This is a genomic window from Thermodesulfobacteriota bacterium (assembly GCA_031082315.1).
GTDB lineage: Bacteria > Desulfobacterota > QYQD01 > QYQD01 > QYQD01 > QYQD01.
Window position 1 is genome coordinate 346029 of sequence record JAVHLC010000001.1, and the last position, 56472, is coordinate 402500.

Consider the following 56472-nt stretch of genomic DNA (forward strand, 5'->3'; position numbering starts at 1 on the left):
AGGATGGCCTGAAATTTCCTGTTCCGGCCTTGCTTGGCAGATCCCCCGGCCGAGTCACCCTCGACTATGTAGATTTCACTTCTGCCGGGGTCCTTTTCCTGACAATCAGCTAATTTCCCAGGAAGAACCATATCTGATAAACTACCCTTTTTTCTGGCCAGGTCTTTAGCTTTGCGGGCGGCCTCCCGGGCCCGGGCAGCGTCTATCGCTTTAGCCAGTATTTTCTTGGCGATAGAAGGATTTTCCTGGAGGTATAAAGAGAGTTTCTCATTGACAAGTGACTCTACTAACCCCTTAACCTCGCTATTCCCCAGTTTTGTCTTGGTCTGGCCTTCAAACTGAGGGTTGGGTATCTTGACACTTATTACGGCCGTCAGGCCCTCCCTTACATCATCGCCCTCCATCCTTTCTTTTAGATTTTTGGGGAGGTCTTCATTAAGTGCGTACTGGTTCAGCGTCCTGGTCAGCGCAGATCTAACCCCTATAAGGTGAGTACCCCCTTCTTTTGTATTAATATTATTGGCAAAAGAAAAAATTTTCTCTACATATGAATCATTGTGCTGTAAGGCTATCTCTACATCTATATCGCCGCGCCTGCCGGATATGTATATAGGCGTATCATAAATAACGGTCTTGTTTTTGTTGAGGTACTGTACAAAAGATATAATACCCCCTTCATAAAAAAAATCCTTTCTGTTCCCGCTTCTTTCATCTTCTAATACTATCCTTACCTCTTTGTTTAAGAAGGCCAGCTCCCTTAATCGCTGGGAAAGTATTTCAAAATTAAACTCTGTTGTTTCCTCAAATATCTCAGAATCCGGTAGAAAGTTTATCTTTGTTCCTCTTTTCTTTGTATCTCCGATAACTTCTAACTTAGTTACCGGGTTTCCCCTCTCATATCTCTGTTTGTATATTTTCCCGTTGAGAAAGATTTCAACCTCCAGATATCGAGAAAGGGCATTCACAACAGAGACCCCTACCCCGTGCAGGCCCCCGGACACTTTATATGTCTTATGATCAAATTTACCTCCGGCGTGAAGCACGGTCATAACCACTTCTACCGCGGGTTTCTTCTCCGTCTGGTGAATATCAACTGGTATGCCCCTTCCATTATCTTCTACGGTAACGCTTCCATCTCTATGAATCAAAACTTCTACATAATTACAGTATCCGGCAAGGGCCTCATCGATGCTGTTATCCACCACTTCGTAAACAAGATGATGCAATCCCTCTGGACCGGTGTTCCCAATATACATAGCTGGTCTTTTTCGTACCGCTGTAAGACCACTTAGTACCTTTATCTCTTTAGCCGTATAATTATTAATATCTGCATTCTCTATCTGACCTTCAAAAACACTCATTTATATAATCCTCTTTTACACGCGCATGGGCATAATAATACCCAAGAAACCCTCTTCTTCAGTGCCTTTTATAAGACATGGGTTGGTCTCGTTTTCAAATTCTATAGCTATCTTATTGCTCTCCAGAGCCCCAATGGCTTCTATTAAATAGTTAATATTAAAGTTTATACTAAATACATCGTCTTCATACTCTATTTCAAGCTCCTCTCTGGCATCTCCTATATCCGGATTTACTGATAAAACCTCCATTTTCCCTTTGCTAAAATTAAAGCTGACTGCTTTATATTTATCCGTGGACAATATAGCTGTTCTGCGCAGAACATCCAAAAAAAACTGCCTTTCTATAAATATCTTTTTGTTACCCTCCGCAGGTATGATTGTCCGGTAATCCGGAAATTCTCCATCAATAAGCCGTGTCACTATCTTTGTTTTATTTGCTTCAACAACGCAGATATCTTCTTTGAATCCTAATAGAATCTTTTCTGCATCTTCGCACAATTTTAGTATTTCCCGGGCTCCTTTTCTTGGTAAAATTACCCCGGAATCAATTTCCAGGATGTTTATACCGGGAACATCTTTTTCCATAAGAGATAATCTATGTCCATCAGAGGATACCATCCTCAATATCTCTTTATCTTCTTGTGCTGTCTTCTCTATAAAAATACCTGCCAAATTGGTTCTGTTATCATCAAAAGAGACGGAAAAGATAGTCTTGTTTATTAAATCCTTTATTGTCTTTGCGGGGATTTCAATAGTCTTTGCATCCTCATGAAATGACACCAAAGGAAATTGTTCTGCCGGTAAGCCTACTAACGTATAAATAATTTTACCCGAACTTACATTTATCCTGCCGGATTCTTTTTCCTTTATAGTTATATGTGGGCCTGGGATTTCTCGGACCATTTCATATAGTTTTCTGGCCGGGACGGTTATTTTTCCTTTTTTTATAACCTCAGCATTATGTTCTGTTCTCATCCCCACTTCAAGATCAGTCGCTATTATATTTAAACGATCGTCTAATGCATCAAGTAAGACATTTGATATAATAGGCATAGTACTTTTCTTTTCAACTACGGTTTGTATTTTATTCAAACCATCCAGTAACTCATTTCTGTTAATTTTTAGTTCCATTCTTTATTCCTTATTATTTATATAGATTATTAAAAGATACTTCTTAATAATATATCTGATAAGAAATAGTTGAAAAATAACGTAAGGATTTGTAAAAATTAACTATTCACTTTTTTATAAAATGCAGAATTGTGCATTATTTGTTATTTTTCTTTAATCTATAATGCACGGGACATAATTATTAACAAATTTCTAACATAATTTTAAAGAGTATTAAAGACTCATTAGACTCAGAAAAAGATATAAAGAGCACTTGCAGTATAATTTAGAATAAGAAAAACTTCAATCTAAAGGATAATATTATAACGTTATGTTTTTATTTTATTTTTTAATATTAAAGAATAAGTTACTGATAAATTCTTATATCATATAGATAGAGAAGAGGGTATAGAAGAAAAAATAAATAAAAACGAACGCCTGATCCCGGTATTCACTTATTTTTTAAAGGAAAATGTTGAAAAATTAAACGGATGTAGGGTAAGAGTAGGACCGGTCTTTATAGTCGCGTTACCTTTTTTCTTTCCGATTCGAAGATTGGATTTAATAAGAAGTTTAGGGTATGATTATACTTTACTTTATCAGAAAAAATGGTAGGTTTTTGTATTTATACATTTAAGTATTGGCGGAGGATTGGGAATGAAAAAGGAAAAATTAGAATATTTCAGGGTATTACTAAACAAAAAAATAGAGGAAATTCTAAGTGGGGCGGAAAAAACCCTTTCTGATATGACAGACTTAAGTGATAATTTCCCTGACCCGGCCGATCGCGCCACGCTTGAATCAGATCGTAATTTTGAGCTGCGTATTCGGGACAGGGAAAGGAAGCTTTTACAGAAGATACGAAGCGCATTAGAACGGATAGATGACGGGACATTTGGTATTTGCGAGAGTTGCGGCGAAGATATTTCGGAAAAAAGATTAGAGGCTCGCCCGGTTACTACCTTATGTTTAGATTGTAAAAGGAAACAAGAAGCCACAGAAAAGATGCGCGGTACATAATAGGCAATGAACCAGCCGCCGCTATATATCTCCTTTCTATGGCACATGCACCAGCCAAACTATAAAGACCCTCTTCGGGGCCGGTACTCTATGCCCTGGGTTCGTTTGCATGGTATAAAGGCTTACCATGACATGCCATCCCTACTTTCTAATTTTTCATCGATAAAACAAACCTTTAATCTCGTGCCGGCCCTTTTGGTACAGTTACAGGATTATGCCTCAGGCCAGGCCAAGGATGATTTTTTGGATATAAGCGCCAAACCGGCCGGGGAGCTTACGAGCGAGGATAGGGAATTCATCCTTAGTAATTTTTTTAATTGTAACTGGGAGACGATGATCAAACCATACCCGCGATTCTGGCAGCTACTACTCAAACGCGGAATGGTAATTGATGAATCCCGGGTTAGAGAAAGCGTGGCACGTTTCAATACACAGGACTTCCTCGATCTTCAAATATGGTTTAATCTTACCTGGTTTGGCTATACCAGCCGAAAAAAGCCGGATATTTATGGGTTATTCCGAAAAGGGCAGTTTTTTTCAGAGAGAGATAAGGGTATAGTCCTGGATACGCAGCAAGAAGTAATTAAAGAAATCATTCCTCTGTATGCAAGGTTGGCTGAAAAGAAACAGATAGAAATTACCACCAGCCCCTTCTATCATCCAATCTTACCACTTTTGATCGATTCTGATTTCGCCGGACGGCCTATTCCTGAGGTAAGACTACCCCAACGTTTTCAATATCCTGAAGATGCCTTTTGGCATCTCTCAGAAGCTATGAGCCTCCACGAAAAAATTTTTGGGCAGAGACCTCGTGGACTATGGCCCTCGGAAGGCTCGGTTTGCCCGGAACTCATTCCAATTATGAGTGAACTGGGTATCAAATGGGCAGCGACAGACGAAGGCATTCTTTTTCATTCCCTGGCACGCCAAGGCGAATCTTCGACCGGTAATTATAACCGTGACACCCTTTTTTATCCATACGCTGTTGAGCATGAGGGGGCAAAGGTAAATATGGTTTTTAGGGATCATGGCCTATCAGACCTATTTGGATTTGTCTATTATCGCAATCAGCCCCGCCAGGCAGCGGAAGATTTCTTTTCCCATCTTCACAATATAAGGAATAATTGGCAGTCAGGTAAGAAACCGCTTCTGTTGAACATTATTTTAGATGGAGAAAACCCCTGGGAGCATTACAGCAATGGAGGGGAGACCTTCCTTACAGAAATTTATAAGAGCTTTTCAAACAGCTCTGATTTTAAAACCACCACTGTTTCTGACTACCTGGAAGAATTTCCACCGACAGGATCTATAGCCCATCTTTATACCGGCTCCTGGATAAACCACAATTTTGACATCTGGATTGGTGGAGTAGAGGAGAATGAGGGCTGGGATATCCTGGGACAGACGAGGTCCTTTTTAGCCAGGAGCCTTGAAGAGAGAAGGGATTTGTCTGATGAGGCCGTCTCTAAGGCCTGGGAAAGCCTTCATGCCGCGGAGGGCAGTGACTGGTTTTGGTGGTACGGAGAACATTTCTCCTGCGCTTATTCTTTTGAGTTTGACCGCCTTTTCCGGGAATATCTATCCCAGGTATATCGGGCCATGGGAGAAGAAGTACCTGAAAGACTGAAGTCTCCTATAAAAAGGCTCAAAAAAGTGATTCCACCTATAGAGCCCAGGGGATTTATACACCCTGTCCTTGATGGACGTCTGACGCAGTTTTATGAGTGGAGTGGAGCAGGTTATTTTGAAACCAAAACAACGGGCGGGGCCATGTATCAGGGAAGGGAAAGAATAACAGCCATATATTATGGTTTTAATGTGGACAGCCTCTGTTTCCGGCTTGAGACAGACGAAGCGGATTTTTCCGGATGGTCTCAGGACCAGGAGATTTATCTCTACCTTTTGAACAGCCGTCCTTACTTCCTTACTGTCTTCCCGGCAGCTAAAGGAGACGGTTTTTATTACCGATTATATAAGGGCAGGCCAGACGACCATGTTCTGGTTGATGAGTTCAAGTCTATTGGTATTTATAAGTTTGTTGAATTGGCGGTGTCTTTTAAATATCTTGGTTTCAATGTGGGCGAGGAGATCCGTCTTGTGGTGGAGGTAAGAGATAAGGGGTTGGTAAAGGAAAGGTATCCATCTGTAGGCTATCTTGCCATTATTGTGCCAGATGAAAACTTTGAGCAGATTCATTGGCAGGTATAATCTTTTCTTTGGTACCTAAACGGCAAAACTCAAAAAGGACACTGCCTAGACAAAAATGGCTTTCAGCGTTCAACTTAATGTGTTGTTTGTCTTGGATTTTTGCTGACAGCTAATCGCTGATCGCTGAAAGCGCGAAGCCGGAAACAGTAGTTTCCGGATGAACACGAGTTAGGAGGAACTAGTAATGCCTGAATTGCGTAAAGATCCCATTGTTGGGCGATGGGTTATTATTTCTAAGGAGCGGGGCAAAAGACCGTCTGATTTCATTGTCGAAAAGGAGATCGCGAAAGGCGGGTTTTGTCCACTTTGCCCCGGTCACGAAAACACTACACCCAAAGAGGTTCTGGCTTATGGGCGTAATCATGGTGAGCCAAACACACCGGGCTGGACACTGCGAGTGGTTCCCAATAAATACCCGGCGCTTATGATTGAAGGGGACCTGGACAAAGCGGGTGAAGGTGTCTATGACAAGATGAACGGTATCGGCGCCCATGAAGTGATAGTAGAAACTCCTAATCATGATGAGACCCTGGCAGAGCTATCCCCCGAAAGGTTAGTAGAAGTCCTGCGGTCTTACCGTGATCGGATAATTGATTTAAAAAAGGACATGCGCTTTCGTTATATTATGATATTTAAGAATTATGGGCGTGCAGCGGGGGCGTCCCTGGAGCACTCACACTCTCAGCTTATTGCCCTTCCGGTTGTCCCGGAATTGGTATGTGAAGAGCTGCAGGGGGCAAAGACTTATTATAATTACAAGGAGCGTTGCGTTTTCTGCGATATAATACGTCAGGAGCTGACCCGGGGGAGCAGATTGGTATGCGAAAACGAAGACTTCTTAGCCATTACTCCGTTTGCTCCCCGCGCACCTTTTGAGATGTGGATATTACCAAAAAGGCATAGCTCCTCGTATGTGGACGTGACCGATGACGAGTTTAGCCGGTTGGCACAGATTTTCTCAGAGACATTTCGACGCCTTAACGGCGCAATCCCCCGGGTTCCGTACAACTATGTCTTACACACTACTCCTCTTAAGGAAGGCGCACTGGATTACTATCATTGGCACTTTGAGATAATGCCTAAATTAACCATGATCGCAGGTTTTGAATGGGGGACAGGTTTCTATATAAATCCTACCCCGCCCGAAGATGCGGCCAAATTCCTGCGTGAATTGACGCTCTAGAATGATCCAGCTCCCTTAAGGAAGGTTGAGGATAACAATAAGAGATGAGCCCTAACCACAGCCTGTTTAAAAAAACAAAAAAGGAAAGGACAGTGGAGACGCTGGCCCGCGAAAACGAAAGCATGGTACGGGAGATCTCCACACTTTATAAGATAAGCGGTCACCTGATGACCACCGTTTCGGTAGATGAAATAGGAAAAACCGTTATCAGGGCTATAACCGGTGAAGAGGGCCTGGGCTTTGATCGAGCGGTAATCTGTCTGATGGATGAACAGGAGGCGGTTTTAAAAGAGGTATGGCGTGGGGAAAAAGGCGAGGAATCGTCGGCACGAGATATCATAAGACCATTAAACAAGGATGGCGGGGCGCTGGCTCAAGCCGTGCAGGAAAAAACCCCTATAACTATTAATGCCGGTTCAGATCCTGTGCTTAGCAAGATATGGTTTGAGGGCTCGGACTGTGCTGACTGCGCGGTGGTTCCCATTATAGCCAAGGATAAGGTAATGGGCGTCATAGTGGTCGATAATTCCTGTAATAATCGCGCCACAACTAAAGAGAATGTCCGTGTTATAAGCATGTTGGCCAATCGTACCGGCCTCGCCCTGGATAATGCCAGGCTTTACACCCTTCTTGATAGGACCAACAAAGAATTAGTAGAGGCCAGGGGACTGCTGGCAGAGGCGGAAAAATTGGCCGCCATGGGGGAGATGGCCTCTACCCTGGCGCACGAGATCAGGAACCCCCTGGTATCCATAGGTGGTCTGGCACGGCGGGCGATTAAAGTAGTAAATGGAGATAATGCTGGAAGGCGCTACCTCGAGGTAATTGTAGATGAAGTGGGGAGGCTGGAAAAGACCTTAAATGAGTTACTGGATTACGCCCAGGAACCGGCAGAGTCTTATGTAAAAAAAGACCTGAACCATATTGTCAAGGAATGTCTGGAACTGATGCGTCGTGAATTTAAAGAAGGGTCTATAACTGTAAAAAAAGACCTAAGGTCTATTCCACTGATATGGTGCGATGAGCGACAACTTAAGCACACCTTATTTAATATCCTGCTAAACGCCCGTCAGGCGATGCCCGGGGGCGGGGCCATCCGGATAAGTAGCTCTGTGGAAGAAGATGACGCAGGAGGGTATGTCACATGCACCATAAAAGATACCGGTGGAGGCATCCCGGAGGCCATTCTTCACAATATATTCAACCCCTTCTTTACCACAAAAAAGGGGGGATCCGGGCTGGGCCTGGCTATTTCTTACCGGATAGTTTCTCATCATGGCGGCAAAATAGAAGTTGAGAACGAGCCGGGTCAAGGGGTGGCTTTTTCCGTAAAACTGCCGATGAATCCTGAGCCTAGAGGGCATAATGTGTATAAACCAAAAAATAAGGTAACAAAACAAAAGATCGAATAATGGAGGGCTGGCCGTGGAAGAGAACAAAAAAATCCTTGTGGTAGATGATGAAGAAAGCATCCATCTGCTCTATCGGGAAGAGCTGGAAGAAGAAGGCTATCAAGTTTTTTCAGCGATGAATGGGGAAGAGGCCCTCGAAATATTCGGATCTAATCCCATAGATCTTGTGATTCTGGATATAAACATGCCGGGAATGGATGGCATAGAGGTGTTAAGGCAGCTCAAGGCCCAAAAGCCCTCTCTGCCCGTCATTCTAAGCACAGCATATAGCGAATACAAACACGACCTGGGGTCATGGGCGTCTGATGATTATATCGTCAAGTCGTCAAGCCTGGATGAGTTGAAAACGTCTATTAGAAAACGACTGGAATAGGCGCATAGAGAACAATTATGGTCAACGTGGAGACGGACGATGTGGCAATCTGGGAGGTATTTTTACTGGAGCCGGCAGGGGGATTTGAACCCTCGACCTGCTGATTACGAATCAGCTGCTCTACCACTGAGCTATGCCGGCCCGGACAGTGATGGCAAACGGATATAACACGAATTCAAAGGCTTGTCAATTTGTGCCCACCCTTCCCTTGTACCGTTCGAACCAGTCCTTTTCTCGCTTTCTTCACATGCCCACCCCATGAACCGCCGCATGGCACTTTGGGCATTTGGCATCAATTACATTATACTGCAGGATAGTGAACCCAAGGCGCTCAATTAATAGGGCGCCACATTTATGACAGTAAGTGTTCTCCCCTCCCTGCCCCGGGATATTACCGGAATAGACATAATAGAGTCCGGCCTTCAGGCCGATCTCCCGGGCCTTGAGCACGGTTTGCACCGGTGTGGAGGGGACACTGGTTAACCTGTACATGGGATGGAACCGGCTGACGTGCCAGGGGGTTTCCGGCCCTAACTCTGTCCGGATAAAGGCGGCAATCTCCTGTAATTCTTTTTCAGAATCATTGAGTGTGGGGATGATAAGGGTCGTAACCTCCACCCAGATGCCCAGTTTTTTCATGAGGTTAAGGTTTTCCAGGACCGGCATTAGTTTAGCCCCGCAGATCTCCTTGTAAAATTTCTCGCTATAAGCCTTGAGGTCAATGTTCGCTGCGTGGAGGTAGGGCTGAATGGTTTTGATAGCTTCTTGGCTCATGTAGCCATTGGAGACAAAGACATTTTTTATCCCCCGGTCATTGGCCAGTCGCGCTGAATCATAGGCGTATTCAAAGAAGATAGTCGGTTCGGTATAAGTATAAGAAATAGATTGGCACTTCAGCTTCTCAGCGGCGGCTACTACTTCCTCCGGAGGAAAAGGCTCGCCCGCGATCCTTTTTTCGTCTTTGGGCATCTGTGAAATCTCATAGTTCTGGCAAAAGAGGCAGTGAAAATTGCATCCCACCGTGGCTATGGAGTAGGATTTTGAACCGGGATGGAAGTGAAAAAGGGGCTTTTTTTCTATAGGGTCTATATGGCGGGCAATGACCTGCCCGTAAACCAGGGAATACAACATCCCATCTCTATTTTCCCGCACGCCGCAAATACCGTGCTTGCCGGGCATAATAAGGCAGTGGTGGTTACAGAGGTTGCACCGTACCTTCTGTTCCTCTTCCTTTACATAAAGCATGGCCTCTTTCATGGCTTCTCCTTAAAGACGGCCCCGGTACTGCCGGAGGTCACCCACTGGGCGTACCGATAGGCATAGCCCTCCTTGATCTTTGGCTCCAAAGGTTTCCAGCCCTTCTTACGTCTGGCCATTTCCTTCTCATTGACTTTCAGGGTTATCGTCTTTCCAGGAATGTCGATACCGATGCGATCACCCTCCTGGACAAGGGCGATGGCCCCACCCTCCGCAGCTTCCGGAGAGACATGGCCGATAGCCGCCCCCTGCGTGCCGCCACTGAAACGTCCGTCCGTAATCAGGGCCACATCTTTCCCCAGGCCCATCCCCACGATAGCCGAGGTCGGGGTTAGCATCTCGCGCATACCCGGGCCGCCCTTTGGCCCTTCGTACCGGATGACGACAACGTCACCCTTTTTTATCTTCCCCCCTAAGATGGTGGAGACTGCCTGTTCCTCCGAATCGAATACCCGGGCCGGCCCTTCGTGCCTTAACATTTCCGGGGCGACGGCCGACTGTTTCACCACCCCCCCATCCGGCGCCAGGTTGCCATAGAGTATGGCGATGCCTCCCTCAGCATGGTATGGGTCTTTGACCGGCCGTATTACGGTCTTGTCAAGAATGTTTTTACCCTTAAGATTATCCGCGAGCTTTTTGCCGGTCGCGGTCATAACCGTAGTGTCTATTAATCCGACCCCCGCCAATTCGGAGAGGATGGCCGGGATGCCGCCGGCCGCGTCGAGGTCCTGGAGATGATGGTGCCCGGCCGGGCTGAGACTACAGAGGTGAGGGGTTTTCCGGCTGATTTCATTAAATAGAGAAAGGGGAAGATTTATCCGGGCTTCATGGGCGATGGCCGGCACATGAAGAACGGTGTTGGTTGAACACCCCAGGGCCATATCCACGGCAATGGCATTCTTAAAGGCAGAGAGTGTGGCAATATCCCGCGGCCGCAGGCCCTTTTTCAGCAGCTCCATGACCTTGATGCCGGCTGCCTTGGCCAGGCGCTGGCGGGCGGCTGAGACGGCCGGGATAGTGCCGTTGCCGGGCAGGCCCAGGCCCAGGGCCTCTGTCAGGCAGTTCATGGAGTTGGCCGTGAACATACCGGCACAAGAACCACAGCCCGGACAGGCCGCATCCTCAAGGGCCTGAAGCATTTTTGCAGGCATCTTGCCGGCCCTGACCTTACCGACGCCTTCAAATACCGTGATCAGGTCTATCTCCTTTCCCCGGAAGGAGCCCGCCAGCATTGGGCCGCCACTGACCATTATGGCCGGTATGTTAAGGCGCAGCATGGCCATTAACATGCCCGGGATGATCTTATCGCAGTTGGGGACCAACACTAATCCATCAAAGGGGTGGGCCCGGGCCATGACCTCAACCGAATCGGCTATAAGCTCCCGGCTGGCCAGGGAGTATTTCATCCCTTCGTGGTTCATGGCAATTCCATCACAGACGCCGATGGTGGAAAACTCGATGGGCGTCCCTCCGGCCATGCGCACACCGGCCTTAACTGCGGTCGCGATCTGATTGAGATGGACATGGCCGGGGATTATTTCATTATAGGAATTGGCTATGCCGATGAGGGGCCTCCTGATCTCCTCGTCGGTGTAACCCATGGCCTTAAAAAGGGCGCGGTGTGGTGATTTCTCCAGCCCCTTTTTCATAGCATCACTTCGCATATCAGCCTCCCCTTAAGTTCAAATAATAACCACATCATACGGAAAAAGGGCGCGATTGACAAGGTCAAAGAGGGATAATTTTTATATCATCATCTTTACTTTATTATGTTAACATATCTAGGCGCACCTGGGCAGAATTTATATAAGCAACATCACCGGAGATTGTCATTTGAAAGTCAAAATTAGGGAACTAAACCTTCCGGTGCCTACCAGGGTAATATATGGGCAAAAGCTTATCGATGAGATGGTAACGTTCCTTCCTGCCACAGTCAGAAAAGTAACCATCGTTATTGGGAAGGGAAGTGTAAGGAGAAGCGGCCTGCTTGACCGCATCTTAACTCCCCTGCAGAAACATGGCCTGGAAACGACTGTATTTGAAGGCGTGGAAGAAAATCCGTCCTGGGCTACCTGCCTGCGGGGCAGGGACTTCCTCTTAAGGCAGGGAGCAGAGTTAATCATCGCCTTGGGCGGCGGCTCTGTCCTGGATACAGCCAAGGCCATGGCCCTGGCCGTTACAAACACGGGATCGCTGGCCGGGATGATAGAGCGAAGGGATTATTTACGAGAACCCCTTCCCACTATGGCCATCCCGACCACGGCGGGGACCGGGAGCGAGGTGACGCAGTATTGCATCATCACGGATGAGAATACCCATGACAAGTTAAACCTGCATACCCCGCACTCCTTTCCCAAGACCGCTATTCTCGATCCTATTTGTACGATATCCATGCCAGAGGCCCTGGCCATAGGGACCGGGATGGATGCCCTGAGCCATGCCGTAGAAGGCTTTCTCTCCCGGAGGGCGTGCAGCGAATCCGACCGGGTGGCCCTGGAGAGTATAGGAATGATCGGAAAGTTCCTGGAGGCTGGTATAAGGGAGCCTGAGAATCTGGAACTGCGCGAAAATATGCTCCTGGCCGCCGCTAAAGCCGGCGCGGTCATCTCCCGGACCGGCACTATACTGCTGCACGCCCTGGGCTACCGCCTTACCCTCGACCACGGCGTGCACCACGGCCTGGCCAATGCGGTTCTCTTTTATCCTTTCCTGCTGGTCACTCAAAGGTATCAGCCTCAAAAAGTGCAAGGAATCCTGGACGCATTTCTCGGAACCCACTCCACGCTGGAGGATCTCAAGGGTTACCTGATGCGGCTCGGCATTAAACCGGACATCGGCCGTTTCGGTGTTAAGTCCGAAGAATTCGAGGCCATAGCCCGCTATGTACTGGCTAAAAAGAACCTTCCGGACACCCCTTTTCCTGTAACCTCCAGGGATATTTTTGAAATACTCGCCCTGGCTATGAACTAAAGATGTCCTTCGGTCGTCAAAGAGACCAGGCGCTTTCCGGCATTTTTAAGTTTACTTTTCACCGCACAGCCTTATAATGAGAGCCTTTCTACAAGGCTTGACCAGTTCAGCGAACAGCCGGACGGGTGAGCATTTGCTGATAATTCATGGCTTATAGCGGATAAGGACTTAGTTTATGAACGAATTCTATGCCATATTCCTGGGCGTCATCCAGGGATTGACCGAATTCCTGCCCATCTCCAGCTCCGGACACCTGGCCCTGCTGGAGCATTTTTTTGGCCTAAAGGAGGCCGGTCTCGGCTTTGACATAATGCTCCACATGGGCACACTCCTGGCCATTCTTATCTATTTCCGTGAAGACTGGTGGGCCATGGCCACATCCATCTGGCCCGGGCAACAAGATGACTTTGCAAAGATTAATCGCCGTCTCCTTGTCTATCTGGCCATAGCCACTATACCGGGAGGCGTCTTTGGTTACCTTCTTGAAAAAAAAGCGGAGACCGTCTTTCGGGAACCTTCGTTGATCGCTGCTACCCTGGCTGCCGCCGGGATACTCCTCATCTTTGCCGAGCTTTTTTCCAGCCGCCACAGAGAATTTGATGATATATCTCTCAAGGATGCCCTACTCATCGGCCTTGCCCAGGCCCTGGCGGTTATTCCCGGAACTTCGCGGAGCGGCATTACTATCGCCATGGGGCTTTTTCTGGGCATTAAGCGCCAGGCCGCGGCCAAATTTTCCTTTCTACTGTCCGCGCCGATTATCTTTGGCGCCGGCCTGAACCACATATTGGATTTATATAAGTACGGCCCTGACGGAAATAACGGCGCATATTATTACATTATTGGCCTTGCCTCCGCCGGCATAACCGGCTATCTGGTAATCAAATATCTCCTTGCGTATCTGCGCCGGCATAGCCTTTATGTCTTTGCCTATTATCGGCTTTTGATAGCCGGCGGTGTTTATCTGGCGGTACAGTTTCCCTGGTTTAACCTTGCCACTTAACAAATCTCAGTAGATCCGCCGGAGGCGGGTCCGGGAGGGGTGCCTTGCAAAACAAAAACATACCTAAAAAGTACCTCTTAATAATTGGCCTGGCGCTGATTTACACTCTTCTCCTGAGCCGGACCGGGGCAGCTCTGACAGAAGATGAGAAAAATAACGTCTCTGTCTATAATCAAGTCGCCCCCAGCGTAGTCAACGTCTCCAGCGTGGTCATGGAGCTGGATTTCTTTCTCAACCCGGTGCCCAAACAGGGTTCTGGTTCAGGGATAATCCTGGACAGCCGAGGGTACATCCTTACTAACCATCACGTGATTACCGAGGCGCAATCGATCCATGTAACCTTATCTGATGGAGGTTCCTATCCGGCCAAACTCGTGGGCTCGGATCCGGATAGTGACCTGGCCGTCATCAAGATTGATGCGCCAGGGGACAAACTAAAACCTGTTCGTCTGGGGGATTCAGACCAACTCCAGGTGGGACAAAAAGTTCTGGCTATTGGAAATCCCTTTGGGCTGAACGAGACATTGACTACGGGTATTATCAGCTCGATAGGACGGTCCATAAGGGCGCCCAGCGGCCTCTTAATCGAAGACATGATCCAGACCGATGCCTCCATCAACCCGGGCAATTCCGGAGGGCCTCTTCTGAACTCGCGCGGCGAGCTGATCGGCATAAATACGGCTATATTCAGTCCCTCTGGGGGGAGTGTAGGGATTGGTTTTGCCATCCCGGTCAATACAGCCAGGAAGGTGTTCCCCCAACTTATGGCCCGGGGCTACGTAGAATACCCTTGGCTGGGTGCCGGCCTCCAGACACTGCGGCCCTCTCTGGCCGAGGCCCTTAAGTTACCCGTCCGCTACGGAGTAATGCTTGCGGAAGTGGTTAAGGATGGACCAGCCGATCGGGCCGGGCTCCGTGGCGCGGCCAGACAGGTGCGTCTCGGGAACACCATTGTGGCTATAGGCGGTGACATTATCCTGCAAATCGATGGGAAAAAGGTGGAGTCAGGCGATGTACTGATCCGCTATCTACGGGAGAAGAAACCGGGGGACAGGGTGCTTCTTACCGTGTTGCGTGGCAGCAAGACCATCAATGTGCCGCTTACCCTTGGCAAGAGACCGCGCCGGGGATAGGGAGACCGGCCCCCATTACCAGTATGGACAATTGAATGCTTGGCATAATTAAATCCTTTTTCAAAAAAGAAATGGCTATTGGAAGTGAGGTCCAATCCAAGGATGCCGCTTATACCGATAAAGTTCAGGTGGCAACATGCGCCCTTCTGCTGGAGATGGCGTGTGCCGATAATGAGTTCAGCACAGATGAGGAAGAGCATATTATTGAAACTGTAAAGAGGCATTTCAGCCTCCCAGAAAAAGCAACCGATAAACTGATAGAACTCTCTGAAAGGGAGCGCAAGGCAAGCATTGACCTCTGGCAATTTGCCCGATTAATAAGAAACAATTATTCGGTTGAGCAAAAAATGGAGCTGATTAAGCTGATCTGGAAGGTAATCTATGTTGACGGCATCCTGGACAAACATGAAGACTACCTGGTGCATAAGCTGGCTAAGCTGCTTGGCTTGGATCACAAGCAGCTTATTGATGCCAAGATGGAGGTCCTTCGAAAATCGAGTTCCTGACTAAAATTCCTGTTTCCTCCTAGCGCTTAATTCCATAAATCCATTCCAGGTGATATTATGCCCAGAAACATAAAGATAGCGTCACTGCTCACAGGAAAATACTGTGACCAGGAGGTCTGCGCAAGGGGATGGGTAAGGACCAGGCGTGACTCCAAGGGGCTTTCCTTCATTAACCTGAATGATGGTTCCAATCAGGCCGGGATACAGATCGTTGTGGAGGCCGGGCTGGAAAACTACGGGGAAACGCTGAAACTCAATGTCGGGGCCTCCGTCGAAGTCCTCGGAAAACTCGTGCCCTCCCCTGCCAAGGGACAACTCTACGAGATCCAGGCCAGGGCCATCCGGATATTTGGAAATGCATCAGGAGAAGAATATCCCCTCCAGAAAAAAGGCCATACGCTGGAATTCCTCCGTGAGATTGCCCACCTGCGCCCGCGCACGAACACTTTTGGCAGCGTATTTCGGGTCCGCAACACCCTGTCACATGCCGTCCACACGTTTTTCCAGGAACGCGGATTCATGTATGTCCACACCCCGATAATCACCGCCAGTGATGCGGAAGGGGCCGGAGAAATGTTCCGCGTAACCACCCTGAACCTGGACAACCTTCCCAGGACGGAGACGGGTGTGGTGGACTTTTCTAATGATTTCTTCGGTAGAGAAGTGAGCCTGACCGTTTCAGGGCAACTTGAGGGGGAAATCTTTGCGACGGCCTTCAGCGAGGTCTATACCTTCGGCCCCACCTTTCGTGCCGAAAACTCAAACACTTCCCGCCACCTGGCCGAGTTCTGGATGGTGGAACCGGAGATGGCGTTTTATGACCTGGGCGACACCATAGATCTGGCCGAAGCCTTCCTGAAGTATCTCATCAGCCGGTGTCTGGAGGACCGCGCCGAAGACCTCGCCTTCCTGCAAAAATACTACAATAAGGAACTGACCAATATCCTGGAGCATATCGTCCATTCCCCGTTCCAAAGGGTTTCGTACACGGATGCCGTTGAGATTCTCGAAAAATCCGGTCAATCATTCGAGCTTCCGGTAAGTTGGGGGACCGACCTGCATTCGGAACACGAACGGTTCCTGACCGAGCAGCACTTCAAATCGCCCGTTGTTGTCGTGGACTATCCCAGGGAGATCAAGGCGTTCTACATGCGACAAAATGACGACAACAGAACGGTGGCAGCCATGGACGTGCTCTTCCCCAAGTTGGGAGAGGTGATCGGCGGGTCACAGAGAGAGGAACGCTATGATCGCTTGCTGGCAAGGCTGAGGGAGCTGAACCTGAATGAAAAGAACTATTGGTGGTATCTCGACCTGCGACGGTTTGGAACCGTTCCCCATTCCGGCTTTGGTCTCGGATTGGAGAGATTTGTGCAGTTCGTAACCGGCATGAGTAACATTCGTGACGTGATTCCGTTTCCTCGTGTCCCGAAAAATGCATCCTTTTAGAGTTCAGCCGCCTGAACCGTAGACAGATTGTCGACAGTTCAAGACCAGCCTTGCCAGCCATAATTTTATCGGTTCTGCCTTGGGGCTGGGTACAGACTGAATAAGCCTAACAATGTTTCCGGATCAGCGACATCGGTCAGATACTTTTTCCCGTCCGCCGACTCCAGTTTCAGTTGGTGACAATTTGTCACCGACTCACTTCCTTCCTTTTTCAGTCTTTCTTTGAGCTTATTCCAGTATTTTCTGGCTGTTTGATAATCCGGCTGCTGTATCAGAACCTGTAAAATATCAACCACCGAGAAATACCAGGTTTCTGTCTGCTCATCGTAATGACGACGGATTTTATAATTTTCAAAAACGGCTAATGATTTCTCCTGCATACTTATTCTCCTGCTTTGCCGCTTCCTCAAAACTTGCGCCGTGTTTATCTTGGTTGGCCTGCGCCTTCTTGATATACCATTCAAAATTGTAATTTACGGCCAGCATCACCCGCTTGATTTTGTGGTATTGCGGACCTATGCAATTTTCACGGCGAAGATTAAGCTAAGCCGCTCGGCCAGCCCAACAGGGCTGTGCCGAGGCGGCCTTGAGCGGCAGGTTAGCCCGAAATTTTCAGATGTTATTACTTTATTCTTACCATCTTATCCCTTAGATGTTCTGGTACGTCCTCTACTAAGGCAATTGTAATGCTTCCATCTGTAGCATTATTGTTATGCGCAACGCTTTGATCAAGAGATGCATTAATTTTATCTGGTGTTAGATTGTACATAGCACCATTAAATGGGTCTACAATGAACCAACCAATCAATCCCAATCCACCGAAAATAATATTACCACCAATGTACCAGCCATTAGCCGTTGCAGTTACGGATATTGTTTGTGTTTTAAAACCATCCCTTGATATTGTGACAGTATAACTTTTCTTTCCCCAGTATTTGCCAGTACTTTTTTCTAATGTCACATTCGTCGGAGTTTGACCTTTAAATACTATAGTGCCTGTTTCATCTGCTATTTGGATGGTTGCAGCACTAGGCGTACTGTTTATGGGCATAAGATGCGTTTTATCGCCGACAATTGTTGCACAACCTACAAAAACAAGAACCAGGATAAGAGATAATGGTTTTAGAATTTGTTTCATTTGTTTGCTCCTTTCAGTCTAAAATAATAGTGTTTATTCGCTTACAAACAAGACGTTCAAATTAACATTTCATAAAGTCCTCCTTTCAAAAACTGAAATGACCCGTTAGAAATCAGTCGGCCTAGTCCGATACCTCTTTCCTTTTCCAAGATGCAAAAACAACCATACTCCAGCTAGCAGTGGCATAACTGATATTGTAAATATCCAGAGTAAAATAGTTCTGAACATCTTCAAATAAATCCTTTGGCTAACAAGTTATTCCACGGTTTCTGTATATCTCCGCGAGTTGGAAGGAACCCCGTTGGGGTTTCCACACGGCAAGAAGCTCGCAGCCATTCAGATATCAGGATTTAGCTTTCAGCATTCAGCTTTCTCGCTTGGCGCAACATATTTATATTCCATTTAAAATATCCTTGACAAGCTTTTTCTAAACGCTTACTTCTTTTCTGTGTATCGTGCTACCTTTGAAGGCGAATTCTCCCTTTCTGATCTGGAGCGGGCATGCCCCGGTGTCAGCAGGGACATGATTCGTAGGGTGATTCAGGAACTCCAGGGCGTTAAAGAAGTGGAGTGTCTTGGCCGGGGGCCAGGGGCGCTTTGGAGGAAAAGAGGTAATACCTCTAAAAGAGGGTAATATTAACATGCGTTCTAAGGACCGGTCGATTCGATGCGCTCGTAAAGGACCGGCGTCTTTTTGGGAATTAATCGATGCGAAAATGGGGAAATAGAATCCTTCTGTGAAATTAAACGATTTTTAAACGATCTAAATAGAATATGGCTATGAAATCAATTGGTTGCAATTGTTTAAAATGAGAAGCAATCAGCCAAAGTAAAAATACCTCAAAACCACACAGAAAAGGCCTTTGACGAGATCATCAAGAGTGCTCCATGAAGAATCAGGAAGTCGCCGCGGTATTTGATGGCATAGCCGATATCCTGGAGATACAGGGTGCGAATCCCTTCCGTATCCGCGCCTACCGCAAGGCCGCGCAGAACATAGAGAATCTCACCGAGGACATCTCGGTAATTGCGGCCCGGAGCGGCCTGGAGGCCATCCCCGGTATCGGCAGGGACCTGGCCGGAAAAATCCAGGAGATTATAACTACCGGTACCTTTAAAGACTACGAGGATTTAAAAAAGGAAGTTCCGTCCGGCATCGTCACTCTCCTGGCCATCCCCGGCGTGGGGCCACGGACGGCCAAGCTCCTCTTTGACCATTTTGGCGTCTTCTCGATAGAGGAGGTAGAGAAGCTGGCGGTGGAGCACAAGATACAGGGCCTGCCCGGCATCAAGGCCAGGACCGAAGAGAACATCCTTAAGGGCATCGCTATCCTCAAAAAAGGCCGGGAGCGTCTTCCTGTCGGCATGGTGCTTCCGGTGGCTGAAGAGATCGTCGCCATGTTGCGGAAAAAATGTCCCGGTTGCCCGGTGCACCTGGCTGGAAGTCTCCGGCGCCGAAGGGAAACGGCCAAGGATATCGACCTGTTGGTGGCCTCGGATGAGCCGGCAAGGGTCATGGAGGTCTTTACCGGGCTGCCTTTAGTGAGCGAGATCATGGCCAGCGGTGAGACAAAGGCCAGCATTCGCACCAGAGAAGGTATCCAGGTCGATCTCCGGGTAGTGGAGCCAAAGAGTCTTGGAGCCGCCCTTTGTTATTTTACGGGTTCCAAGGCGCACAATATCCGCATTCGGGACCTGGCCGTGCGTCAAGGGCTGAAGATCAACGAATATGGCATATTCAAAGGCGAAAAATGGCTGGGAGGCAGGACGGAGGAGGAGGTCTTCCGGGCCGTGGGGCTGCCCTACATTCCTCCCGAATTGAGAGAAGACCGGGGCGAGATAGAGGCGGCCCAGGCCGGGAAACTGCCGCTTCTGGTGGAGCTGGGGGATATTCAGGGAGATCTGCACGTCCACTCTAAATACAGCGACGGGACCGCTTCTTTCGCCGAGATAGCCCGAAAGGCCGCTTCCCTGGGTCTTTCCTGGGTGGCTGTCTGCGACCATTCTCCCTCGCTTAAAGTAGCCGGGGGTGTATCCATTCCCGACTTACAGAGAAAGATAGAAGAGATTCGCGCCTTCAACCAAAAAGGGGGGCCGGTAAAGCTCCTCTGCGGTACGGAAGTAGATATTGACAGCAGCGGCAAACTGGATTATCCAGATGAAATCCTGCGTCAGTTAGACATAGTTGTAGCGGCCATCCACACCGGCTTTAAACAGGATGCGAAGACCCTGACTCACCGGATAACCTCGGCCATGCGCAATCCGCATGTGGATATTATCGCCCATCCCACCGGCCGCCTCATCGGGGAAAGGGAACCATACGCCGTGGATATTGAAAAGATTATCGGGGTGGCCGCAGAAACAGGCACGGCGATGGAGATCAACGCCTATTTTAAGCGGCTGGACTTAAACGATATACAGGCCAGGGCCGCTAAAGAGAAGGGCTGCAAGCTGAGCATCGGTACAGATGCCCATATTATGGAGCAGATGGATTTTATGTCACTCGGTGTGTCGGTGGCCCGCCGCGGCTGGCTGACAAGAGAAGAGATTCTGAATACCATGACCTATACCGGGCTTATGTCCTATTTGCGCAAAGATGGAGACTTAACATGAACGGATTGGCTACAAAAGACAAATTAAGAGAGCTTGAAGAGCGGTTCGGGATCGAGACCTCGCCGGTCACCGTCCGCGGCAAGACCCTGCAGATAGCCCAGGTAAGGGATGTCAATCGCCTGGTGGAGAAACAGTTTTCACAGGATGATCCTCTGGCCGGATTTCCTTTCTGGGCCAGGGTCTGGGAGGCCTCCATTATCTTGGCCGATGAACTGGCACGGCTTGAACCGGATGACGGCAAGGAAATGCTGGAGCTTGGTGCCGGCATAGGGCTTTCCGGCCTGTTTGCCGCGGCCTTCGGCCATAAGGTAACCATTACCGATTACGACCAGGATGCACTTTGTTTTGCCATGCTCAGCGCCGGGAGCAATGGTCTCGATAAGGTACGCTTTCAGAGCTTAGACTGGTGTGCACCCGCCCTCTATAAGAAGTACCACTATATTATAGGCTCTGAAGTGCTTTTCAATGAAAGGCTTTTACTGCCACTCTATGAACTTCTACAAAAGGCATTGGCTCCGGACGGCATTGTCTATTTGGCCCATGACAAGAGTCGCATGTCTCCATGCAGGTTCTTCGAACTGGCCCAGAAGGACTTTAAGATTGGCTGCAAGGCGCGGTTGATGCGGGCGGAGGATGAAGAGTTTCATATAGTACTCCATCGGCTGACGCGGAAGTAACCCTGCGAAATAACGTTCTACTTATGCACTTTCCCGCAGCAACTGCCCGGTCCGGCGCAGCCGGCCGCCATACCGGGCGAAGAGCCGCAGCAGGCCGTGTCACCCTTCCCCGGCAGGTTTTTGCCCGGTTGTCCGGTAAGGGAAGATGTGGCAGAAACAAGCCTGGTGAGGCTTTTCGAGCCACAGTGGGGACAGATTGCGGTATCAGTAGATTTAAAGACTATAATTTCTGACTTTTGCTTGCAGTCATTACAGAAATACTCAAAAATAGGCGTAGAATCCTCCTTCTCAAGGCCATCGTACTGTCCTTTTGCCACAGAGAGCACAGAGAACACAGAGGTATCAGTAGGTTAAAGCACAATTTGGTTCCTCCCCTCCCCAGTTTCTCCAATGCTCTTGTTGTCCCCCAGAAAATGGCTCAATCACAGCCCTTGAGGGTACACAGGTCACGGAAGTGCCCATAAATCTGCTTTTCTCTTAGCTGCTCTGTCTTTTTCTTTTGATTTCTTTACGTTGCTCTGTGCGCTCTGTGTCCTCTGTGGCTTATTTTTCATATAACTTTTGACATTACCAAGGCCATAACAGCATAGGCGGCCTGTGGTCAGTTGATGGCCTTGCGCAGGGCCTGGATGGTCTTGCCATAATCATCGCTGCCGAATATGGCAGACCCGGCTACAAAGATATCTGCACCGGCTTTAGCCACCATCTTTGCCGTATCAAAGTTTATCCCTCCGTCCACTTCAATTTCCACCGGGAGGTTGCGTACGTCGATTAGCTTCCGCAGATTGGCAATCTTGTGGGCCACGCCGGGAATGAAAAACTGCCCCCCAAATCCAGGGTTAACACTCATTAGTAAGACCATATCTACCTCTTCCAGCACATAATCCAGGGCAGAAAGGGGCGTGGCAGGGTTCAGGACTACACCGGACTTGGCCCCCTGCTTTTTGATAAGATTTAGCGTTCGATTCAAGTGGATGCAGGCCTCTACGTGCACGGTAATGATGTCGCTTCCGGCGCGGGCAAAATCCTCTATGTATTGATCCGGATTGGAGATCATCAGGTGCACGTCCAATGGCAGGGCGGTCACTTTACGGACCGCCTGGACCACCAGGGGCCCTATGGTAATATTGGGGACGAAATGGCCGTCCATGACATCGATGTGTATAAGGTCAGCCCCGGCCTTCTCTACCGCCCGAACTTCTTCTCCCAGGCGGCTAAAATCAGCGGAAAGTATGGATGGCGCAATTTTTTTCATAAAATGTACCTCGTTTTCATATTCGGATTGTCAAAAACTGAACCACAGAGGACACAGAGAAAATAAAGATATCAATAAGTTAGAACAGATTCTGGCTTCTCCTCTCTGTGATCTCCTGATATTCTCGCTCATGGCCCCAAAATACACGGGAACTGCTTTGGAGAGCCCAGAGGTTCAATGAGTACCCAGAGAGTTGGCTTTTTCTTGTTTCTCGGAAATTTTCTCTTTTCTCAGTGTGCTCTGTGGTTAAACAATCAACTATCTGCTTTCAGCTCCCCTTTTTCATCCGCACCGCAGTGAATCCATCGGTCCCATGCCGGTTGGGATAGGTGCGCAAAAAATTGTCTTCTACCAGTTCGCCGGCCCTTTGCGGCAGTACCGATTCAGGGTCTTCTATCTCAAACTCCGGATGACGAATCAGGAGGTTTTTTATAACTTCTTCGTTCTCCTCCGATTCCAGGCTGCAGGTGGCATAGACCAGGATACCTCCGGGTTTAAGGAGCGGCGCCACCTCGTCCAGAAGACGTCCCTGCCGTTCGGCCATAATTGGAAGGTCTTCCGGCTTGCGGCGCCATTTGATGTCTGGGTTGCGGCGGATGACACCCAGGCCTGTACATGGGGCATCGACCAGGATACGGTCAAATTTTTTCCCGCCCAGGTCTGCCAGCGACCGCGTGACATCTTTTTTGATTACCTCGATATTCTGGATGCCGAGGCGGGTTGAGTTTTCTTTGAGCCGTTCCAGGCGTCCGCCGTGGATGTCCAGGGCCAGTATGCGCCCGAGATTACGCATTATCTGGGCCATGTGCGTGGTTTTCCCCCCCAGACCGGCGCAGGCATCGAGTATTAACTCACCGGGCTGGGGCGAGACGAGATGGGAAACAAGCTGTGAGGATTCATCCTGCACCTGGAACCAGCCGGTTTTATAACCGGTAAGTTTCAGGATATTGCCAAAAAAGCCCTTTAGTATCAGCCCGTCCGGAGAATAGGGGGCAGGCTCAATCCCCGGGACCTCTTTGCGCAAAAACTCCAGGAGCTGATTGCGCTTTAACCGCAGGGTATTGACGCGGATGGCCAGAACCGGCATCTTGTTGTTGCTTTCGCATAAGTCACGGGCCGCATCCGCTCCATAGCGTCCTGTCCAGCGTTCCACCAGCCATAGCGGATGAGAGGTCTCTACCGCCAGCCAGGCCGATAAATCTTCCTTTGGATCAGGCCACCTGATCTCCTCTCTTCCCCGTTCCACGGCCCGCAGCACACCGTTTACAAAACGGGCGATCCATTCCGGGTGGCTGACCTTGACCAGATTCACAGATTCATTGACTGCGGCCGAAGGCGGGATGCGATCCATGTAAAGGAGCTGATATATCCCCAGCCGCAAGACGTTCTGAACCAGCGGTTCAATTTTTTCCCGCGGGGTCCTGGAAAATTGGTCTATGGTCCAGTCAAGCCGCGCCCGCTGCCTGAGGACGCCATAGACGAGTTCCATGATCAGGGCCCGATCCCGCCTTTCCAGGGTGAAATGCTTGCGAAAGGCCTTTTCCATGAGCGCATCCAAGGTATCTTGTCCCTTTTCCAGTTCATCCAGAACTGCGAGGGCAACCTGCCGTGGGTTGGCAAACATTATGCCCCTCCCTGCAGGAAATGGCGCATGGCCTTTTCCACCTTTGTCAGGTCCACCTGGGTATTAAAGCACGGTCCATGAGGCCGAATATTAAATATCCCGTAAACCGGCACCGGATAGCTGTCCTGAATGCCGCTGGTCAGATCCCTTTCACAGGCCACGGCGATTATAATCCGGGGTTTCTTTTCTACCACAATGCGACGGGCAATAGTGCCGCCGGTAGCCACGGAAAGATTAACACCGTAAGTCTCGGCCATTTCCACCAGGTCCTTGATCTTGCACTGCCCGCACCGCTTGCAGTTATCCACATTGCCCGTGATCTTTACCGTGCACTCGTAATTCTGGAGGCAGTGGGGCATCAAGAGGAGTAGGCGTTCAGGCCTGATATGGCCGGCTTGGGCCATGACTATATCATTATTTACTTCTACAAAGGCATGTTGGATTTTTTCTTTCGAGATGCCGAAGAGCTTGCCGACTAATATCAAGACAGGAAAAATAACCTTGATTACTGCGCCGCGCAGACGTTTGGAGAGTAAAAGGTCCTTCTTGAAGATCAGGGTTAGTACGATGGAAAAGATGCCCCCTACTGCCAATAAAAGCAGGATGCCAAAGAAAACGGCCAGCAGAGCGGGAAGAGCACGATGGATATTGGCCAATCCCACGTATGGTATCCACCAGAGGAGGACAGCAACCAGAAAAAATAAGGCGCAGGTTACGAGGAGCAGACCAACAAATAAAACCTTATGCGACTTTTCTTCAGACATTATTGACTTTTTACTAATTCATTAACCCAGTTTTTCGCCTATATCTATCTTATGGCCACGGCGGAAATCCGCTACGGCCATTCGCCGGCCGCCTTCGATTTTGATCTCGGTGATAAGGATATAATCCCTGCCCGTGGCAACCAGGAGTCCGGAATCATCCGCCTGGATTATCTCCCCCGGCGCCTTTTTTTCTGCCCCCCCGATAAGGCGCGGCTTATAAAGATGACAGAGTTTGCCTCGCCAGTATGAATAGGAACCAGGCCAGGGGTCAAGGCCCCGGATAAGATTAAAAATCTTTCCGGCCTGCTGCCGCCAATCGATCCGCCCGTCTTCTTTTTTTAACATCGGGGCGTAAGAAACCCCGGTTTTTGGCTGCGGCCTTGGTATAATAGTGCCTTTCTGGAGGCCGTCAAGGGTTTTGACGAGGGCTCTGGCTCCAAGGCCCGCCAGGCGATCATGTAATGTACCCGCCGTATCCGCCGGTTCAATTTTAGTCTCCTCCATGAGAAGAATCGGGCCGGTATCCATGCCTTCATCCAGTTGCATAATGGTTACACCGGTTATTTCTTCCCCGTTTATTAAGGCCTGCTGAATAGGAGCGGCCCCCCGGTATTTAGGCAGGAGAGAGGCATGGACATTGATGGCGCCGCGTCGCGGTATGGCCAGTAGTTCCGCGGGCAGGATCTTACCGTAGGCCACCACAATTATGACCTCCGAGGCCAGTTTTCGCATCCCGCCAAGAAAATTTTCTGTGCGTATCTTCTCCGGCTGGAGGACAGGGATTTTTGACTGTGCGGCCAGGACCTTGACCGGGGGAGGGGCGACGGCCAGACCTCGTCCTTTAGGCCGGTCCGGTTGAGTGACCACCGCTGCAACTTCTACCCCGCCATAATGGATGAGGGCCTCCAGGGAGGGCACAGCGAACGCCGGGGTCCCCATGAAGACTACCCGCCAACGCGGCGGGTTCATAATGCTTCTACCTTAAGGATTTTTTTGAGGCGACGTTTGTAGAGTGACCTTTTGAGGCTGCTGATGCGGTCGATATAAAGTATGCCGTTCAGGTGGTCGATCTCGTGCTGAAGACAGATGGCCAGGAGCCCATCGCCCTCGACCTCTACCGGCTGCCCTTCGAGATTCAAGGCCCTCACCTTGACCCGGGCGCTGCGCCTGACCTCGGCAGAATAGTCAACAACACTCAAACAGGCCTCTTCATAGGTGGTCTCGTCTTCTGCCCAGATGATCTCCGGGTTAATCAAGGCGGTTAATTTCTTATTTTCGCCTTCCCTGGACAAATCAAAGACAAGGACCCTTTTCAGGACACCGATCTGGTTAGCGGCCAGTCCAATTCCCGGAGCCGCATACATGGTGTCCGCCATGTCAGCAACTAATGCCAGAATCTCAGACGTTATCTTCTTCACCGGCTCCGCCGCTTCTTTTAGAACCGGGTGTGGGTAGGTAATAATCTTGCGTATAGCCATAAAATTCACGTAGCTATCAGCCATCAGCGGTCAGCTTTCAGGGAAAATTCACCTCTGCCTAGCTGTTTACTGAGTGCTGGGCACTATAAGCTATTTATAACATGCTTTCGGGGTCAACGTCTATAATCAATTTGACCCCTGAGACGGGAGGTTTTGCCTTAAGATATTCGAGAAGACCATTAGTGTAGGCATGTAGCGGCCCGACCCGGAGACCCTTCAAAAACATCTGATACCGGAACTTCCCCCTTATTTTGAAGAGCGGCGCCGGGGCCGGCCCAAGGATTTCCACGGTATCCAGCCAATCCCTGTTTTTTTGCAAAAGTGCATGCGCCCGTAGGCTCATCTCCCGGGCATAATCCTTGACCTTGATTTGGCCGTTGCTTTCCAGCAAGAGGTTAATCAGGCGTACAAAAGGTGGATACCTGAGTGCCTGGCGAAGGGCAATCTCCTCCTCATAGTATCCCGGAAAATCGTGCCCTTTGGCCTTAACAATACTGTAGTGATCCGGATTATAGGTCTGTATTATAACCTTTCCCGGCCTTTCCCCTCGACCGGCCCGGCCTGCCACCTGAGCTAAAAGTTGGAAGGTCTTTTCCGCCGCCCGAAAGTCCGGCAGGTTCAGAGACAGGTCGGCGGAAACCACGCCAACCAGGGTGATATAAGGGAAATCATGCCCCTTGGTCACCATCTGTGTGCCTACCAGGATATCTATCTCCCTCTTTTGAACAGCTCGCAAAATAGCATGGTGCGCCCTTTTCCGGGTGGTTGTATCCCGATCCAGACGGGCTATACGCGCCTCCGGGAAAAGCGTTTTTAGTTCCGCTTCAATACGTTCCGTCCCCCAGCCAATCGATCTGACATTAATACCACCACAGGCCGGACAGGCCGGAAGCGCCGGGACTGAATAGCCACAATAATGGCAAAGGAGGGTCTGTTCAGAGAGATGATGGGTCAGAGAAACACTACAATTAGGGCAAATCAAGACCTGACCACAGGAGTTGCATTGCATAGAAGGCGAGTAGCCCCGACGGTTAAGAAAGATAAGGGTTTGCTCCCTCTTTTGCAGGTTATCTTCTATGGCATCAAGGAGTTCCGGGAAAAAGATCTCCCTGCCGGCCCCGGTCTGTGACCCGGGGTTGCGCATATCGATAACAGACATCTCCGGCAACGCCCTCTCCTCAACCCGCTTGGTCAGCGCCAGGTATCCATAACGTCCTGATTTTACATTAAATATGCTTTGTATGGAGGGAGTGGCCGAACCCAAAATAACTACCGCCTTCTCCAGACGGCCACGCATTACGGCCACATCCCGGCCATGATAACGGAGCTTGTCTTCCTGCTTATAGGAGCTGTCGTGTTCCTCATCCACCACGATCAGGCCCAGGGAGGAAAGAGGCGCAAACACAGCCGAACGGGCGCCGATGACTATTCGGGCCGTTCCTCCCAGTATGTGCATCCATTGATCAAGTTTTTCGCCGGGGGATAGGCCGCTGTGCAGGACGGCGACCTTATCCCCGAAACATGAGATGAAGGCCGCCTCCAGATAGGCAGTCAAAGCGATCTCAGGGACAAGAACTATGCAGTCCTTTCCTTGAGCCAGGGCAGCTTCGGCGGCCCGCAGGTACACCTCTGTCTTTCCGCTTGCCGTGACCCCGTGGAGGATATGGGCAGAAAATTCATGGCTGGAGAGGGCCCTGGTGATATCTTCAACGGCCTGTTTCTGTTCGGCCGTCAGGGCGGTAGGACGTCTATACCAGAAGCCCTCGGCGCTAAATGGATCTCTGTAAATAATAGCCCTGGAGAAGGAGATAAGGCCGGACTTCTCCAGTTTTTTCAATCTCTTTGTCAGGTGGGGCATGGAGGCCCCCAGTCTCTTTACAGGAACCTCTCCTTGCTCCCGCAGATAGGTAAGGATAGCCTCTTCATCGCCGGATAAGGGCTTTTCCGAAGCTTTTCCGGTGAGCCTTACCATGCGCTCCTCTTTAAGTCTGGTGCGCGGTCGTTCCACGACCTCTTTCCAGGCGAGGAGGCCTTTATCAACCAGGCCGGGTATTAAATGGCGGCCAGCGCCGGGGGAAATTTTTTCAATATCCGGGAGCGAGACCGGTTTTTCTCCACGAAAAAGACTCAAGACGGAGAGGATCTCCGGAGAGGCATCCTCTTCGTTACACCCCGGCGTATCTGCGGCCAGGGCGCGGCGACCGGTCCCGGTAAGAATCAGCAATCGCCGGCTGGAGACATTCAGGCCGGCCGGCAGGGCCAACTCTATCACCTTACCCAGGGGATAATGATAATAGCGCGCCATCCACTCAAAAAGGCGAAGGAGGCCGGGAGGAAAGAGGGGGCGCTCATCCAGTATGTCCAGGATCTCTTTCAGTTCCGGCCGGTCTGAAGAGGCGACCGTACCCAGTACATAACCGGTGACAGCACGTAACCCTACGGGGATAAGTACACGCAGGCCAGGTTGTATGCGCTTCTCCAATTCAGCCGGGACAAGATAGTGGAAGGTCTTGAAGACAGGCAAGGTTGGGGCTGCTTCAATGATCAGGGCCATTTTAGCCGCGGCATAGTTCCTTTTGCAGGTATTCTCTGACCCTTGGGCCAATCTCCGGGTGTTTCAGGGCATAGGCCAGCGTAGCCTGAATATAGCCAAATTTGTCCCCGGCATCATAGCGCCGGCCGGCAAAACGGTAGGCGTATATCTGATTTTGGCGCGCCAGCTCCATAAGGGCATCAGTAAGTTGGATCTCTCCGCCATGTCCTGTTGGCGTGTTTTCCAGGATGGTAAATATATCAGGCGTCAGGATATACCGTCCGATAATAGCCAGATTTGAATCTGTTGTTCCCGGGGCCGGTTTTTCCATCATCTTTGTCACCCTATAGGTCTGTTCTTTGATCTCCGTCCCTTCGACTATACCATAGCTATGAACCTCTTCTTTCGGCACGGGATAGACAGCTACTATCGGCTTATGAAATTCATTAAAGACATTCAATAATTGCTGGGTACAGGGAATGGAGGCATCCACCAGGTCGTCACCCAGGACTACAACAAACGGTTCATTGCCCACCAGGTCTTTTGTGCATAGTATCGCATGACCCAGACCCAATGGCCGCTTTTGCCTGACAGAGGTAATCTCGATCAAATTAGATATTTTTTTGACTTCTTCCAGAAGCGTCCACTTTTTTCTCTGTTCCAGGATCGTCTCCAGTTCATAGGAATAATCAAAGTGGTCTTCGATCGCAGACTTGCCACTGCCGGTGACCATAATGACCTGTTCTATACCGGAGGCCACCACCTCTTCCACAATGTACTGGATGGTAGGCCGGTCAACGATGGTCAGCATCTCCTTGGGGATCGCCTTTGTAGCCGGCAGGAAACGGGTACCCAGTCCGGCTACCGGAATAACGGCCTTTCTTATCCTCATAAGATCTCCCGAATTACATATAGTTAGTGTTCATCCGGAAACCCAAAGTTTCCGGATGAAACTGTCAGCGCTCAGCATTCAGCTCAATATGTTGTTTGTCCTGGTTTTTTGCTGACAGCTGATAGCGTGAAGCCGCAAACAGTAATTTCCGGATGAAAAACCAGTTAGTTTTCTCCCGGTCCTGTGGTTAATTTATACAAGGAGGATGAAACAAAGTCAAATGAACCCTAAAGAAAAGAAATAAATAGCCGAAAAAGATATTGATAACTAGTATCTCACATCCCGGAGGAAGAATTATGTCCAGAGATAGTGTAAAACTCTATTATGCGCTATCTGTGCTTTTTCCAAAAGAGCAATTGGAATCGCCGGCCTTTCTGACATCGCTTGATACCGAAACCCTCAAAAAGGCCTTTCGCACAAAGGTCATGCAATGCCATCCCGACCTCATCCATAACTTGCCCGAGAGCTTTCGCCGCAACAGGCATGAGCGTTTTATACGCATCCAGCAGGCCCATGAGTTTTTAAACGGCTACTTGGAAACGGCACGCGAAAGGGGAGAAGATATCCCGTGGCCCCAATTTAAAAGGAAGGTTACGCCTGATGTCGCAGAGCAAAGCGCCGCCCCCCAACGCAAGCTGATATTTGCCGTGGGCGGCGCCAAGGGAGGCATAGGGAAGACCATTGTTTCCGCAAATCTGAGCGCCGGCCTGGCATCGCTGGGTAAAAGGGTCATTGCCGTGGATCTGGACCTGGGCGGGGCCAACTTACATCTCCACCTGGGGGTAAAGTTCCCGCCGCTCACCCTGCAGCACTATTTTAAAGACGGGAAGCCATTAAACGAACTCTGCCTGGATACGGCGGTTAAGAATCTGAAAATCATAGCCGGGGATAGTTCCAACCTGGGCATGGCCAACATCCTAACGGCGCAAAAGAAAAAGCTCATTAAGGACTTGCAAGGTCTGCCGGCTGATTATGTGGTCATCGATTTGGGCGGAGATACCTCCTATAACATGGTGGACTTCTTTTTGGCCGCAGATGAGCGGATAGCCGTGACCTCACCGGAACCGAGCTCTGTCCTGGATGTCTATAATTTTATAAAGGTCAGTCTGCTCCGCTACCTCAACAAGAATATTTTTGATATCCTGAGACCAGAAGAAGCAAGGAAGCTGCCGGGGCGCATTAACGAGTTTAAGGGGTTGATCTTTGAAGCCACCGCCTCTTCCGACCACCGCCGCATAAAACGCATCGATGAGCTATTGGCTCTTGTCCGGGAAAGAGATACGGATTGGGGGCTTTTCCTGCAGGAGAAAATGGATAAGTTTTGCCCCTACCTGGTTGTCAATATGATAGAGGCAGGCGCTGATGGCAATATTTCAACCCGCATTGCCGAAATTGCCAGACAAAATCTCTCTATAAATATTTTGCCCTTACCCGGCATCTCCTTTGACCGGGAAGTTAAAAACGTGGTGCATTATCTTGTGCCCGTACTGCTGGAAAGGCCAAAAAGTCAGGCCTCCCGGTGTGTTTTCAACATATTGCGTACTATACTGCAAAGGCACATTGGAGATAGGGGTCTATGTCAACTCCTGGAAAATGCGACCGACGAAAAAATTGCCCCGGCGTTTTTTCAGTTTATCAAAGGAGAGACGGGCGCCACGTTTGGCAGCAAACAAAAAAAGGTTGACCATGTTTATGCCGGTTGGCGTTAAGTAGTTTCCATCCAGAAAACCGGGGTTTTCTGGATGGAGCGGTCAGCAGTCAGCTATCAGCGTTCAGCTTAAGATGTTGTTTATCTTATTTTTTTGCTGACGGCTGAAAGCTGATCGCTGAAAGCTTGAATCCGAAAACGATAGTTTTCGGATGAAAACTAAACCGTTACGAAAAAGGTATTATCGCCCATGCAGACCATCCCGTTAACTCTTGCTACTTCCGGCATGTCCCTGGCCCGGGATATCCTCCGCGAAGACGGCATAATCCTTTGCGGGAAAGGAACCGTGCTGTCTGAGGCCTTGATCGAACGATTAAAGAGATTGGGGGTTCAGACCATAACAGTGGAGGGACACCCCATTGCCGAGGAAGGTGAAAAGACGCAGGAAGAAGAATTGGCCGACCTTGAGGAAAGATTTCGCCCCAGGGCAGGCGACCCCCTCCTCATGCGCGTAAAGGAAATAATAAAGGATCTGATCGTAACTTCATGGCAATAGAGTGGGACGAGGAAAAAATTGCCGGGTTCAGGGAAAAACTCAGGCAGACAAAGGCCCTGCCAACCCTGCCGGGCATTGTCTCTAAGTTAACCCAGATGGTCGAAGACCCCTCGGTCTCTGCCGACCGGATCGGACGCGTTATCGCCAAGGATCAGATCCTGGCGGCAAAACTCCTTAAACTGGTCAATTCAGCATTCTACGGGTTTCCCGGGCGCATCTCTACGGTAAGCAGCGCCGTCATCCTTTTAGGATTTAATGTGGTGCGGAGCCTGGTGTTGAGCGCCTCTATTTTCGAGGCCATGGAAAAGACGGTGGTTGGTCTCTGGGAACATTCCCTGGGATGTGCGGCCATCGCTAATGTAATCGCCCGGCGGCTGAGTATTAACGATCCCGAGGAAATATCCACGGCAGCGCTTCTGCATGATATCGGCAAGGTGGTGATCAGGGAAAACCTGGCCGAAGAGGCCGCCGTCCTGGACGAGGCCATACTGGGCGAAAACATCTCTCTTTATGAGGCAGAGCAGCGAATACTTAAGATTAACCATACCCAGGTGGGACAAAGGCTCTGCCGGCATTGGAACCTTCCGGACAGGCTGGCCGAACCCATCGCTTACCACCACGAACCCAAAAAAAGCGCCAATCATTATGTGAGCACGGCTATCGTCCATGTAGCCGATGTCCTGGTCCGGGCCAGGGGTTTTGGTTTTGGCGGCGACAAATGGGTCCCGGCCCTGGATCATAATGCCTGGGCGGCCTTGACCCTCCGGGAAGATGATCTGCCCGGCCTCATAGCCGAGGCCGAGGAGGTTCTTGTGGAGCTAAGGGGGTTTAGCTTTGAGATTCAGAACTTAGGTGAAAAATGCCCGCCCGCCATCGAGTCCTAATAATAGGCAAGGGTGATAAACCCGGTAAAGAACAAGAATACCTTTTTGATGCCAAAGGGTATCAAATAATTTCCAGCCCCACCTTCAAGAAGGCCATGGATACCATCTTCAATGATCCTCCGGACCTAATCCTCGTCATGGCTGATATGCAGGATAAGGTGGAATTAGAGATGCTTCAGGCTGTAAAAGGGGGCATATACTGTGCCCATATACCATTTATTATCGCCCTTTCCAGAGAAGCTATATCCACAGGCATCGAATGGGAACAATATCCGGTCGATGATTTTATCAGCAAGCCTATTGATTATACAGAACTTTTTGCCAGGATGTCGCTGTGTTTCGAAAGGATGCAACGGGTCTTTGACAATAACCCTCTGACCAGATTGCCTGGCAATACCTCCATCTTAAAGACCATCCAGGCCGCCCTGGATGCGGGCGAAGAAGTGGCCATAGGCTATGTGGATATTGACAATTTCAAGCCGTATAATGACCGGTACGGCTTTTCGCGCGGGGATGAAGTAATACGTATGGTAGCCATGCTGCTTACCAACATCCTGCGCGAGACAGATACCCGCAAGGTCTTTGCGGGCCATGTGGGCGGAGATGATTTTAGCTTCATGGTGCCTTCAGACCGGGCAACACAGGTCTGTGAAAAGATTATATCCAGCTTTGATGCCCTGGTGAAAAATTTAGTGGACAAAGACGATCTCAAGAGGAATTGTTTTGTGGCCAGGGACAGGCAGGGGAACGAACAGCATTTCCCGCTGCCCAGCCTTTCTATAGCCGTTGTTTCCAATCATAATAACCGCTTTCGCCATTATGGTGAGGTGGCCGAGGCCGCCACACAGATTAAAAAGCACCTCAAATCCATGGAAGGCAGCAACTACCTTATCGACCGCCGTAAGCCGCCCGAATAGGCATTTTTTGCTGACCGCAACATTGTCCCATTAACGCCTATAAGGGGGGCAATGCCGTTTAATCGTTCTTTGCAGGTTTTAATCCTTCGAGCATGGGCTTCAATTCCGGCAAACGCTCTTGGGCAACCTTCCAGATGGTCTTCAGGTCAACCCCCATGTAGTCGTGGATGAGAACGTCCCGCATGCCAGCCATTTTACTCCAGGGAATATCGGGATGTTTTTTTCTAAATGATGTCGGAATGTGTTTGGCTGCTTCGCCGAGGACTTCGAGACACCTGATCACGGCGTTGACCGTCTTCTTGTCCGCTGCAAACATCTCGTAAGACATTCCGTGGGTGAACTCCCCGGCGTCGGCAATAGCAGTTACAATATCATCGAGGTAATCGGATATCTCCCGCCCTTTAGACATATTCGACCTCGGACAGGATACGTTTACCAATGGCCGGCTTGAGAGCGGACTCCATGACCAGATCAACTTTGATATTGAGCTGGCTTTCGAGATATTCACGTAGGTCCAAAAAGTCGAAGAGGTCGATATCACGGTTGAATGTGACGAGTATATCGATATCACTCCTCTTGCTCTGCTTCTCCCTAACATAGGAGCCAAACAAGCCGAGCCGCTGAACTCCGTAATGGGATTCCAGCTCAGGCTTGCGGTTTCTGATGATTCTTATTATTTCTTTCTTTCCCATGATCGCTTAACTGCAACATTATACGTTAAGGAGTGTGGTTACACGCACTTTCACTTTCGTCGTAAGATGATCCATTATTCTTTGTTGAATGAGATGAATCGGCACGGCATGATTATCAGTATGTGCCGTTAATCAGCCTTGATCAATATCCCCTTTTTATGTGGCCAATATAGGAGAATCTTTGTTGCATGTCAACGTGATTAGGATCAGATGTTTTTTACCGCCTGATTGTTGCTGCCTCATCGACCGCCGTAAGCCGTCCGAGTAGGCATTTTTTGCTGACCTCTCTCTCCAATTGTGAAACTCATACCACAGGCCTAAAAACACACCGTCCAAAAAGCCAAGACACTATGAACACCGCAATGTGTTGAGAAATAAGACGTGCACTCATGGAGGTGCAACGATGAAGTGCCGGGTTTTACGCTTGGCCAGGACTATTCTCCTTCCCAACGACGACGGGATTTACAAGATAGAGATAAGGGACGGCCTGCCGGTCTTTGTTGACGTGAAGGTTTACGAGAGGGTCGGGGACGAGGAGCTTTTCAGAAAATAGCCCGTAAGCTCCGGACGACCGTGGAGGGTGAATTCATCTGTTCGCCTTTTCCACATAGCATTACGTATACATATTGTTGCATTTTGCTACTTCCATGATAAGATGTAACCAAAGAATTCATAACCCGAAGTGACGGAGGTACTTTTTATGCCTATTCCGGTGAGAATATCAGACGAACTGGTCAGCGAAGCAAAAAAATATAGCCGCATCGACCACAGATCCATAACCGGCCAAATCGAACACTGGGCGAAAATCGGCAAGTGTGCCGAGGAAAACCCGGACCTGACCTACAGCCTTATCAAAGAGATCCTAATAGGAATAGAAGAATTGGAACAAGGTGACAAATCAGAATATGTATTCGGGCGATAGCAGATGAAAGTTTACCAGTCAAGGTCCTTCGAAAAAAGAGTCAAGCTATTTTCTGAAATCGAAAAGAGCATATTAGATCAGGAAATCGAAAAGATAATGCAAAATCCGTCTGTTGGAGAAGAAAAGACGGGCGATCTCCGTGGTGTTTATGTCCATAAATTCAGAATCAAGACGATTCAGTATCTGCTCTCGTACAGAATGATTGGTAATGATCTGGAATTGATTATGATTGGTCCTCACGAAAACTATTATCGAGAATTGAAAAACTATTTGAGAAGAAGATAACCGAGGCGAACAAATCATTTGACCGGACTCCGTACCAGCAAGAGGGATGCCCTGGTTAACGCCTGTGTGTCAAAACAGGAATGAGAAGCCATGAACAACTATACTACGACACTGATCTTGCTCTGTTTCAGTAATGTCTTTATGACCCTTGCCTGGTATGGCCACCTCAAAAGCCTGAACCAAAGATCATGGCTTATTGCCGTAGTTGTAAGTTGGGGGATCGCTTTTTTCGAATATCTCCTTCAGGTTCCCGCAAACCGAATTGGGCACCAAGTCATGACGGTCGGGCAGCTCAAGATTATGCAGGAGGTGGTTACGCTGACGGTTTTCGCGCCATTTTCTGTTCTTTATATGAGAGAGAAGCTATCCATGGACTACTTCTGGGCGGGTCTCTGTCTATTGGGAGCCGTATTCTTTATTTTTCGAAGCAAGATCATGGGCGCATAACGGGCGGGATGAAAGTTTCCGTGCCAAGTTTACTGGAGTTTCCTGAGTGGTTAGAGGTGTTTTCTCATAATACTGTAATCTTAATGATAAGTTTGCATTTATTAAGTGAACCCCTAGTCTCTTCGCTTCACGGCTTGCGCAGCGACCCTTTCGGGACTCGCAGGTGGGGAATGCTTGCCCCTTCCAGCCACTAAAGGGCTGGCCTTCCCCTTTCTGCTCGCCCTCGATTGGTACCCCGCTGCTCCAGCAAGTTTCGCTCAGAACCATAGGGCTCCCCTAAAAACTCAGGAAACTCCAGCTAGGTTTATTATGTTTTCCACAATTGACTTGACAGGCAGGGAATGTACAGCGTAAATTTGTAGCTATTAAAACCATTTTGTGGAGTAAAAAGAAGCGCCCATGAAAACAGAAGAGTTGAAGGACAAGATACGCGCCGCCGCAGTAAACAACCGCATAGCCTGCGCGGTAGCCTGTAAACTGGCTGAAGAGGCCGGTGTGTCACCCAAAGAAGTCGGCAGGCTCATAGACGAACTCAATATAAAGATTGTACAATGTCAACTGGGGTGTTTTTAGGTCATGGCCTTTCTGTTCGGCCCGGTTTCTTCCCGGCGACTTGGTCTTTCCCTGGGTATTGATTTACTTCCGCCCAAGATATGCACATTTGATTGCATCTATTGCGAGATTGGCCGGACTACGCTCCGTACCGCCAAGCGGAAGGAGTATGTCTCAACTTCCGAGGTGTTAAAAGAGGCTGAAAACTACTTACAGTCCGAAGCAGCAAAAATAGACTACGTGACGGTTACGGCCTCAGGGGAGCCGACCCTCCATAGTAAGATAGGAGACATAGTCTCCAGGCTGAAAGATGTATCACCTAAACCGGTGGCGGTAATAACCAACAGCTCTCTTCTCCATCTCCCGGAGGTAAGACAGGCGCTGCTTAAAGCGGATGTTGTCCTGCCTTCGCTGGATGCGGTAAGACCGGAGACCTTTCGGCGTATCAACCGGCCTGTCCGCTCCATCCGCATAGAACAGATTATCAGCGGACTTAAAGACCTCCGCCAGGAATATACGGGGCAGATCTGGCTGGAAATACTCTTTGTGCAGGGCATCAATGACCGCCCGGAAGAGGTAGAGGAACTGCGGAAGGCTCTCCAGGCCATTCAGCCGGACCGCATCCAATTGAACACCGTGGATAGACCGCCGGCTGAAAACTATGCCGCACCCTTAAGCAGCGCCCGGCTGGAGACCATCAGGGAAGTCTTGGGAGAAAGAGCGGAGGTTATTGTTGACTTTAAGCGCCGTATTCAACAGGGATTCCGCCCTCTTGTGGAAAGCGAAATACTGGCCATGCTGGCCAGAAGGCCCTGCACGGAAGAGGATATTTGCGGTTTGTTGAATGTCTCACCGGATGATATCTCAGCCGTTATGGAGTCTTTAATCAAGAAGCATCGGGCACAATGTAAGACATATGACCGGCGCGTCTTTTATATCATCCCTGAGCTTAACCTCGATTTAGGGAGGAAGCGCTTATGAGTGATAGGCTACACTTAGGAATAGATGTCGGGTCAGCCAGCGCAAATACGGTCATCATGAATGATGATAAAGAGGTTCTCCTGGAGGAATATACCCGGACCAAGGGACAACCTCTGGAAACGGTGGCCCGTGCATTAACAGGCGTGTTTTCCCGCTTTCCTGTGGAGGGCATAAAGACCGTTTCGTTTACCGGATCAGGTGGCGGCCTCCTGGCCAAACTGTTAGGAGCTAACTTTACCAATGAAATTATTGCCCAGGCCCGGGCCATATCCTTTTACCATCCGGAAGTACGAACGGTAATCGAGATGGGCGGCGAGGATTCCAAACTGATTCTCCTGAAGAACACGCCCGCCGGCATGGAAATAGAAGACTTTGCCATGAACACCCTTTGCGCGGCGGGTACAGGGTCTTTCCTGGATCAACAGGCCTCGCGGCTCGGCCTGTCTATTGAGGAGTTCAGCCGCCTCGCCCTGGAATCAAAGGCCCCACCGCGCATTGCCGGCCGTTGCAGTGTCTTTGCCAAATCCGATATGATACATCTGCAGCAGGAAGCCACGCCGGTGTACGACATTGTCGCCGGCCTCTGCTACGCTATGGCCCGTAACCTGAAGGGTAACATCGGCAAGGGCAAAAAATTTCATAAGCCTATCTCCTTTCAGGGTGGGGTGGCCGCGAATCTGGGCGTACGCCGGGCCTTTACGGACATCCTGGGACTTGAAAAAGGAGAGCTGATCATACCCCGGCATTTCCTCTCCATGGGTGCTGTGGGCGCCATCCTCCTGACACTGGAAGACCCGGCTTATGTACATAAATTCCAGGGCCTGGAACCTCTTCTCAGGTTTATAGGGGAGAGAAAAACGGATATCCGGTATCATAATCCGTTACACCTGGCCGACCCGGAACATAAGGTGCCCGCGGGACACATCTATAAGGATCCAAAAGTCCAGAAAATCAAGGCGTTTCTGGGAATAGATGTGGGGTCCATAAGCACCAATGTAGTAGTGATCGATGAAGAGAGGCGGGTTCTGGCCAAACGCTACCTCATGACGGCCGGCCGGCCGCTCGATGCCGTCAAGCGGGGTCTGAAGGAGATAGGAGAGGAGATCGGCAACCAGGTGGAGATTATCGGGGCCGGGACCACGGGATCCGGGCGCTATCTCACCGGCGACTTTGTCGGAGCGGACATCGTCGTCAATGAAATCACTGCCCAGGCCACGGCGGCCGCTGATATTGACCCACAGGTGGATACTATTTTTGAAATAGGCGGGCAGGATTCAAAATATATAAGCCTGCAGAACGGAGCCATCGTTGATTTCCAGATGAACAAGGTCTGTGCGGCGGGAACCGGCTCTTTTCTGGAAGAACAGGCCGAGCAATTGGGTATCTCCATCCGGAATGAATTTGGCAGGCTTGCCCTTGAATCCTCAACGCCCGTCCCCCTGGGGGAAAGATGTACCGTCTTTATGAAATCGGATATAGTGCATTATCAACAGGGGGGCGCCTCCAGGGCTGACCTGGTATCCGGGCTTTCCTACGCCATAGTACAAAATTACCTGAATAAAGTCGTAGAAGACAGGAAGATCGGCAAGCGCATCTTTTATCAGGGCGGAACCGCGGCCAACCTGGGCATTGTGGCCGCCTTTGAAGGTGTCCTGGACCGGGAGATTACCGTTCCTGAGCACCATGAGGTAACCGGGGCTATAGGCGTAGCCATCCTGGCCCAGAGGGAACGAACCTGGGAAAAAGGCCGATTCAAGGGCTTTATGCTGAGCGAACGAAACTATACGACAGATTCCTTTGAGTGTGCTGGCTGCCCGAACCACTGCGAGATCAAAAAGGTATCTATTGAAGGTGAACGTCCGCTATTCTACGGCAGCCGCTGCGAAAAATATGATGTGGACCAGCGGTCGGATAAAGGCGCGCACCTCCCGGACCTGTTTAAAGAGAGGGATGAATGGCTTTTTAAATCCGGCGAGGGAGTATCTAAGGCGGGTGAACGGGGCCGGGTGGGTATCCCGCGCACCCTCTATATGTATGAACTTTTTCCGTACTGGCAGGCCTTTTTTTCGGCCTTGGGCTTTACTGTAGTCCTGTCCGAACCCACACACAAACAGATGATACACAAAGGCCTGGAGCAGATTGTGTCTGAGACCTGTTACCCTATAAAGGTAGCCCACGGGCACGTCCTCAATCTTATAGAAAAAGGCGTTGATTTCCTCTTCTTGCCCAGCATTATAGAGATGAAACCGAAAGAAGACCCCTTTGACCATGGGTTTGTCTGCCCGTACAACCAGGCCCTGCCCTATATTATGCAATCGGCTATCGACTTTAGCAGGCAAAATATACGGGTCTTGCAGCCGGTATTGCGATTTGGACGGGAGAGCAAAGATGTTCGCCGGATATTGCGCAAGATGGTTGCCGATCTGGGGATTTCTCCTTTCGCAGTATCCCGGGCCTGTCGTGCGGCAGAAGAGGCCCAGGCCGAGTTCTACCGCCGCCTCGAAATGCGCGGGCGGGAAGTCCTCAATTCCCTTGCCCCCGATGAAAAGGCTGTAGTCATAATCGGGCGTCCTTATACGGCATACGATCCGGGGATTAATCTCAATATCGCGCGTAAACTGAAAAAGTTGGGAGTCCTGGCCATTCCCATGGATTTTCTTCCTACAGACGATATAGATGTGGAATCAGCCCGGTTTATGTACTGGCGATACGGACAAAGAATCCTTACTGCCGCGGAGTTAATTCGGGAAAACCCCAACCTTTTTGCCGTATGCCTGACCTATTTTGCCTGTGGTCCGGATTCCTTTATCCTTCCCTTCTTTAGGGAAAGACTGCGCGGCAAGCCGTATCTGGAAATAGAGATAGATGAACATAGCGCCGATGCCGGCGCGTTGACCCGCCTAGAGGCTTATCTGGACAGCCTGAAGTGCGTAAGACCCGAGCCTGCTAAAGAAGAGCCTTCTGTAATTCGAAAAGTCGGGCTGGAATGGCGGAAGATTTATCTTCCACCGATGGCCGACCATGCCTATGCCATAGCCGCTGCATTTGAGGCCTGCGGAGTAGAATCCGAGGTTTTACCGGAGTCTGACGAGGAGACCTTGCAGTTGGGGCGCAAATTAACCTCCAGCAAGGAATGTTATCCCTTCATACTCACCACCGGGGACATGGCAAAGATGGTGCAGCGCACGGGTTTTGACCCTGACCATTCGGCCTTTTTCATGCCATCCGGAAACGGCCCTTGCCGTTTTGGCCAGTATCATCGGTTTCACCGTATGATTTTGGACTCTCTGGGGTTTCCCCAGGTGCCCATTTTTGCGCCCAATCAAGACGAAAGCTTTTACGACCGGCTGGGCATGGTTGGCGGTAATTTCACCCGCCTGGGATGGCAAGGTATGGTCGCTGTTGACCTTTTAGAAAAGAAACTGCGGGAAACCCGGCCATACGAAAAGCGAAAGGGACAGGCTGGGGCGGTCTATCGACATGCGCTTGGTCAGGTCTGCCAGGCTATAAAGGAAAGAAAAAATCTCACTTCGGTCTTGCGTCAGGCGCGGAAGGATTTTGAGGGTGTGGCCTTAAATGGCTACAGAGAAAAGCCGGTTTTAGGCATTGTCGGTGAGATATACATACGTTCTAATAAATTTTCTAACGAAAATCTTGTGCAGCAGATCGAGGCCTTGGGCGGTGAGGCCTGGCTGCCGACCATAAGCGAATGGATTCTTTATATTAATTTTACAGCCAAGAGAAAGAGCCGCCGTGAGCAGGGGCTCAAGCAATTTTTACGGTTGGCCATGGAAGAACGCTTCCAGCTCAAGGATGAACACACCCTTTGCGCGGTGTTTGACGGGGCCCTGCGGAATTCTCCGGAACCGAGCATACCGGATATCCTGTCTTACGCCCAGCCGTATATTGATTCTTCCTTTGAAGGCGAGGCCGTACTCAGCGTGGGCAAGGCCCATGACTATTTGAAGAAAAATGTCAGCGGAATAGTAAACGTCATGCCCTTTACCTGCATGCCGGGCACTATAGTCAGCACTATCTTAAAACGGTTCCGGGAGCAGAATAACAACATTCCTTTCTTAAGTATCTCCTACGACGGACAGGAGTCGACCAATACCCGCACCCGGTTAGAGGCCTTTATGTACCAGGTCAACCATTACAAGGCCAGGACCATGGCCTCATAATAAAAGAAAGACTTAAAAGGCGTACGCATGTCAAGGAAACCAGGAAAAAAGCTGATTATAAATGCAGAGGCCAGTGAGGAATGCCGGATAGCTTTAGTAGAAGACGGTAAGCTGGAGGCCTTTCATATCGAGACCATCGGCCATGAGGTTACCAGGGGCAACATATATAAGAGCAAGGTGGTATCCATTGAGCCCAGCCTCCAGGCGGCTTTTATAGATTACGGCGGAGAAAAAAACGGTTTCTTGTCCCTATCGGAGATCCATCCCGAATATTACGGGGTAGAGACGCCGGGTGAAAAGGGTGAAAAACTACGCATTCAAGACCTGATCGAAAAAGGGCAGGAGATGCTGGTGCAGGTGGTCAAGGAGGCGGCCGGGCAAAAAGGGGCGGCATTGACAACTTACCTATCCCTTCCCGGACGGTATTTGGTGCTCTTGCCCGGCAGTAGCAGCGCCGGGGTATCCCGTAAGATAGAAGACGAAGAACAGCGCAAAAAACTTAAGGAAATTATGAAGGATTTTGAGCTGCCGGAAGGTATTGGTTTTATCGTGCGTACAGCGAGCCTGGAAACCACCAAGAGGGAGCTGTCTAAAGATCTGCAATATCTCCTGCGCTTATGGAAAGACATAAAAGACAAAGGACAAACTCTGCCTGCCCCTGCCCTTATTTACAAGGAAGAGTATCTTATTATCCGGTCGTTACGTGATTATTTTTCTTCAGATACATGCGAGATACTGGTTGATGATAAGGAATCATTTGACCGGATACGTGATTTCATGCGCATCATCTCGCCGAGGCATTACCCGCTGGTAAAACTCTATAAGGATCCGGGGCCTATCTTTTCTCGTTATAATTTGGAGGCCCAGATTGAGAAGATATATGAATCCAAGGTAAACCTCCCGTCCGGTGGCTCGATAGTCGTAAATCCCACCGAGGCCTTGGTTGCTATTGATGTAAACTCGAGTCGCTCCGTGCGGGAAAAGGAACCGGAAGAAACGGCCTTTAAGACTAATATGGAGGCGGCAGAAGAGATTGCCAGGCAGCTCCGCCTAAGGGATCTGGGCGGTTTAATAGTTGTTGATTTTATAGATATGCGGCAGGCAACACATCAACGCGCTTTAGAAAAAGGGTTTCGCGATAGTCTGAAGAAGGATAAGGCTAAAATCGAGATCGGCAAGATATCCAAGTTCGGCCTCCTGGAATTAACGCGCCAGAAGATTCGCTCACCTATAATCATGGGCAGCTACAAAACATGCAGCCACTGCCAGGGGCGCGGTATAGTGCGTTCTGTTGAGGCCCAGGCCATAGCTGTCCTGCGCCGTATTCAGGCCGGCCTGAGTCGTGGCGATGTGAGTGGGGTTCAGGTCCGCGTCCCTGTAGATGTGGCCGCCTACCTGTTAAATAGAAAGCGCGGGGAACTTTTTCATCTGGAAACCCGGCGTGGCATGGGCATTAACATTGATGGTCAGGCCGATCTCTTGCCCGGAGAAGCCCATATAGAATTCAGCAAAACGCCCACTTGATGAACTTGTAAAAAGGAAAAATTACCGCAGAGGTCGCAGAAAACGCGGAGATAACATATTGAATAGTCTATATTTTTTCTCTGCGGACTCCGCGTACTCAGCGGTGAAAAAGCTTTTTAACAAGCCGTCACACTTAATCATACAATAATTGTTCTCTTCACAACATCCACAACCTCTTCGGCCGTATCCACGACCTTGAAAACCTTCAGGTCTTCGGGGGTGATCATGCAATCAACGCACATACGCTTATCCAGCCAACTTATGAGGCCTTTCCAATAAGAACTGTCCACCAAAATCACCGGAAACGGCCTGATGCGATTGGTCTGAATCAGGGTCAAGGCCTCAAAGAACTCATCCAGGGTGCCAAATCCACCCGGCAGACAGACGAAGGCCACTGCATATTTTACAAACATCACCTTACGGATGAAGAAATATTTGAAGTTTAATCTTATGTTGGCATAGGGATTCGGTTTCTGCTCGTAGGGGAGTTGTATATTTAGTCCAACCGATTTGCCTCCAGCCTCTGCGGCCCCCTTGTTAGCCGCCTCCATCACTCCGGGCCCCCCGCCGGTAAGCACGGAAAAACCGCTTTCAACCAGAAGACGGGCTATATTCTCGGCCATATTATAAGTCTGACTACCTGGAGTTACGCGGGCCGAACCAAAAACAGAAACGCCGGGATAGGTCTCGGCCAGGGTTTCAAACCCATCCACGAACTCAGCCATAATGCGAAACATTCGCCATGAGTCTTTAATCGTGAAGGAATCGATAACATACTGTTTCTCGCTAAGACTTATTTTCATACTTTGCTTCCACCTAGGTATATATTGCAAAAAGGACAGGCCTTACGCCGCTTCTTATTTATGCTTTTTTGCGGCTTATGTCAATTTTTACGACACGGTCACCCTGTTCTTTTACTTCGTCCCCACGAAACCAAAAGTGGGGTGATGGATTAATCTGTTATAATACGTTTCGCTAAAATCAATTCTTTTCTTGAATAAATATATTCATCGTAGCAATTACTTCCGAAAGCAATTATCATATAATTAATGACTATTGGTGCATGCAATCTGAACTAAATGCTAAAAGACAAATCTTTTGTCATATGTGAAAATCGCCGGAATCACCCAAGGCTGGCTGTAGAAGTCTGCCGGAGATGCCATAAGGCGGGGAAATGCCATATATATCAAGGGTGGCTCCAGCCGGGTCTTTTTCAGGGTTGGACAGGAAAGAAGAAGTAAGGAAAAAACTTGTTTTTATGCAGGTCATGGTTTAGAATAAATAAAATCTTGCAATATGGAGTGCGTCAGCCTATGGCCAAGGTAGTAAGCATCAAAAATAAAAGAGTAGTTAAAAAGGGGCGGGGCAGGCGGCTTGTGGCCATTAAAGAAGAACTCCTGCGTTTTCACGGCATTGATCTTGACCATCTCCTGGCCTCCGAACCGGCAAAGGCCCTTACGGTCGATGAATATGAGGACTTTGCGGAGCGCATCCTGGAAGTTGTCGACGAATTTTGTGAGGAGCATCCCCATCTGACCATACATGATATTTTTTATACCCTGGAAAATGTCAAGGATATCATTAAAGACAATTGCGAAGAAAATGAGGCACAATAACCACTTTTAACCTCCCCGAATATATTATTTGATCCCCGCCTCAAAAGGAATAGGCGCAATGCCGAACTCCTCATAGAAGGTGCTGTCGTTTCCAACATTTCCTTCCAGCAACATAGTAATCTGATCCCGTGTCAGGGGGAAAGCCCGCAGACCTTCCAGGAAGTAGGCTGTAGTTTTTACCAGCCAGACCGGCACGTGCGCTTTTATAATCTTCTTACCCAAGCTCCGGGCCATCATATCCAGGATGTCATTAAATGTGAACCGATCCCGCCCCGGTAATTGAAACACCCTCCCGATAGTTTTTTCCTCTTTAAGGGACAGTGTAAAGGCCCGGGCCACCGTGTGGACATCTACGGGTTGTATCTGATAGCGACCATCGCCGACTACCGGAACCAAAGGCGTCTTTATCATCATCTGCTTGAATAGATTGACGAAATTATCGTTCGGGCCGAAAATGACGGAAGGTTGAAATATGGTAAAATCAAGGCCGCTCCGGCGGACATATTCCTCAGCCTTATATTTGGTTTGATGGTAGCGTGAGCGGGCATTGGGACGCGTGCCCAGGGAACTCATGTGGATATAGCGCTTGATGCCGTTGGTCCGTGTAGCGTTCACAATTTGAACAGTAGCCTGATAATGCATCCTTTCAAAGGTGATGCCCTTACGGGGAAACTCCCGGATGATCCCGATTAGATGGATTACCGCCTGGCAGTCCTCTATCCCCTCAGCCAGCCGGCTTTCCCCGTCAAATATGCCGCCCGGCCAAAGCTCAACATCGTGCCTTCTGGCTAATTTTTTCTCCGAACCCGGCCGTATCAGGCAGCGCACCCGGTATCCATTGTCCAGCAGGGCATTCACCAGATGATTGCCCACAAAGCCCGTTCCGCCGGTCAGGAATACCTTCATTTTTTCCTTAATAGACACCAGCTTTCGGAGGTCCCGGTCATATTCCGCGTAAATACGCCTCAATTTGTGCCTGCAAAGCTGAAGGGATTTTGAGCATCCGGAGTTATCCAGAAGCGTGATAACATCACAAGTAGCACGCTACACAGAAAAGAAGTAAGCGTTTAGAAAAAGCTTGTCAAGGATATTTTAAATGGAATATAAATATGTTGCGCTAAGTGAAGAGGCGAGAAAGCTGAACAGTAGTTTTGGTGGGCAAAGCCCACCCTACACGGCTTTGCGTAACCTTGCGAACCTTGCGGTGAGGCGAATTTGCTTTACTATCCTTAATGTGACCAGTATAATGGTTAAAATTTGTTTAAATATAACCAACAGGATGGTCACTTATGCTTAATAACGTCAATGTGCTTGAAATACTGAGCAAATGGAACTCCTGGGACAGGACCTCTGTCGAGTCCGGGGTTCCAAGGCAAATAACCGGAGAAATCTCCGACTATCTGGATAGTCCGGAAGTCATTGTTCTTAAGGGGGTAAGACGGTCGGGAAAATCCACCATAATGTTCCAGGTCATGAATGCCCTGATGGCAAGGGGCATTTCATCCAAAAGCATCCTCTATATCAATTTCGAGGAGCCGTTTTTTGCGGAGCACAGGCGGCCGGACGTCTTTGAGCGGCTTTTCAATGCCTACAGGGAAGAGATAAACCCCACCGGGCGCGTTTATGTGTTTCTCGATGAAGTCCAGGAAATCCCTATGTGGGAAAAGTGGGTCAGGACTAAGGCAGATCTCAAGGAGGCCAAAATCTTTGTCACAGGCTCATCCTCAAAACTGCTCGGGACTGAATTCTCGACCCTGCTCACGGGAAGAAATATCTCCTTTACCGTATTTCCTTTGGCCTTCAGGGAATTCTTAAGTTTCAAGGGGTTTGATGATTTTTCGGACCCGGTCAGGCTCCTCAAGCACAAACCCCTCGTCAAAAATCTGCTCAGGGAATATATGCAGTTCGGCGGATTTCCGGAAGTGGTGTTAAGAGACCGGCCTGAGGCGAAGGAGAAGCTGCTCAAGCAGTATTTTGAAGACATACTGTATAAGGATGTGGTCTGGCGGTATCAGATCAGAGATGTCGCTACCCTTAAAAATATCGCCCTGCTCTGCATGGCCAACATCTCAAATCTCTTTTCTTACAATAAAATCAAGAACGCTTTGGGTGTGCCTCTTGATGTCGTACGTAGCTATTCCGGCTATATGGGAGAAGCGTACCTGATAAAGGAGGTGCTCAAACACTCTTTCAAGGTCAAAGAACAACTCAGAAACCCCAAGAAAATCTACGCCGTTGATATGGGATTGAGAAATGCAGTTTCCTATAGATTTTCGGAAGACCTGGGCCGAATAGCAGAGAACATCGTGGCCGTCGAACTGATGAGACAGGAAAGGGATATCTATTACTACAAGAACAAGGGCGAAGTTGATTTTCTGGTCAGAAAGGGGATAGGCATAGAAACACTCTTACAGGTGTGCATGACCGGTGGAGAAAACGAGGAGACCCTTCAGAGGGAACTGGATGCGATGAAGGAAGGCATGGAAAACCTGGAGACAAAGACGGGAATTCTTATCACGGAAGACCTGGAGAAAGAGTTCCTTTTTGGAAAAAAGCGAGTCACTGCGATTCCGCTCTGGAAATGGCTTCTTCGCTGATCCGAAAGGCAGCGCACCGTCAGGGAGACTATACCTCCTTGACGGATATGTTGAAGACGAAAGACTCAGAAAGAACTAGGCGTTTAGAAAAGGCTTGTCAAGGATATTTTAAATGGAATATAAATAAGTTGCGCCAAGCGAGGAGACCCCAAAGGGGGTTCCTCCAACTCGCAGAGATATACAGAAACCGTAGAATAACTTGTTAACTCTTTGAGAAAGTGAGTTCAAGAGTGTTCAGAAAGAGTCACATTCTAACAATTATAATTGGCCTCACCAAGGTAGCTATAACAATAGTAATTTTCAATGTAGCTCAAAGTAATTTTGAGACAATTGTCTATGCTCTTCTAGTTTTTATATATTCAGAAATTCAGAAAAATTGGTGCCATTCAAGGATAGAAATAAATTCATCTTCTTATGATTTATATGGAAAGTTTAGGTTATTATGTGGAACGCAGACAGAAGTTAATGAATCAGATTCAATACAGCAGGTAATGCATGCAATGATCACATATATATTTGTAATCATAACGAGACTTATTTGCCTCTTTTATTTCATCAAAACTATTTTTGAAATACGTTAAGCACAGAAATGGGAAGTAAATTTCAAGGGCTAACAAGCAAATCCAGTGGACACGGAATAAACTCGTTTTGGTTTTACAGCGTTCGGTTGCCCGTGCCACTGATTTAAATCGTTAGAGGGGCAGACACATGTATGATAGTGAGTCAGCTCGGTTCTGGGGAAAACAGAAACCACCGGTGTACCTCCAGCTTTTCTGGCACGACGAGCCCGGTTGGATAGATCTCGTCCAAGACCATCACTATCCAGAGCTGTGGGTGCTACACGATCACTTGGCCGCCAATTCACCCGCTACTGGTCGGTACGACGAAACCCCCTTTGAGCTTGCTCGGAGCCTTGACGATTTCGGCTACCGGAAGTGGCACAAGGGGCAGTATTCAGACAAGTACGCCGACCTGACGGCGCAATGGGTGGGCGATGACAGTTCGGTGCATGCGGAACAGGACGACATTCTCACGCGCTTGTCCCCGCAATTTCCAAGCGAACCGGGAAACTACCTCTACTTCCTCATATCTCGTAGAAGCGGTGTCGATCGCGTCGTTTACGTCGGGAAGGCAGACGGTCCGAAGGGCATGCGCGATCGCTTCCTCCGAAACGACCACACTGGCTATCATGGCGACTGCAGGAGTACCACCACAAACGGATCCGACAAGACTCTGTTTCTGAGGATTCGACTCAAATCCGCCGAGCTTCGCCGCCGGGGAGTCGAGCGGGTGAATTGGACTGAGTTGACCGAGAGCGTATCCAAAACAGAGAAGGCGTTGCGACGGTACAAGCTGGCCTGTATCGAGAAAGCGGTTGGCGTCAAGCTGGCGAGGGATCCTGTCAATTCTTGCTAGCGAGAAACAATGTGGCCAGTTATGTAAATATGCTTTTTTTGTTTTGTTTGGTGAATACGTCAAGGACTACGTCTCCTTGAACCAGTTCGCCGCATAGGAGAAGATGCATGAGCAAGGTGAGGAAAACAACCATAGAAGTCAAGGGAACCGCTATTACTGTTCTCAACTTCGTTACTGACGACTATATTTCCCTGACGGATATCGCCAAACACAAAGAGCCGGATCGCTCGGATCATGTTATCCAAAACTGGATGAGAAACCGCCATACCATTGAGTTTTTAGGCGTATGGGAGCGGTTGAATAATATCGAATTTAAACCCCTCGAATTCGAGGGGTTTAGAAAAAAGTTTGGTTTCAACCCACGGCGCCTGCGCTGAAACAAATCAAGGGATAACCTTTTCACGCACGAGGGGCTGGTTAAAGAAAGAAGGCAATGAGTCGGTTACAACATGTAACCGACTGAAAATGGAAGCTGCAGGCGGTAAGACTAACAAAAGGGAGTGGACATATTTTGGACGCAAGTAAGCTGATAGAAAAGATCAAATCTCATCCAAAAATTGCGGACGCGGGAATGATCCTGTGCCATAATGGCCTGGTGCGCGCGACTTCGCGCGGGGGACAGAAAGTCTCAGCCGTGGAAGTAAAAGTAGATCAACAAAGACTGGCAAAGGTCTTGCAGGAGATAAAGAAACAGCCCGGCATAGTTGAATTTTTGGCAGAGGTAAGGGAAGGCCGGTTTTCTGTCGGCGATGACCTGATGATCCTGGTCATCGCCGGTGATTTTCGGGAAAACGTGATTGCAGCTATGACGGAGGCGATAAATTTTATTAAAAAGAATGTGGTAACGAAAAAGGAGATCTTCGCTGCATGAACCCCGCGGGCCTAAACCTAATTTTTCTCTAAGACAGCTTTTCGTTGATTAGCCCGGCCACTTTCTCCCCGGAAAGAAGCATCCCGCCAAAAATAGGACCCATGCGGTAAGAGCCAAAGGTGGCATTGGCAGCCATGCCCGTCACAAATACCCCCGGAAAGGCTTCCTTTGTATTTTTCAGTGTATTTTCCTCGGCGATATCTGCCCACATGGATTTTTCGCCGATAACACGACCGGTTTCCGTAAGCAGATTAGCCCCCACCTTTCGCTCGATAACCTTCATGACCTCGGTGGCATGTCCGGTAGCGTCCACCACATACTGCGCCCGTATAGCCAGGGGATCGACGTGAAGGCCGGCCATATCCACGGCCGTCCAATTTATTACCAGCCCGCACACCCTGTTTTCGCGTACCATAACATCTTCCACGGTTATACAGTTAAAGACCCGGGCTCCGGCCTGGCAGGCGCGAGAGCAGAGCGTGGTGACCGCTTCCACGGCATCTGCCGTGTAATAGCCGTCTTCATAATCTGCCGTTCTAATTCCCAGCTCGTCTAAAATGCGTTTTCCTTCCTTCTGCACGACTATCTCGTTAAAAAGCATGCCACCGCCCCACATGCCTCCGCCTATACTCAATTTGCGCTCGAATATGGCGACCTTCCTTCCGGCCTTGGCCAGGCGATAAGCCGCAAGCATTCCGGACGGCCCGGCGCCCACTATGGCTACATCTAATTCCATACAAGAAGAGAATTTTTCAAAGTACCGGTTTAATATAGCCTTGCTGATAACAATTTCATCTAACGGCATGTTACTTCCTCCAAAAAGGCAAAATCAACCCCAGAATAAGTTGGTCTAAATTATGTACTGGCCGGACAGCTTCTTTATAAAGAAACCGCAGAGTTACTTAACAGGATTCATCAGTCGTGTCAAATTTAATTTGGCAATATTCCCCGGAGTTAGGTATAAATAAGTTAGTGTTCATCCGGAAACTACCGTTTCCGAATTCACGCTTACAGCGATCAGCTTTCAGCCGTCAGCAAAAATCTAAGATAAACAACATATTAAGCTGAATGCTGATAGCTGAGTACCGACTGCTCCATCCAGAAAACCGGGGTTTTCGGATGGGAACTAGTGTAGTGTTACAGTAATATTTTTACAAGCATGGAGATTCATGCTATTGAAGACTATCTTTGCGTAACTAACGCAAATCCCAAGCCATTCGTTTGGGCTAAAAACGTTGACGCCATTTTGAAAAAGGCCGCTCATTGTAAAGCCGTTACTGTAACATTACACTAGTTGCCAGTTAGATTAGAGAGGAGGAAGAGATGTCGGAAAACCCAAAACTGTTTAAAAAGTGCCCTGGTTGTTCAAAGAGCGGGTCAGAAGATATTGGCGATTTAATGCCACAATGGCGGCATGTTAAGGACCGGATTAAGATTATTCTGTGGCCATTGGCAGCGGCGCTTTTTATTGTGGCCGGCTGGGCCGGTTGGACAGCTTATACCGGTCACAGTAATGCCGAGGCCCTGGCTATGTATGAAAAGGCTATAAGGCAAAGACCAGATCAAATGACCCCGGCATTGGAGAAGCTGGCGAGAGAATACCCGGATACGAAAGCCGGCCTGCTGGCATGGCTGGAAATCGGCAATATTTATTACAGAGAGGGTAAGTTAGACCGGGCGATAAGGGCTTATGAAAGCTCTCTGGAGGGGTTGCCGGAAGACCACGCCCTGCGTCCCGTTATTTCGCTCTCCCTGGGGTATTGCTTTAAAATGAAAAGAGATTACCCCGCTGCCCTTCGATATTTTGGCATGGCCGCTACGCCTGACGGAGATCTGACAGGATTAGCCAACCTTTCTCTAGGTCGTACCTACAGGATGATGGGTGACTCAGCCCGTGCTGTCGATGCTTATAAAAAGGTCTTGTCCATGGATGGCTTTAAGAATCCCTATCGGCCACTGGCGGAGTGGGAAATAGCCCAGCTGACCGGGCCAAAAGTATCGCCTGATAGCTAAGGAAATACCTTGACTTTTCAAAGTTAGAACGATTATATTTCAATTGAAAGGGTCGATAAAAGAAAGGTTCAAAAGATGGGCGCTGAGGACTTTGGCCGGTTAGAAGAGCGGGTTGAAAAACTGCTCGCTGCTTATAATGATTTAAAAATGGAGAAGGCAGAATTACAGGGCATTCAAGGGAGATTGGAAGAAGAATTAAAAAGGCTTCAAAGCGAAAAAGAGCGGTTGCAGTCTGAGCGGGATGAGGTATGTGCGAGGATAAACTCGTTATTAGGCAAGCTAGAGGAGATCGACGTTTCTGTATAGATTTGTATTTGCCCTGTGGTAGGTTGAGTGACTAGGATAATCACGGTTGAGATACTTGGTCAGGAGTTTCAGTTTAGAGTTGCCCCTCAGCGTGAGGATGCAGAGGACATCGTGAATTATTTAAAGGCCAAGGTTGAAGAGGTACAGGCCAGGGTTAAAAATATATCTGACCACAAAATAATTATGCTGGCCGCCCTGGATATAGCCAGCGATTATTATCAGATTAAGAAGGAGTTCGAAGATTATCGCGGCGTTATGACCGAGAAGTCAAAGAGGCTGATAGAGGTAATCGATACACAAACTTAATGGAAGTTCCCCCTGCGATGTTGGTGACTAGTGGTATTTTTGAGCCAACATTGTCGGCCTAGGGAGTCGCCATGGATCCGGAGGGCACGGCTCTGCTTACAAGCGGAGAAAGCCTGAAAGAGTACAGCGACGCCCACTTAAGAGACTAGGTTCGATAAATCTACTAGCACGGCATTGGGGCGGGGGGATTTAGCAATATCCCGCAAGGGTTTACATATAAACCAAGTTAAAAGATGATAACGGGTGACTGTACAAGGAAAGAAGGCTGGATTTGTCAGGGCTGCTTGATGGTATCCAGTATTGTTTTTTGGTTAATGGTCTTGAGTTTTAAAAGGCGCGCGAGTATGGCTAACAATAGTGGTTGAGATCAAATTAATAAGATGTACTCTTAAAAGGGTTAAGCCTTGACCTGTGCTTTCCTGACCTGAAACATTAACGACCGATCCTCTTTCCATCTTCTCTCCTTTATACCCGTCATCTTGCTTATCTATGTGTAATAATCGCTTTATCTTGCGGCTGAACCGGTATCACTAAATTTAATCAGCAAAGGGGGTGCTTGGCATTTGAGCACTACACTGGTAATTGTATCTTTCGTTATATTGGCTGCCTGTCTGGGGGCCGTTCTGGGCTTTTTAATCCGTAAAAAAGTAGTAGAAGCCAAGCTGGAATCCGCCGAGAGATTGGCTGAAAGGATTATTGAGGAGGCCAAAAAGAAGGGCGAGACCGAACGCCGGGAGGCCACTCTACAGGCTAGAGATGAACTTTACCAAACGAAGCTGGAACTGGAAAAAGAGGCTAAGGAAAGAAAGGCCGAGCTGCAGCTTATAGAAAAACGCCTGGCGCAAAAGGAGGAAAACTTTGATAATAAGCTCGCCCTCATGGATCAAAAAGAACTGGATAACATGCGGAGGGAAAAGGAGCTACAACGTCAGGAAAAGCTGATCGCCGAAAAGGCACAAGAGTATCACGTATTGATGGAGGAAGAAAGACGACAGCTTGAAAGGATATCCGGGCTTTCTACAGAAGAGGCCAAGGGACTTTTTCTCCAGCAGGTTGAAGAAGAGGCGCGGACGGATGCGGCCAAGTTGTTGAAAAAAATAGAGAACGATACCAAAGAAACCGCGGATAAAAAGGCAAAAGAGATAATTTCCCTGGCGGTTGCGCGCTATGCCGGAGATTATGTCGCTGAAAAGACGGTTTCTGTGGTGAATTTGCCTAATGAGGAGATGAAGGGGCGAATTATCGGGCGTGAAGGGCGTAATATCAGGGCCATTGAGGCCGCTACCGGCGTGGATTTGATCATTGATGATACGCCGGAGGCGGTTATCCTGTCCGGATTCAATCCCGTTCGGCGTGAAGTGGCCAGGATAGCCCTGGAGAGATTAATAGCAGATGGACGGATACACCCGGCCCGGATAGAGGAAGTTGTGGAAAAAGTGGGCCAGGAGGTGGAGGTGTCCATAAAAGAGGCCGGAGAGCAGGCCACCTTTGATGTCGGGGTGCATGGCTTCCATCCGGAGTTGGTTAAGCTTATCGGTAAGCTCAAATATCGAACCAGCTACGGGCAGAACATGTTGCAACACTCGTTGGAGGTTGCTTTTTTGTGCGGTATTATGGCTGCTGAACTGGGATTGAACATCAAGAGGGCCAAGAGGGTTGGCTTATTACATGACATAGGTAAGGCCGTGGATCACGAGATAGAGGGACCCCATGCCTTGATCGGCGCTGACCTGGCTAAAAAGCATGGCGAGTCCGGTCAGGTTGTAAACGCTATTGCGGCCCACCATGAAGACGTTCCTCCGGAGAGTGTTCTGGCTGTCCTGGTTCAGGCGGCCGACGCCTTGTCCGGGGCCAGGCCCGGCGCCAGGAAGGAAACCCTGGAAAGCTATGTTCAGCGGCTGACTGACCTGGAGAGGATTGCAAATTCTTGTCCCGGTGTTAATAAGTCTTTTGCCATACAGGCCGGCCGGGAAGTGCGAATTATTGTGGATAGCGGGGCGGTTTCAGATGCCGCTGCCGTCTTAATGTGCCGGGATATTGCTAAAAAGATAGAATCTGAGATGACGTATCCGGGACAGATCAAGGTAACCGTCATAAGGGAAACCAGGGCTGTAGAATATGCCAAGTAAGATCAGGGTCTTATTTATTGGAGACATCATAGGCAGCCCCGGCCGCAATGGTGTGCGTCATCTCGTACCGGAGATAGTCGGGAGTTACGGCATAGATCTGGTTATAGCTAACGGCGAGAATGCGGCCGGAGGCATCGGGATAACGCCGCAGGTGGCGGATGAGCTTTTGGGTAATGGGATACATGTATTGACTTCGGGCAACCATGTCTGGGCCAAAAAGGAGATATCGGGATATTTGTCAGGAAGTGAGCGACTGCTGCGACCCGCTAATTATCCTCCTGGCCTGCCTGGGCGAGGCGGTACGGTGATCCGTACGCGGGGAGGATATCCCATCGGCGTTCTTAACCTTCAGGGACGGGTATATATGGGTAACCTGGATTGTCCTTTTCGCGTGGCAGAAAAGGAGATTGAAACACTAAAGAAAGAAGTCAAGATCGTAATATTAGATTTTCATGCCGAGGCCACTTCAGAAAAAGTGGCTCTGGGATGGTTTCTGGACGGCCGGATAAGCGCTGTCTTAGGCACGCATACCCATATACAGACGGCTGATGAGAGGATATTGCCTCAGGGGACTGCCTATATAACCGATGTCGGCATGACCGGCTCTGTGGATTCGGTTATAGGCATGAAGAAGGAAATAGCCATCGAGCGATTTCTTACTCAGGTACCCCGTAAGCTGGAGGTGGCTAAGAAGGATATACAATTGCAGGGGGTTGTTTTAGAGATAGACAAGGAATCGGGCGGCTGTACGCGAATAGAAAGGGTACGGGCCGGGCTTGAAAAAGAAGGGGCGAGGGATTAGATTAATGAGCGCCAGGGATATCGAGTCCGCTGTTGCCGGTATCAGGCGGGGAGCGGTTGAGATTATACAAGAGGATGAGCTGCGGCGTAAGTTACTGGAGTCGGAGAAAACAGGTGTCCCCCTGAAGGTCAAGGCCGGTTTTGACCCGACGGCGCCGGACTTACACCTGGGCCATACCGTACTGATACAGAAGATGAAGCACTTTCAGGACCTAGGCCATGAGATTTTCTTTCTAATTGGTGATTATACCGGAATGATCGGCGATCCTTCGGGTAAGTCAGAGACCCGAAAGGCCTTGACCCGTGAAGAGGTGGCCGCTAATGCGGAAACCTATAAAGAACAAATATTCAAGATACTGGACCCGGAAAAGACGAAGATAGTTTTCAATAGCGCGTGGATGGAAAAACTGTCCGCCATGCAGCTCATTGAGCTGGCTGCACAATATACCGTAGCACGGATGTTGGAGCGAGAGGATTTCCACAAACGTTTTGTGACCCAGAAGCCCATTAGTATCCATGAGTTCCTATATCCATTGATGCAAGGATACGACTCTGTTGCCTTAAGGGCCGATGTAGAGATCGGGGGAACCGATCAGAAATTTAACCTGCTGGTAGGGCGCGAGCTGCAAAGGCTATACGGGCAAGATCCCCAGGTAGTTATAACCATGCCGCTTTTAGAGGGGCTGGACGGTGTGAACAAAATGAGCAAGTCTCTTAACAACTATATAGGTATCACTGAGTCGTCTAAAGAGATGTTCGGTAAGATCATGTCTGTCTCAGATGAACTAATGTTTCGTTATTATGAGTTGTTGAGCGATGTTGCTGCCTTGGAAGTAGATCAGTTGAAGGAAAAAATGGTTTCGGGTGAG

54 protein-coding genes, 1 tRNA gene and 1 other RNA gene (2 of these 56 running past the window's edge) are annotated in these 56472 nt (G+C 49.1%); 36 read left to right on the forward strand and 20 right to left on the reverse strand.

The genetic code is table 11. The features are described from left to right. Together gyrB and dnaN are read right to left on the reverse strand one after the other, a co-directional pair. Nucleotides 1–1361, reverse strand: partial view of a DNA topoisomerase (ATP-hydrolyzing) subunit B gene (gene gyrB / locus RDU59_01605; protein ID MDQ7837172.1) — the 5' portion only. It extends 1054 nt beyond the left edge of the window; 1361 of the gene's 2415 nt are visible here — the first part of the coding sequence; the start codon lies at nucleotides 1359–1361; its stop codon lies beyond the left edge, outside the window. Nucleotides 1362–1376: 15 nt separating this feature from the next. Further along, nucleotides 1377–2492: a DNA polymerase III subunit beta gene (gene dnaN, locus RDU59_01610; GenBank protein ID MDQ7837173.1), complete on the reverse strand. Its 1116-nt coding sequence runs from the start codon at nucleotides 2490–2492 to the stop codon at nucleotides 1377–1379. Between the two features lie 636 nt (nucleotides 2493–3128). On the opposite strand from dnaN, the gene dksA reads away from it, so the two are divergent. The 5 genes from dksA to RDU59_01635 all read left to right on the forward strand — a co-directional run bounded on the left by dksA (nucleotide 3129) and on the right by RDU59_01635 (nucleotide 8667). Further along, complete coding sequence (dksA, locus tag RDU59_01615) at nucleotides 3129–3491, forward strand: RNA polymerase-binding protein DksA (protein MDQ7837174.1); 363 nt, start codon at nucleotides 3129–3131, stop codon at nucleotides 3489–3491. A 45-nt stretch (nucleotides 3492–3536) separates the two neighbouring features. Beyond that, nucleotides 3537–5699, forward strand: a complete 2163-nt coding sequence (locus tag RDU59_01620) for a glycoside hydrolase family 57 protein (GenBank protein MDQ7837175.1) — start codon at nucleotides 3537–3539, stop codon at nucleotides 5697–5699. Nucleotides 5700–5883: 184 nt separating this feature from the next. Further along, the gene (gene galT / locus RDU59_01625; GenBank protein ID MDQ7837176.1) at nucleotides 5884–6882 is read left to right on the forward strand and encodes a galactose-1-phosphate uridylyltransferase; all 999 of its coding nucleotides are present in this window, start codon (nucleotides 5884–5886) and stop codon (nucleotides 6880–6882) included. A 44-nt stretch (nucleotides 6883–6926) separates the two neighbouring features. Further along, nucleotides 6927–8294, forward strand: coding sequence for an ATP-binding protein (locus RDU59_01630; protein ID MDQ7837177.1), 1368 nt, complete (start codon nucleotides 6927–6929; stop codon nucleotides 8292–8294). 13 nt (nucleotides 8295–8307) lie between these two features. Then, nucleotides 8308–8667, forward strand: coding sequence for a response regulator (locus RDU59_01635; protein MDQ7837178.1), 360 nt, complete (start codon nucleotides 8308–8310; stop codon nucleotides 8665–8667). Nucleotides 8668–8733: 66 nt separating this feature from the next. Here RDU59_01635 and RDU59_01640 read toward each other — a convergent pair. From RDU59_01640 to ilvD, 3 genes are all read right to left on the reverse strand, one after another. Beyond that, nucleotides 8734–8808: transfer RNA gene (locus RDU59_01640), tRNA-Thr, on the reverse strand. Nucleotides 8809–8910: 102 nt separating this feature from the next. After that, the gene (gene amrS / locus RDU59_01645; GenBank protein MDQ7837179.1) at nucleotides 8911–9924 is read right to left on the reverse strand and encodes an AmmeMemoRadiSam system radical SAM enzyme; all 1014 of its coding nucleotides are present in this window, start codon (nucleotides 9922–9924) and stop codon (nucleotides 8911–8913) included. Continuing rightward, the gene (gene ilvD / locus RDU59_01650; GenBank protein MDQ7837180.1) at nucleotides 9921–11588 is read right to left on the reverse strand and encodes a dihydroxy-acid dehydratase; all 1668 of its coding nucleotides are present in this window, start codon (nucleotides 11586–11588) and stop codon (nucleotides 9921–9923) included. The genes amrS and ilvD overlap by 4 nt, the downstream gene beginning before the upstream one ends. A 169-nt stretch (nucleotides 11589–11757) precedes the next feature. On the opposite strand from ilvD, the gene RDU59_01655 reads away from it, so the two are divergent. The 5 genes from RDU59_01655 (at nucleotide 11758) to asnS (ending at nucleotide 16985) form a co-directional block, all read left to right on the forward strand. Further along, the gene (locus RDU59_01655) at nucleotides 11758–12894 is read left to right on the forward strand and encodes an iron-containing alcohol dehydrogenase (GenBank protein MDQ7837181.1); all 1137 of its coding nucleotides are present in this window, start codon (nucleotides 11758–11760) and stop codon (nucleotides 12892–12894) included. A gap of 175 nt (nucleotides 12895–13069) precedes the next feature. Next, nucleotides 13070–13897 carry an undecaprenyl-diphosphatase UppP gene (uppP, locus tag RDU59_01660; GenBank protein ID MDQ7837182.1) on the forward strand — a complete coding sequence of 276 codons (828 nt, stop codon included), beginning with the start codon at nucleotides 13070–13072 and terminating at the stop codon, nucleotides 13895–13897. A 44-nt stretch (nucleotides 13898–13941) separates the two neighbouring features. Then, complete coding sequence (locus RDU59_01665) at nucleotides 13942–15030, forward strand: trypsin-like peptidase domain-containing protein (protein ID MDQ7837183.1); 1089 nt, start codon at nucleotides 13942–13944, stop codon at nucleotides 15028–15030. Between the two features lie 35 nt (nucleotides 15031–15065). Continuing rightward, nucleotides 15066–15536 (forward strand): TerB family tellurite resistance protein, encoded by a 471-nt coding sequence (locus RDU59_01670; GenBank protein MDQ7837184.1) that lies wholly within the window; start codon nucleotides 15066–15068, stop codon nucleotides 15534–15536. Between the two features lie 57 nt (nucleotides 15537–15593). Next, on the forward strand, nucleotides 15594–16985 hold the full coding sequence (asnS, locus tag RDU59_01675; protein ID MDQ7837185.1) for an asparagine--tRNA ligase: 1392 nt from the start codon (nucleotides 15594–15596) through the stop codon (nucleotides 16983–16985). A gap of 65 nt (nucleotides 16986–17050) precedes the next feature. Here asnS and RDU59_01680 read toward each other — a convergent pair whose 3' ends face one another. Both RDU59_01680 and RDU59_01685 read right to left on the reverse strand, forming a co-directional pair. Further along, complete coding sequence (locus tag RDU59_01680; protein ID MDQ7837186.1) at nucleotides 17051–17365, reverse strand: hypothetical protein; 315 nt, start codon at nucleotides 17363–17365, stop codon at nucleotides 17051–17053. A 242-nt stretch (nucleotides 17366–17607) separates the two neighbouring features. Further along, the gene (locus tag RDU59_01685; GenBank protein ID MDQ7837187.1) at nucleotides 17608–18123 is read right to left on the reverse strand and encodes a hypothetical protein; all 516 of its coding nucleotides are present in this window, start codon (nucleotides 18121–18123) and stop codon (nucleotides 17608–17610) included. A gap of 888 nt (nucleotides 18124–19011) precedes the next feature. On the opposite strand from RDU59_01685, the gene polX reads away from it, so the two are divergent. Continuing rightward, entirely contained in the window at nucleotides 19012–20736 is a 1725-nt protein-coding gene (polX, locus tag RDU59_01690; GenBank protein MDQ7837188.1) for a DNA polymerase/3'-5' exonuclease PolX, read from the forward strand. Next, nucleotides 20733–21413 carry a methyltransferase gene (locus RDU59_01695; GenBank protein ID MDQ7837189.1) on the forward strand — a complete coding sequence of 227 codons (681 nt, stop codon included), beginning with the start codon at nucleotides 20733–20735 and terminating at the stop codon, nucleotides 21411–21413. The genes polX and RDU59_01695 overlap by 4 nt, the downstream gene beginning before the upstream one ends. 17 nt (nucleotides 21414–21430) lie before the next feature. On the opposite strand, the gene RDU59_01700 is transcribed toward RDU59_01695, so the two are convergent. The 8 genes from RDU59_01700 to galU form a co-directional block, all read right to left on the reverse strand. After that, nucleotides 21431–21730 (reverse strand): zinc ribbon domain-containing protein, encoded by a 300-nt coding sequence (locus RDU59_01700; protein ID MDQ7837190.1) that lies wholly within the window; start codon nucleotides 21728–21730, stop codon nucleotides 21431–21433. Nucleotides 21731–22014: 284 nt separating this feature from the next. Next, entirely contained in the window at nucleotides 22015–22668 is a 654-nt protein-coding gene (gene rpe, locus RDU59_01705; protein MDQ7837191.1) for a ribulose-phosphate 3-epimerase, read from the reverse strand. Between the two features lie 268 nt (nucleotides 22669–22936). After that, nucleotides 22937–24292, reverse strand: a complete 1356-nt coding sequence (gene rsmB, locus RDU59_01710) for a 16S rRNA (cytosine(967)-C(5))-methyltransferase RsmB (protein MDQ7837192.1) — start codon at nucleotides 24290–24292, stop codon at nucleotides 22937–22939. Beyond that, nucleotides 24292–25056 (reverse strand): DUF116 domain-containing protein, encoded by a 765-nt coding sequence (locus tag RDU59_01715; GenBank protein MDQ7837193.1) that lies wholly within the window; start codon nucleotides 25054–25056, stop codon nucleotides 24292–24294. Before RDU59_01715 ends, rsmB begins: the two co-directional genes overlap by 1 nt. 21 nt (nucleotides 25057–25077) lie before the next feature. Next, nucleotides 25078–26025 (reverse strand): methionyl-tRNA formyltransferase, encoded by a 948-nt coding sequence (gene fmt / locus RDU59_01720; protein ID MDQ7837194.1) that lies wholly within the window; start codon nucleotides 26023–26025, stop codon nucleotides 25078–25080. Further along, nucleotides 26022–26558: a peptide deformylase gene (gene def / locus RDU59_01725; GenBank protein ID MDQ7837195.1), complete on the reverse strand. Its 537-nt coding sequence runs from the start codon at nucleotides 26556–26558 to the stop codon at nucleotides 26022–26024. The genes fmt and def overlap by 4 nt, the downstream gene beginning before the upstream one ends. Before the next feature lie 70 nt (nucleotides 26559–26628). Then, nucleotides 26629–29088 carry a primosomal protein N' gene (priA, locus tag RDU59_01730; GenBank protein ID MDQ7837196.1) on the reverse strand — a complete coding sequence of 820 codons (2460 nt, stop codon included), beginning with the start codon at nucleotides 29086–29088 and terminating at the stop codon, nucleotides 26629–26631. Between the two features lies 1 nt (nucleotide 29089). Next, nucleotides 29090–29959 (reverse strand): UTP--glucose-1-phosphate uridylyltransferase GalU, encoded by an 870-nt coding sequence (galU, locus tag RDU59_01735; GenBank protein ID MDQ7837197.1) that lies wholly within the window; start codon nucleotides 29957–29959, stop codon nucleotides 29090–29092. A gap of 296 nt (nucleotides 29960–30255) precedes the next feature. Here galU and RDU59_01740 point away from each other — a divergent pair, with 296 nt between their 5' ends. From RDU59_01740 to RDU59_01755, 4 genes are all read left to right on the forward strand, one after another. Beyond that, a complete protein-coding gene (locus RDU59_01740) occupies nucleotides 30256–31668 on the forward strand; it encodes an AAA family ATPase (protein MDQ7837198.1) in 1413 nt (470 codons plus the stop codon). A 189-nt stretch (nucleotides 31669–31857) separates the two neighbouring features. After that, a complete protein-coding gene (locus tag RDU59_01745; GenBank protein MDQ7837199.1) occupies nucleotides 31858–32163 on the forward strand; it encodes a hypothetical protein in 306 nt (101 codons plus the stop codon). Beyond that, nucleotides 32154–33047 carry an HDOD domain-containing protein gene (locus tag RDU59_01750; GenBank protein MDQ7837200.1) on the forward strand — a complete coding sequence of 298 codons (894 nt, stop codon included), beginning with the start codon at nucleotides 32154–32156 and terminating at the stop codon, nucleotides 33045–33047. The genes RDU59_01745 and RDU59_01750 overlap by 10 nt, the downstream gene beginning before the upstream one ends. After that, nucleotides 33023–33964: a diguanylate cyclase gene (locus RDU59_01755; protein MDQ7837201.1), complete on the forward strand. Its 942-nt coding sequence runs from the start codon at nucleotides 33023–33025 to the stop codon at nucleotides 33962–33964. The genes RDU59_01750 and RDU59_01755 overlap by 25 nt, the downstream gene beginning before the upstream one ends. 58 nt (nucleotides 33965–34022) lie before the next feature. On the opposite strand, the gene RDU59_01760 is transcribed toward RDU59_01755, so the two are convergent. Both RDU59_01760 and RDU59_01765 read right to left on the reverse strand, forming a co-directional pair. Beyond that, nucleotides 34023–34373: a DUF86 domain-containing protein gene (locus tag RDU59_01760; GenBank protein MDQ7837202.1), complete on the reverse strand. Its 351-nt coding sequence runs from the start codon at nucleotides 34371–34373 to the stop codon at nucleotides 34023–34025. After that, complete coding sequence (locus RDU59_01765; GenBank protein ID MDQ7837203.1) at nucleotides 34366–34656, reverse strand: nucleotidyltransferase family protein; 291 nt, start codon at nucleotides 34654–34656, stop codon at nucleotides 34366–34368. The genes RDU59_01760 and RDU59_01765 overlap by 8 nt, the downstream gene beginning before the upstream one ends. 403 nt (nucleotides 34657–35059) lie before the next feature. Between RDU59_01765 and RDU59_01770 the strand changes: the two genes are divergently transcribed. The 8 genes from RDU59_01770 to RDU59_01805 all read left to right on the forward strand — a co-directional run bounded on the left by RDU59_01770 (nucleotide 35060) and on the right by RDU59_01805 (nucleotide 43548). Beyond that, the gene (locus tag RDU59_01770) at nucleotides 35060–35209 is read left to right on the forward strand and encodes a hypothetical protein (protein MDQ7837204.1); all 150 of its coding nucleotides are present in this window, start codon (nucleotides 35060–35062) and stop codon (nucleotides 35207–35209) included. 147 nt (nucleotides 35210–35356) lie between these two features. Continuing rightward, nucleotides 35357–35578, forward strand: coding sequence for a hypothetical protein (locus RDU59_01775; GenBank protein MDQ7837205.1), 222 nt, complete (start codon nucleotides 35357–35359; stop codon nucleotides 35576–35578). 3 nt (nucleotides 35579–35581) lie between these two features. After that, the gene (locus RDU59_01780; GenBank protein MDQ7837206.1) at nucleotides 35582–35863 is read left to right on the forward strand and encodes a type II toxin-antitoxin system RelE/ParE family toxin; all 282 of its coding nucleotides are present in this window, start codon (nucleotides 35582–35584) and stop codon (nucleotides 35861–35863) included. A 90-nt stretch (nucleotides 35864–35953) separates the two neighbouring features. Next, nucleotides 35954–36310, forward strand: a complete 357-nt coding sequence (locus RDU59_01785) for a DMT family protein (GenBank protein MDQ7837207.1) — start codon at nucleotides 35954–35956, stop codon at nucleotides 36308–36310. 399 nt (nucleotides 36311–36709) lie between these two features. Continuing rightward, nucleotides 36710–36883 (forward strand): hypothetical protein, encoded by a 174-nt coding sequence (locus RDU59_01790; GenBank protein ID MDQ7837208.1) that lies wholly within the window; start codon nucleotides 36710–36712, stop codon nucleotides 36881–36883. A gap of 3 nt (nucleotides 36884–36886) precedes the next feature. Further along, nucleotides 36887–37843, forward strand: coding sequence for a radical SAM protein (locus RDU59_01795; GenBank protein ID MDQ7837209.1), 957 nt, complete (start codon nucleotides 36887–36889; stop codon nucleotides 37841–37843). Beyond that, nucleotides 37840–42024, forward strand: a complete 4185-nt coding sequence (locus tag RDU59_01800; GenBank protein ID MDQ7837210.1) for an acyl-CoA dehydratase activase — start codon at nucleotides 37840–37842, stop codon at nucleotides 42022–42024. Before RDU59_01795 ends, RDU59_01800 begins: the two co-directional genes overlap by 4 nt. A 27-nt stretch (nucleotides 42025–42051) precedes the next feature. Then, nucleotides 42052–43548 (forward strand): Rne/Rng family ribonuclease, encoded by a 1497-nt coding sequence (locus RDU59_01805; GenBank protein ID MDQ7837211.1) that lies wholly within the window; start codon nucleotides 42052–42054, stop codon nucleotides 43546–43548. A 137-nt stretch (nucleotides 43549–43685) separates the two neighbouring features. Here the strand turns inward: RDU59_01805 and RDU59_01810 are convergent, their stop codons facing one another. Then, nucleotides 43686–44351, reverse strand: coding sequence for a TIGR00730 family Rossman fold protein (locus tag RDU59_01810; GenBank protein ID MDQ7837212.1), 666 nt, complete (start codon nucleotides 44349–44351; stop codon nucleotides 43686–43688). Between the two features lie 510 nt (nucleotides 44352–44861). On the opposite strand from RDU59_01810, the gene RDU59_01815 reads away from it, so the two are divergent. Then, on the forward strand, nucleotides 44862–45164 hold the full coding sequence (locus RDU59_01815; protein ID MDQ7837213.1) for a hypothetical protein: 303 nt from the start codon (nucleotides 44862–44864) through the stop codon (nucleotides 45162–45164). A gap of 24 nt (nucleotides 45165–45188) precedes the next feature. Here RDU59_01815 and RDU59_01820 read toward each other — a convergent pair whose 3' ends face one another. Then, nucleotides 45189–46133: a complex I NDUFA9 subunit family protein gene (locus RDU59_01820; GenBank protein MDQ7837214.1), complete on the reverse strand. Its 945-nt coding sequence runs from the start codon at nucleotides 46131–46133 to the stop codon at nucleotides 45189–45191. 320 nt (nucleotides 46134–46453) lie between these two features. On the opposite strand from RDU59_01820, the gene RDU59_01825 reads away from it, so the two are divergent. The 4 genes from RDU59_01825 (at nucleotide 46454) to RDU59_01840 (ending at nucleotide 50048) form a co-directional block, all read left to right on the forward strand. Beyond that, the gene (locus tag RDU59_01825) at nucleotides 46454–47761 is read left to right on the forward strand and encodes an ATP-binding protein (GenBank protein ID MDQ7837215.1); all 1308 of its coding nucleotides are present in this window, start codon (nucleotides 46454–46456) and stop codon (nucleotides 47759–47761) included. A gap of 708 nt (nucleotides 47762–48469) precedes the next feature. Next, nucleotides 48470–49177, forward strand: coding sequence for a hypothetical protein (locus RDU59_01830; protein ID MDQ7837216.1), 708 nt, complete (start codon nucleotides 48470–48472; stop codon nucleotides 49175–49177). 107 nt (nucleotides 49178–49284) lie between these two features. Further along, nucleotides 49285–49554, forward strand: a complete 270-nt coding sequence (locus tag RDU59_01835) for a KilA-N domain-containing protein (GenBank protein ID MDQ7837217.1) — start codon at nucleotides 49285–49287, stop codon at nucleotides 49552–49554. Nucleotides 49555–49688: 134 nt separating this feature from the next. Continuing rightward, on the forward strand, nucleotides 49689–50048 hold the full coding sequence (locus RDU59_01840; GenBank protein MDQ7837218.1) for a molybdenum cofactor biosynthesis protein MoaE: 360 nt from the start codon (nucleotides 49689–49691) through the stop codon (nucleotides 50046–50048). Between the two features lie 28 nt (nucleotides 50049–50076). Here RDU59_01840 and RDU59_01845 read toward each other — a convergent pair whose 3' ends face one another. Further along, a complete protein-coding gene (locus RDU59_01845; GenBank protein ID MDQ7837219.1) occupies nucleotides 50077–50853 on the reverse strand; it encodes a sulfide-dependent adenosine diphosphate thiazole synthase in 777 nt (258 codons plus the stop codon). 518 nt (nucleotides 50854–51371) lie between these two features. Here RDU59_01845 and RDU59_01850 point away from each other — a divergent pair. The 7 genes from RDU59_01850 to tyrS all read left to right on the forward strand — a co-directional run. Next, nucleotides 51372–52061 (forward strand): tetratricopeptide repeat protein, encoded by a 690-nt coding sequence (locus RDU59_01850; GenBank protein ID MDQ7837220.1) that lies wholly within the window; start codon nucleotides 51372–51374, stop codon nucleotides 52059–52061. Nucleotides 52062–52136: 75 nt separating this feature from the next. Beyond that, a complete protein-coding gene (locus RDU59_01855; GenBank protein MDQ7837221.1) occupies nucleotides 52137–52367 on the forward strand; it encodes a cell division protein ZapB in 231 nt (76 codons plus the stop codon). A gap of 27 nt (nucleotides 52368–52394) precedes the next feature. After that, a complete protein-coding gene (locus RDU59_01860) occupies nucleotides 52395–52673 on the forward strand; it encodes a cell division protein ZapA (GenBank protein MDQ7837222.1) in 279 nt (92 codons plus the stop codon). 6 nt (nucleotides 52674–52679) lie between these two features. Beyond that, nucleotides 52680–52863, forward strand: a non-coding RNA gene (ssrS, locus tag RDU59_01865) — 6S RNA. A 373-nt stretch (nucleotides 52864–53236) separates the two neighbouring features. Beyond that, the gene (gene rny / locus RDU59_01870; protein ID MDQ7837223.1) at nucleotides 53237–54802 is read left to right on the forward strand and encodes a ribonuclease Y; all 1566 of its coding nucleotides are present in this window, start codon (nucleotides 53237–53239) and stop codon (nucleotides 54800–54802) included. Beyond that, on the forward strand, nucleotides 54792–55604 hold the full coding sequence (locus RDU59_01875; protein ID MDQ7837224.1) for a TIGR00282 family metallophosphoesterase: 813 nt from the start codon (nucleotides 54792–54794) through the stop codon (nucleotides 55602–55604). Before rny ends, RDU59_01875 begins: the two co-directional genes overlap by 11 nt. Before the next feature lie 4 nt (nucleotides 55605–55608). Continuing rightward, nucleotides 55609–56472, forward strand: the 5' portion of a protein-coding gene (tyrS, locus tag RDU59_01880) for a tyrosine--tRNA ligase (protein ID MDQ7837225.1). It continues 360 nt past the right edge of the window; 864 of the gene's 1224 nt are visible here — the first part of the coding sequence; the start codon lies at nucleotides 55609–55611; the stop codon falls past the right edge of the window.

Coding starts and splice junctions, on each gene's coding strand:
- RDU59_01780 (MDQ7837206.1), top strand. CDS start 35,582: ATGAAAGTTTACCAGTCAAGGTCCTTCGAAAAAAGAGTCAAGCTATTT.
- amrS (MDQ7837179.1), bottom strand. CDS start 9,924: ATGAAAGAGGCCATGCTTTATGTAAAGGAAGAGGAACAGAAGGTACGG.
- rpe (MDQ7837191.1), bottom strand. CDS start 22,668: ATGAAAAAAATTGCGCCATCCATACTTTCCGCTGATTTTAGCCGCCTG.
- polX (MDQ7837188.1), top strand. CDS start 19,012: ATGAAGAATCAGGAAGTCGCCGCGGTATTTGATGGCATAGCCGATATC.
- RDU59_01745 (MDQ7837199.1), top strand. CDS start 31,858: ATGCAGACCATCCCGTTAACTCTTGCTACTTCCGGCATGTCCCTGGCC.
- RDU59_01750 (MDQ7837200.1), top strand. CDS start 32,154: ATGGCAATAGAGTGGGACGAGGAAAAAATTGCCGGGTTCAGGGAAAAA.
- RDU59_01805 (MDQ7837211.1), top strand. CDS start 42,052: ATGTCAAGGAAACCAGGAAAAAAGCTGATTATAAATGCAGAGGCCAGT.
- dksA (MDQ7837174.1), top strand. CDS start 3,129: ATGAAAAAGGAAAAATTAGAATATTTCAGGGTATTACTAAACAAAAAA.
- RDU59_01790 (MDQ7837208.1), top strand. CDS start 36,710: ATGAAAACAGAAGAGTTGAAGGACAAGATACGCGCCGCCGCAGTAAAC.
- RDU59_01775 (MDQ7837205.1), top strand. CDS start 35,357: ATGCCTATTCCGGTGAGAATATCAGACGAACTGGTCAGCGAAGCAAAA.
- galU (MDQ7837197.1), bottom strand. CDS start 29,959: ATGAGGATAAGAAAGGCCGTTATTCCGGTAGCCGGACTGGGTACCCGT.
- RDU59_01760 (MDQ7837202.1), bottom strand. CDS start 34,373: ATGTCTAAAGGGCGGGAGATATCCGATTACCTCGATGATATTGTAACT.
- RDU59_01670 (MDQ7837184.1), top strand. CDS start 15,066: ATGCTTGGCATAATTAAATCCTTTTTCAAAAAAGAAATGGCTATTGGA.
- galT (MDQ7837176.1), top strand. CDS start 5,884: ATGCCTGAATTGCGTAAAGATCCCATTGTTGGGCGATGGGTTATTATT.
- RDU59_01875 (MDQ7837224.1), top strand. CDS start 54,792: ATGCCAAGTAAGATCAGGGTCTTATTTATTGGAGACATCATAGGCAGC.
- RDU59_01770 (MDQ7837204.1), top strand. CDS start 35,060: ATGAAGTGCCGGGTTTTACGCTTGGCCAGGACTATTCTCCTTCCCAAC.
- RDU59_01715 (MDQ7837193.1), bottom strand. CDS start 25,056: ATGTCTGAAGAAAAGTCGCATAAGGTTTTATTTGTTGGTCTGCTCCTC.
- asnS (MDQ7837185.1), top strand. CDS start 15,594: ATGCCCAGAAACATAAAGATAGCGTCACTGCTCACAGGAAAATACTGT.
- RDU59_01740 (MDQ7837198.1), top strand. CDS start 30,256: ATGTCCAGAGATAGTGTAAAACTCTATTATGCGCTATCTGTGCTTTTT.
- RDU59_01825 (MDQ7837215.1), top strand. CDS start 46,454: ATGCTTAATAACGTCAATGTGCTTGAAATACTGAGCAAATGGAACTCC.
- RDU59_01845 (MDQ7837219.1), bottom strand. CDS start 50,853: ATGCCGTTAGATGAAATTGTTATCAGCAAGGCTATATTAAACCGGTAC.
- ilvD (MDQ7837180.1), bottom strand. CDS start 11,588: ATGCGAAGTGATGCTATGAAAAAGGGGCTGGAGAAATCACCACACCGC.
- RDU59_01835 (MDQ7837217.1), top strand. CDS start 49,285: ATGAGCAAGGTGAGGAAAACAACCATAGAAGTCAAGGGAACCGCTATT.
- RDU59_01850 (MDQ7837220.1), top strand. CDS start 51,372: ATGTCGGAAAACCCAAAACTGTTTAAAAAGTGCCCTGGTTGTTCAAAG.
- RDU59_01800 (MDQ7837210.1), top strand. CDS start 37,840: ATGAGTGATAGGCTACACTTAGGAATAGATGTCGGGTCAGCCAGCGCA.
- RDU59_01785 (MDQ7837207.1), top strand. CDS start 35,954: ATGAACAACTATACTACGACACTGATCTTGCTCTGTTTCAGTAATGTC.
- fmt (MDQ7837194.1), bottom strand. CDS start 26,025: ATGAACCCGCCGCGTTGGCGGGTAGTCTTCATGGGGACCCCGGCGTTC.
- RDU59_01620 (MDQ7837175.1), top strand. CDS start 3,537: ATGCACCAGCCAAACTATAAAGACCCTCTTCGGGGCCGGTACTCTATG.
- rsmB (MDQ7837192.1), bottom strand. CDS start 24,292: ATGTTTGCCAACCCACGGCAGGTTGCCCTCGCAGTTCTGGATGAACTG.
- RDU59_01830 (MDQ7837216.1), top strand. CDS start 48,470: ATGTATGATAGTGAGTCAGCTCGGTTCTGGGGAAAACAGAAACCACCG.
- dnaN (MDQ7837173.1), bottom strand. CDS start 2,492: ATGGAACTAAAAATTAACAGAAATGAGTTACTGGATGGTTTGAATAAA.
- RDU59_01855 (MDQ7837221.1), top strand. CDS start 52,137: ATGGGCGCTGAGGACTTTGGCCGGTTAGAAGAGCGGGTTGAAAAACTG.
- RDU59_01695 (MDQ7837189.1), top strand. CDS start 20,733: ATGAACGGATTGGCTACAAAAGACAAATTAAGAGAGCTTGAAGAGCGG.
- RDU59_01815 (MDQ7837213.1), top strand. CDS start 44,862: ATGGCCAAGGTAGTAAGCATCAAAAATAAAAGAGTAGTTAAAAAGGGG.
- uppP (MDQ7837182.1), top strand. CDS start 13,070: ATGAACGAATTCTATGCCATATTCCTGGGCGTCATCCAGGGATTGACC.
- RDU59_01630 (MDQ7837177.1), top strand. CDS start 6,927: ATGAGCCCTAACCACAGCCTGTTTAAAAAAACAAAAAAGGAAAGGACA.
- RDU59_01795 (MDQ7837209.1), top strand. CDS start 36,887: ATGGCCTTTCTGTTCGGCCCGGTTTCTTCCCGGCGACTTGGTCTTTCC.
- RDU59_01810 (MDQ7837212.1), bottom strand. CDS start 44,351: ATGAAAATAAGTCTTAGCGAGAAACAGTATGTTATCGATTCCTTCACG.
- def (MDQ7837195.1), bottom strand. CDS start 26,558: ATGGCTGATAGCTACGTGAATTTTATGGCTATACGCAAGATTATTACC.
- RDU59_01755 (MDQ7837201.1), top strand. CDS start 33,023: ATGCCCGCCCGCCATCGAGTCCTAATAATAGGCAAGGGTGATAAACCC.
- RDU59_01685 (MDQ7837187.1), bottom strand. CDS start 18,123: ATGAAACAAATTCTAAAACCATTATCTCTTATCCTGGTTCTTGTTTTT.
- priA (MDQ7837196.1), bottom strand. CDS start 29,088: ATGGCCCTGATCATTGAAGCAGCCCCAACCTTGCCTGTCTTCAAGACC.
- RDU59_01680 (MDQ7837186.1), bottom strand. CDS start 17,365: ATGCAGGAGAAATCATTAGCCGTTTTTGAAAATTATAAAATCCGTCGT.
- RDU59_01765 (MDQ7837203.1), bottom strand. CDS start 34,656: ATGGGAAAGAAAGAAATAATAAGAATCATCAGAAACCGCAAGCCTGAG.